Annotated in this window: 53 protein-coding genes (2 of these 53 cut by a window edge); 34 read left to right on the forward strand and 19 right to left on the reverse strand. The window is 72.2% G+C overall.

Annotated elements, in window-relative coordinates:
• Nucleotides 1-484, forward strand: the 3' portion of a protein-coding gene (locus tag EDD93_RS13035) for a haloalkane dehalogenase (protein ID WP_123525306.1). It extends 389 nt beyond the left edge of the window; the window shows 484 of its 873 coding nt (coding positions 390-873); the start codon falls outside the window, past its left edge; it ends in the stop codon at nt 482-484.
• Nucleotides 485-521: 37 nt separating this feature from the next.
• Here the strand turns inward: EDD93_RS13035 and EDD93_RS13040 are convergent, their stop codons facing one another.
• On the reverse strand, nt 522-1319 hold the full coding sequence (locus EDD93_RS13040; RefSeq protein ID WP_123525307.1) for a DUF4253 domain-containing protein: 798 nt from the start codon (nt 1317-1319) through the stop codon (nt 522-524).
• 185 nt (nt 1320-1504) lie between these two features.
• Between EDD93_RS13040 and EDD93_RS13045 the strand changes: the two genes are divergently transcribed.
• Nucleotides 1505-2740: an MFS transporter gene (locus tag EDD93_RS13045; protein WP_260255709.1), complete on the forward strand. Its 1236-nt coding sequence runs from the start codon at nt 1505-1507 to the stop codon at nt 2738-2740.
• 31 nt (nt 2741-2771) lie between these two features.
• Here EDD93_RS13045 and EDD93_RS13050 read toward each other — a convergent pair whose 3' ends face one another.
• Both EDD93_RS13050 and EDD93_RS13055 read right to left on the reverse strand, forming a co-directional pair.
• Nucleotides 2772-3011 carry a DUF397 domain-containing protein gene (locus EDD93_RS13050; protein ID WP_123525308.1) on the reverse strand — a complete coding sequence of 80 codons (240 nt, stop codon included), beginning with the start codon at nt 3009-3011 and terminating at the stop codon, nt 2772-2774.
• Entirely contained in the window at nt 3008-3832 is an 825-nt protein-coding gene (locus tag EDD93_RS13055; protein WP_123525309.1) for a helix-turn-helix transcriptional regulator, read from the reverse strand. Before EDD93_RS13055 ends, EDD93_RS13050 begins: the two co-directional genes overlap by 4 nt.
• A gap of 113 nt (nt 3833-3945) precedes the next feature.
• Here EDD93_RS13055 and EDD93_RS13060 point away from each other — a divergent pair, with 113 nt between their 5' ends.
• From EDD93_RS13060 to EDD93_RS13090, 7 genes are all read left to right on the forward strand, one after another.
• Nucleotides 3946-4350, forward strand: coding sequence for an ATP-binding protein (locus EDD93_RS13060; protein WP_123525310.1), 405 nt, complete (start codon nt 3946-3948; stop codon nt 4348-4350).
• A gap of 161 nt (nt 4351-4511) precedes the next feature.
• The gene (locus EDD93_RS13065) at nt 4512-5108 is read left to right on the forward strand and encodes a SigE family RNA polymerase sigma factor (RefSeq protein ID WP_123525311.1); all 597 of its coding nucleotides are present in this window, start codon (nt 4512-4514) and stop codon (nt 5106-5108) included.
• 2 nt (nt 5109-5110) lie between these two features.
• On the forward strand, nt 5111-5887 hold the full coding sequence (locus EDD93_RS13070; RefSeq protein WP_123525312.1) for a hypothetical protein: 777 nt from the start codon (nt 5111-5113) through the stop codon (nt 5885-5887).
• Nucleotides 5888-5978: 91 nt separating this feature from the next.
• Nucleotides 5979-6929, forward strand: a complete 951-nt coding sequence (locus EDD93_RS13075; RefSeq protein WP_260255710.1) for a hypothetical protein — start codon at nt 5979-5981, stop codon at nt 6927-6929.
• Nucleotides 6926-8473: a peptidoglycan-binding domain-containing protein gene (locus tag EDD93_RS13080; RefSeq protein ID WP_123525314.1), complete on the forward strand. Its 1548-nt coding sequence runs from the start codon at nt 6926-6928 to the stop codon at nt 8471-8473. Before EDD93_RS13075 ends, EDD93_RS13080 begins: the two co-directional genes overlap by 4 nt.
• Nucleotides 8470-9225 carry an ABC transporter ATP-binding protein gene (locus EDD93_RS13085; protein ID WP_398903517.1) on the forward strand — a complete coding sequence of 252 codons (756 nt, stop codon included), beginning with the start codon at nt 8470-8472 and terminating at the stop codon, nt 9223-9225. The genes EDD93_RS13080 and EDD93_RS13085 overlap by 4 nt, the downstream gene beginning before the upstream one ends.
• A 20-nt stretch (nt 9226-9245) precedes the next feature.
• A complete protein-coding gene (locus EDD93_RS13090) occupies nt 9246-10451 on the forward strand; it encodes an ABC transporter permease (RefSeq protein WP_123525315.1) in 1206 nt (401 codons plus the stop codon).
• A 69-nt stretch (nt 10452-10520) separates the two neighbouring features.
• On the opposite strand, the gene EDD93_RS13095 is transcribed toward EDD93_RS13090, so the two are convergent.
• A complete protein-coding gene (locus EDD93_RS13095; RefSeq protein WP_123525316.1) occupies nt 10521-11945 on the reverse strand; it encodes an ATP-binding protein in 1425 nt (474 codons plus the stop codon).
• 253 nt (nt 11946-12198) lie between these two features.
• On the opposite strand from EDD93_RS13095, the gene EDD93_RS13100 reads away from it, so the two are divergent.
• The 3 genes from EDD93_RS13100 (at nt 12199) to EDD93_RS13110 (ending at nt 14537) form a co-directional block, all read left to right on the forward strand.
• Nucleotides 12199-12810, forward strand: coding sequence for a DUF6232 family protein (locus tag EDD93_RS13100; RefSeq protein WP_123525317.1), 612 nt, complete (start codon nt 12199-12201; stop codon nt 12808-12810).
• On the forward strand, nt 12807-13145 hold the full coding sequence (locus EDD93_RS13105; RefSeq protein ID WP_123525318.1) for a DUF5955 family protein: 339 nt from the start codon (nt 12807-12809) through the stop codon (nt 13143-13145). The genes EDD93_RS13100 and EDD93_RS13105 overlap by 4 nt, the downstream gene beginning before the upstream one ends.
• 114 nt (nt 13146-13259) lie before the next feature.
• Nucleotides 13260-14537: a phosphatidylserine/phosphatidylglycerophosphate/cardiolipin synthase family protein gene (locus tag EDD93_RS13110; protein WP_123525319.1), complete on the forward strand. Its 1278-nt coding sequence runs from the start codon at nt 13260-13262 to the stop codon at nt 14535-14537.
• 52 nt (nt 14538-14589) lie between these two features.
• Here EDD93_RS13110 and EDD93_RS13115 read toward each other — a convergent pair whose 3' ends face one another.
• Nucleotides 14590-15006: an ATP-binding protein gene (locus tag EDD93_RS13115; RefSeq protein ID WP_123525320.1), complete on the reverse strand. Its 417-nt coding sequence runs from the start codon at nt 15004-15006 to the stop codon at nt 14590-14592.
• Nucleotides 15007-15176: 170 nt separating this feature from the next.
• Here EDD93_RS13115 and EDD93_RS13120 point away from each other — a divergent pair, with 170 nt between their 5' ends.
• Both EDD93_RS13120 and EDD93_RS13125 read left to right on the forward strand, forming a co-directional pair.
• Entirely contained in the window at nt 15177-15605 is a 429-nt protein-coding gene (locus EDD93_RS13120; protein WP_123525321.1) for a hypothetical protein, read from the forward strand.
• Nucleotides 15606-15936: 331 nt separating this feature from the next.
• Entirely contained in the window at nt 15937-16257 is a 321-nt protein-coding gene (locus tag EDD93_RS13125) for a hypothetical protein (protein ID WP_123525322.1), read from the forward strand.
• A 108-nt stretch (nt 16258-16365) separates the two neighbouring features.
• Here the strand turns inward: EDD93_RS13125 and argS are convergent, their stop codons facing one another.
• Nucleotides 16366-18138: an arginine--tRNA ligase gene (argS, locus tag EDD93_RS13130; RefSeq protein WP_123525323.1), complete on the reverse strand. Its 1773-nt coding sequence runs from the start codon at nt 18136-18138 to the stop codon at nt 16366-16368.
• A gap of 134 nt (nt 18139-18272) precedes the next feature.
• Between argS and lysS the strand changes: the two genes are divergently transcribed.
• Nucleotides 18273-20030, forward strand: a complete 1758-nt coding sequence (gene lysS / locus EDD93_RS13135; protein ID WP_185092490.1) for a lysine--tRNA ligase — start codon at nt 18273-18275, stop codon at nt 20028-20030.
• Between the two features lie 81 nt (nt 20031-20111).
• Here lysS and EDD93_RS13140 read toward each other — a convergent pair whose 3' ends face one another.
• Together EDD93_RS13140 and EDD93_RS13145 are read right to left on the reverse strand one after the other, a co-directional pair.
• Nucleotides 20112-21050 carry an ACP S-malonyltransferase gene (locus tag EDD93_RS13140; protein WP_123525324.1) on the reverse strand — a complete coding sequence of 313 codons (939 nt, stop codon included), beginning with the start codon at nt 21048-21050 and terminating at the stop codon, nt 20112-20114.
• 337 nt (nt 21051-21387) lie between these two features.
• Nucleotides 21388-22437, reverse strand: a complete 1050-nt coding sequence (locus EDD93_RS13145) for a UbiA family prenyltransferase (protein ID WP_123525325.1) — start codon at nt 22435-22437, stop codon at nt 21388-21390.
• Between the two features lie 226 nt (nt 22438-22663).
• Here EDD93_RS13145 and EDD93_RS13150 point away from each other — a divergent pair, with 226 nt between their 5' ends.
• From EDD93_RS13150 to EDD93_RS13160, 3 genes are all read left to right on the forward strand, one after another.
• A complete protein-coding gene (locus EDD93_RS13150) occupies nt 22664-23452 on the forward strand; it encodes a 4'-phosphopantetheinyl transferase superfamily protein (RefSeq protein WP_148083856.1) in 789 nt (262 codons plus the stop codon).
• A 267-nt stretch (nt 23453-23719) separates the two neighbouring features.
• Nucleotides 23720-24625 (forward strand): sensor histidine kinase, encoded by a 906-nt coding sequence (locus tag EDD93_RS13155; RefSeq protein WP_185092301.1) that lies wholly within the window; start codon nt 23720-23722, stop codon nt 24623-24625.
• Complete coding sequence (locus EDD93_RS13160; RefSeq protein WP_260255712.1) at nt 24609-25283, forward strand: response regulator transcription factor; 675 nt, start codon at nt 24609-24611, stop codon at nt 25281-25283. Before EDD93_RS13155 ends, EDD93_RS13160 begins: the two co-directional genes overlap by 17 nt.
• 37 nt (nt 25284-25320) lie before the next feature.
• On the opposite strand, the gene EDD93_RS13165 is transcribed toward EDD93_RS13160, so the two are convergent.
• Nucleotides 25321-26721 carry a PLP-dependent aminotransferase family protein gene (locus EDD93_RS13165; RefSeq protein WP_123525328.1) on the reverse strand — a complete coding sequence of 467 codons (1401 nt, stop codon included), beginning with the start codon at nt 26719-26721 and terminating at the stop codon, nt 25321-25323.
• A gap of 107 nt (nt 26722-26828) precedes the next feature.
• On the opposite strand from EDD93_RS13165, the gene EDD93_RS13170 reads away from it, so the two are divergent.
• The 15 genes from EDD93_RS13170 (at nt 26829) to EDD93_RS13240 (ending at nt 42594) form a co-directional block, all read left to right on the forward strand.
• Complete coding sequence (locus EDD93_RS13170) at nt 26829-28169, forward strand: nucleotide sugar dehydrogenase (RefSeq protein WP_123525329.1); 1341 nt, start codon at nt 26829-26831, stop codon at nt 28167-28169.
• Nucleotides 28169-29236, forward strand: coding sequence for an anthranilate phosphoribosyltransferase (gene trpD / locus EDD93_RS13175; RefSeq protein ID WP_123525330.1), 1068 nt, complete (start codon nt 28169-28171; stop codon nt 29234-29236). Before EDD93_RS13170 ends, trpD begins: the two co-directional genes overlap by 1 nt.
• The gene (locus EDD93_RS13180) at nt 29236-30033 is read left to right on the forward strand and encodes an indole-3-glycerol-phosphate synthase (protein ID WP_123525331.1); all 798 of its coding nucleotides are present in this window, start codon (nt 29236-29238) and stop codon (nt 30031-30033) included. The genes trpD and EDD93_RS13180 overlap by 1 nt, the downstream gene beginning before the upstream one ends.
• Nucleotides 30030-31217 carry a tryptophan synthase subunit beta gene (trpB, locus tag EDD93_RS13185; protein ID WP_123525332.1) on the forward strand — a complete coding sequence of 396 codons (1188 nt, stop codon included), beginning with the start codon at nt 30030-30032 and terminating at the stop codon, nt 31215-31217. Before EDD93_RS13180 ends, trpB begins: the two co-directional genes overlap by 4 nt.
• Nucleotides 31214-32011, forward strand: a complete 798-nt coding sequence (gene trpA / locus EDD93_RS13190; protein WP_123525333.1) for a tryptophan synthase subunit alpha — start codon at nt 31214-31216, stop codon at nt 32009-32011. The genes trpB and trpA overlap by 4 nt, the downstream gene beginning before the upstream one ends.
• Nucleotides 32008-33168 carry a DegT/DnrJ/EryC1/StrS aminotransferase family protein gene (locus EDD93_RS13195; RefSeq protein WP_123525334.1) on the forward strand — a complete coding sequence of 387 codons (1161 nt, stop codon included), beginning with the start codon at nt 32008-32010 and terminating at the stop codon, nt 33166-33168. The genes trpA and EDD93_RS13195 overlap by 4 nt, the downstream gene beginning before the upstream one ends.
• Entirely contained in the window at nt 33165-34289 is a 1125-nt protein-coding gene (locus tag EDD93_RS13200; RefSeq protein WP_185092302.1) for a DegT/DnrJ/EryC1/StrS aminotransferase family protein, read from the forward strand. Before EDD93_RS13195 ends, EDD93_RS13200 begins: the two co-directional genes overlap by 4 nt.
• Before the next feature lie 5 nt (nt 34290-34294).
• Nucleotides 34295-35218: a sugar phosphate isomerase/epimerase gene (locus EDD93_RS13205; protein WP_123525335.1), complete on the forward strand. Its 924-nt coding sequence runs from the start codon at nt 34295-34297 to the stop codon at nt 35216-35218.
• Nucleotides 35211-36518 (forward strand): M20/M25/M40 family metallo-hydrolase, encoded by a 1308-nt coding sequence (locus tag EDD93_RS13210; RefSeq protein WP_123525336.1) that lies wholly within the window; start codon nt 35211-35213, stop codon nt 36516-36518. Before EDD93_RS13205 ends, EDD93_RS13210 begins: the two co-directional genes overlap by 8 nt.
• Nucleotides 36519-36572: 54 nt before the next feature.
• Nucleotides 36573-37688 carry an Ldh family oxidoreductase gene (locus EDD93_RS13215; RefSeq protein ID WP_123525337.1) on the forward strand — a complete coding sequence of 372 codons (1116 nt, stop codon included), beginning with the start codon at nt 36573-36575 and terminating at the stop codon, nt 37686-37688.
• Nucleotides 37689-37748: 60 nt separating this feature from the next.
• On the forward strand, nt 37749-39062 hold the full coding sequence (locus tag EDD93_RS13220) for a Gfo/Idh/MocA family protein (protein ID WP_123525338.1): 1314 nt from the start codon (nt 37749-37751) through the stop codon (nt 39060-39062).
• Nucleotides 39059-39739, forward strand: coding sequence for a phenylalanine--tRNA ligase beta subunit-related protein (locus EDD93_RS13225; protein WP_123525339.1), 681 nt, complete (start codon nt 39059-39061; stop codon nt 39737-39739). The genes EDD93_RS13220 and EDD93_RS13225 overlap by 4 nt, the downstream gene beginning before the upstream one ends.
• A gap of 130 nt (nt 39740-39869) precedes the next feature.
• Nucleotides 39870-41363 carry an anthranilate synthase component I family protein gene (locus EDD93_RS13230; protein WP_123525340.1) on the forward strand — a complete coding sequence of 498 codons (1494 nt, stop codon included), beginning with the start codon at nt 39870-39872 and terminating at the stop codon, nt 41361-41363.
• Nucleotides 41360-41959 (forward strand): aminodeoxychorismate/anthranilate synthase component II, encoded by a 600-nt coding sequence (locus tag EDD93_RS13235; protein ID WP_123525341.1) that lies wholly within the window; start codon nt 41360-41362, stop codon nt 41957-41959. Before EDD93_RS13230 ends, EDD93_RS13235 begins: the two co-directional genes overlap by 4 nt.
• On the forward strand, nt 41929-42594 hold the full coding sequence (locus EDD93_RS13240) for a flavodoxin family protein (RefSeq protein ID WP_123525342.1): 666 nt from the start codon (nt 41929-41931) through the stop codon (nt 42592-42594). Before EDD93_RS13235 ends, EDD93_RS13240 begins: the two co-directional genes overlap by 31 nt.
• 28 nt (nt 42595-42622) lie before the next feature.
• Here EDD93_RS13240 and EDD93_RS13245 read toward each other — a convergent pair whose 3' ends face one another.
• The 8 genes from EDD93_RS13245 to EDD93_RS13280 all read right to left on the reverse strand — a co-directional run bounded on the left by EDD93_RS13245 (nt 42623) and on the right by EDD93_RS13280 (nt 51697).
• Entirely contained in the window at nt 42623-43894 is a 1272-nt protein-coding gene (locus EDD93_RS13245) for an amidohydrolase family protein (RefSeq protein WP_185092303.1), read from the reverse strand.
• Nucleotides 43895-43948: 54 nt separating this feature from the next.
• Complete coding sequence (locus EDD93_RS13250; protein ID WP_123525343.1) at nt 43949-44659, reverse strand: prephenate dehydratase; 711 nt, start codon at nt 44657-44659, stop codon at nt 43949-43951.
• The gene (locus tag EDD93_RS13255; protein ID WP_123525344.1) at nt 44656-46068 is read right to left on the reverse strand and encodes a phenylacetate--CoA ligase family protein; all 1413 of its coding nucleotides are present in this window, start codon (nt 46066-46068) and stop codon (nt 44656-44658) included. The genes EDD93_RS13250 and EDD93_RS13255 overlap by 4 nt, the downstream gene beginning before the upstream one ends.
• 187 nt (nt 46069-46255) lie before the next feature.
• Nucleotides 46256-46906 carry a phosphoribosylanthranilate isomerase gene (locus EDD93_RS13260; RefSeq protein ID WP_221217310.1) on the reverse strand — a complete coding sequence of 217 codons (651 nt, stop codon included), beginning with the start codon at nt 46904-46906 and terminating at the stop codon, nt 46256-46258.
• On the reverse strand, nt 46903-48171 hold the full coding sequence (locus EDD93_RS13265; RefSeq protein ID WP_123525345.1) for an MFS transporter: 1269 nt from the start codon (nt 48169-48171) through the stop codon (nt 46903-46905). Before EDD93_RS13265 ends, EDD93_RS13260 begins: the two co-directional genes overlap by 4 nt.
• Nucleotides 48158-49435 carry an acetyl-CoA carboxylase biotin carboxylase subunit family protein gene (locus tag EDD93_RS13270; protein ID WP_123525346.1) on the reverse strand — a complete coding sequence of 426 codons (1278 nt, stop codon included), beginning with the start codon at nt 49433-49435 and terminating at the stop codon, nt 48158-48160. Before EDD93_RS13270 ends, EDD93_RS13265 begins: the two co-directional genes overlap by 14 nt.
• A gap of 37 nt (nt 49436-49472) precedes the next feature.
• The gene (locus tag EDD93_RS13275) at nt 49473-50684 is read right to left on the reverse strand and encodes an ATP-grasp domain-containing protein (protein WP_123525347.1); all 1212 of its coding nucleotides are present in this window, start codon (nt 50682-50684) and stop codon (nt 49473-49475) included.
• Nucleotides 50681-51697: a Gfo/Idh/MocA family protein gene (locus EDD93_RS13280; RefSeq protein ID WP_185092304.1), complete on the reverse strand. Its 1017-nt coding sequence runs from the start codon at nt 51695-51697 to the stop codon at nt 50681-50683. Before EDD93_RS13280 ends, EDD93_RS13275 begins: the two co-directional genes overlap by 4 nt.
• 306 nt (nt 51698-52003) lie before the next feature.
• Here EDD93_RS13280 and EDD93_RS13285 point away from each other — a divergent pair, with 306 nt between their 5' ends.
• Nucleotides 52004-52774: a 3-oxoacyl-ACP reductase family protein gene (locus EDD93_RS13285; protein WP_123525349.1), complete on the forward strand. Its 771-nt coding sequence runs from the start codon at nt 52004-52006 to the stop codon at nt 52772-52774.
• 101 nt (nt 52775-52875) lie between these two features.
• On the opposite strand, the gene EDD93_RS13290 is transcribed toward EDD93_RS13285, so the two are convergent.
• Nucleotides 52876-54552 (reverse strand): NAD(P)/FAD-dependent oxidoreductase, encoded by a 1677-nt coding sequence (locus EDD93_RS13290; protein WP_123525350.1) that lies wholly within the window; start codon nt 54550-54552, stop codon nt 52876-52878.
• 33 nt (nt 54553-54585) lie between these two features.
• Nucleotides 54586-55705, reverse strand: partial view of a beta-ketoacyl synthase N-terminal-like domain-containing protein gene (locus tag EDD93_RS13295; protein ID WP_123525351.1) — the 3' portion only. The gene runs 20 nt beyond the window's last position; 1120 of the gene's 1140 nt are visible here — the last part of the coding sequence; its start codon lies beyond the right edge, outside the window — the gene reads right to left on this strand; the stop codon is at nt 54586-54588.

Here is a 55705-nt window from a genome sequence, read left to right on the forward strand (position 1 = left end):
CGGACCGCGCGCACGCGCCCTGGCCATGCGCGGTCCACAGGGCGAGGCGCTGGTGCTGGACCAGAACGCCTTTGTGGAGTCGGCCTTCACCGGCGGGGTGCTGAACCCGGTGAACGAGGAGGACCTGCGTGCCTACCTGGCGCCGTACCCGACGCGGGAAAGCCGTCGCCCGGTGCTGGAATGGGCGCGCTCGCTGCCGCTGGACGGGGAGCCGGCCGAAGTGGCCGAACGGATCGCGCACTACGGCACATGGCTGGCCGGCAGCCAGGGCGTCCCCAAGCTGCTCCTCACCTTCGACTCCTCACCGACCCTGCTGATCGGCAAGGAGATGACCGACTGGTGCGCGGCGAACATCGCCGCGCTGGAGATCCGGCACTGCGGCCCGGCCGGTCACCACGCGCCCGAGGACCGGCCCCGGGCCATCGCTGACGCGATCGGCGCGTGGGCCCGGCGGCAGGCGCTGACCGGTGACCGGCCACGCTGACCGTCGCCTTGCACCCCTCTGCGGCGTCCCGCGGGGCTCAGTCCCACCAGAACGCCCAGCTCTCCTGGTTCAACAGCGCCTTCTCCGCGTACGCCGGGAGCGTGTTGAGCGTCGACTGCTGGATGTTGTCCGGGCAGAACGCGAAGTGCTCCGCCGCCAGCGCCTCGGCCTCGGCGGTCGTGGTGGGCGGACGGCTCACGGAGACGACCATCGTGTCGAAGCCGAGCACCACGACCCGGGCGCCGAACCGGTCCTCCCAGGAGCGCAGCACCGCGCAGAGCCGGGCCACGTCGTTCTCGTGGTTGAGCGGTCCCGACCAGCCGATCGCCGCCGGTATGTCCGCGCTGCGCCGGGCGGGCACCAGTGCGCCCCGCATCCCGGCGGGTGCGAAGCCCATGTCGATCAGCTGGTCCGCGATCTCGCCCGCCAGCCCGTCCGGGGTGTCCGGCCCGGCCTCGGCGGGCGTGGGGGCCGGGCCCGGCCAGGCGCTCGCGGAGTCGTCGAGGTCGAGCTCGTCGGCGGCGTAGGCCTCCCACGCCTCGCTCAGCACGTCCTCGGCGTCATGGTCCCCGGGGTACGTCGTCCGGGCCGGGCCGAGGTCCCACCGCTCGGGCCACTGGCCGCGCGCCCCGCCGTCGATCAGCACCGGCAGCAGCCCGACGGGCCGGCCCAACGTCCGCAGCGCGGCCCACGACCCGGGTGACGCCGGCTCGTCCCCGTACCAGAGCAGTGGTTCGTCCCACGTGCCGTCGATCGTGTCGGTCACGAGCGTGCCGGGCGGGAGTTCCAGACCTGCGTCGGCCGGGGAGCGGAGTGGATTCGGGAGCGTCGCCATGTCGGTGACCCTAAACGCCCCCACTGACAGTCGGGCACACCTCATGGCGGATGGCGGCCCGGGACCGCGTCCTCACCCGCTGCGCGAGCTGCCCGACTCCCGGATCTCGCCTCGAACCCCCTTGACTTCAGGTGTGCTTGAGCCTGCACTCTGGCCGGGTGCCCCTCCCGACGACGATCCGCCTGGTGCCACGGACGTACCAACCGCTCTTCGCTCAGCGCGAGTTCAGGCGACTGCTGCCGGCTCTGGTGGCTTCGGACGTCGGTGACGGGATGAGCGTGGTCGCCGTCGCCTGGCTGGCCGTTCTGATCGCGCCCGACGGCCGGTCCGGCCTGGTCGTCGGTGCCGCCGTTGCCGCGTACGCGCTTCCCGGCGCTGTCGGTGCGCTGGTCTTCGGCCGTTGGCTGCGTCGACTGCCTGCCCGGCGGCTCATGGCCGTGGACGGCTGGCTTCGCGCGCTGCTTCTCGGCTGTGTGCCCCTGGCCTGGGCGGCGGGGGTGCTGCACCCGGTCGTGTACGTCGTCCTGCTGGCGGGTTCGTCGGTGCTGCATGCCTGGGGAAGTGCCGGAAAGTACTCCCTGCTCGCCCAGATGCTGCCGCCGGAACAGCGGCTGCCCGCGAACGCGCTGGTCAGTGCGAGCGCCTCGGCTTCTGTCATCGTCGGTCCCGCACTCGCCGGATTCCTTGCGGCAGCCGTCAGCCCGGCCTGGATCGTCGGAATCGACGCCTTGTCCTTCGCCGTCCTCGCTGTCCAGGTCGGCCGGGTCGGCGGCGTGGCCGGAGCCGTGGCAACGGCTGGGCCGGTCGACACCGGACGGTCGGCTGCCGGTCTGCACCTGTTGCGCCGTCAGCCCGAACTTCTCGGTGTTCTCGCGCTGACGTGGTTCTTCAACTTCCTCTATGGGCCGGTAGAGGTCGCGCTGCCCCTGCATGTCACCGATGATCTGCACTCGGGTGCGGGTCTTCTCGGGCTGTACTGGACTGTCTTCGGGGTAGGTGCAGTCGTCGGCGGCCTGACCGCCGGAGCCCTGCGCAAGCTCCCGCTCTGGCCGGTCACGCTGGGGATCGTCGCCGGCTGGGGCCTGATGCTGATGCCCTTCGGCCTGGGCGTGCCCGTCAGCGTCTCTCTCGTCTGCTTCGCGCTGGGCGGCATGATCTACGGACCCTTCACGGCCCTGTCCTTCACGCTGTTCCAGGACCGCACCCCGGCAGCCTGGCTGACCACGGTCCTGGCTGCCCGGGGCGCGGCCCTCCTGACCTCCGCGCCCTTGGGCACCGCACTCGGCGGCCCCTTGGTCGCCGTCATGGGACCCCGGCAGGTGCTGGCCGCTTCGGGAGGCGCGACCCTCGTCCTTGCCGTCGTCGCCATCGCCGTACGGCTCCGGGGACGACAGCAGCAGGACCCCAAGCCCTGGACTTGAGACCCTGCGATCGTTCTCCGGAGCTCGCCCGTCAGCGTCCTACGTGCCCGGTGAACGCGGCCCAGGCGGTGGGGGCGAGGCTGAGGGCCGGGCCCTCAGGGTTCTTGGAGTCGCGGACGTGTACGGCGCGGGGGTGAGCGGCGACCTCGACGCACTCGCCGCCCTCACTACCGCTGTAACTGGACTTCCGCCAGTTGTAGGCGACTTCGAGGCATTCGCCGCCGTCGCTGCCGCTGTAGCTGGACTTGAACCACATGCGTGCGGTGCTCATAACTCTCCTAGCAGCTGGTCCAGCAGGCGCTTCGTATCCTCGACGTTGAGTGCCTGCGTCCGCAGCATCGCATACCTCTGCCCGAGGATGCTGACCTCGTCAGGGTCGGAGATGAGTTGGCTGCCACGCTGCGTCTCGGTGTAGGCGAGACGCTGGTAGTCCGGCGTTTCCAGCAGAATGAAAGGGCCGTCGAGGGCCGCGTGCGTGGGGCGGTCCAGTGGCATGATCTGGAGCGCGAAGCCCGGGATGTCGGCGCATGCGCGCAGGTGGCGCAAGGTCTCCCGGTGCAATTCGGCGCCGCCCAAGGGCATCCGCACGATCGCCTCGGAGATGATGAAGCTCGTGGTCGGAGGGTTCTTGCGGTGCAGGATCTCCTGACGCTCCAGCCGGTTGCTGACGTGAGTGTCGATCTCCTCCGGGCTGAACGCGGGTACGCGGCTGTTGAACACCGCCCGCGCGTACGACTCCGTCTGAAGCAAGCCCGGCAGGACCTGGTTCGCGAAGAACGACAGCGCCAGCGCCGTCCGCTCCAGGTCCATGTACTCCTCGGCCCAGGCCGGGATCAGGTCGATCTCCGGCATGTTCTCCACCGCCGTCTCCAGCGCACCCTTCGTCTCAAGGAGGACGTCCAGGACGCGGGCCAGCGGCGGGAGCAAGGCGCGGCGGCCCTGCTCGATGGAGGCGATTGTCTCCGGCTGGGCGCATGCCTGCTCGGCCAGTTGGCGCTGAGTCAGGTCGGCGGCTCTGCGGAACCGGGCGACGAGCGCGCCTACGAGTTTCATTGCCGAGGCGTTCTTGCGCTGCCGATTCCTGGGGTGCATACGGTCCCCACTCCCCACCCTCGTCCGTACTTCACGCGTGACCGGCTCGTACAAGAAATCTGTACGGGTGCACGTACTGCGTCAGCTTAGTCACGGAGTGTGACGCTCGTCTCATGAACGAGACGATGCAACTCGTGCTGCTGCGCGAGAGGTTCTTCCGGCGCGAGCGCCGGTCGGTGCGGGCCGTACGGGAGTTCGTGCGGACCGCCGCCGATGACTGGGGGTACGGGGCGCGGGCCGATGACGTACTGCTCTGCGTGAGCGAGCTGGCGACCAACGCCCTGGTGCACGGGGTGCCGCCGGGGCGTGGTTACCGGGTGCGGCTGCTGCTCCAGGAGTCGGGGCGGCTGCTGCGGATCGAGGTGCACGACAGCGGGGACGGTACGCCCGTGGCGCGGGAGCCCGCCGGGGAGTCGGGGCGGGGGCTGCTGATCGTGGCGGCGTACTCCGACGGGTGGGGCGTGGGGGAGCGCAGCCCCGGCAAGGTGGTCTGGTGCCGGTTCCGCAGGGACGTGTGACGGTCAGAGGCCCCGTGTTCTCGTCGGCCGCCCGCTGTCCGGGGACAGCCGGTGCGAAAGTATTTTTGAATCGATGACAACCTCCCGCGCGGGCCACCACGTCAGTACGGCATGAAGTACTTCTCACCGCGCACCGCTTCGGTGCCGGGCGGAGGCGGCCGGTGACCCGGGCACCGGACGGACCGAGCGCCGCCGGCGTCCGCGACCTCGCCGGGGTCCCCGTCGAGTTCGACGAGTTCGCGCGCAGCCGGCAGGCCTACCTGCGGCGCTCGGCGTATCTGCTGTGCGGTGACTGGCATCTGGCCGAGGACCTGACGCAGACGGCGCTGGCGAAGCTGTACGCCGTGTGGCACCGGGTGCGGATGGACTCGCCCGAAAGCTACGCCCGCAAGGTGCTCTTCCGGACGTTCGTGGACGAGACCCGTCGTCGGCGTTGGTGGGAGCGCTCCAGTGCGCACGAGTACGACGTGGCGGCCCCGGCGCACGACCCGGACCTGCGGCTGATGCTGCTGGCCGCGCTGCGGCAGGTGCCGGCGCGCAGCCGGGCGGTGCTCGTGCTGCGGTTCTGGCACGACCAGAGCGTGGAGGAGACCGCGGCGGCGTTGGGGTGCAGCACCGGCACCGTGAAGAGCCAGACCTCCCGGGGCCTGGCCACACTGCGCCGCGTCCTGGGCGACACACCGCTCGCGGCGCAGCTCGGGAGCGGCGACGGCATGGGCTCAGGCGCGGGAATTGGCTATCCGAAGGCGGGGTGCTGAGCATGGCGGAGAAGTGGAGCGGCGACGAGCACGGGTTCGCCCTGGCCGATGCGCTGGGCGGGCTGGACACCGGGCCGGAACCGCCGATGCCCGATCTGGTGCCGGGCGCTGTCGCGCGCGGCAGCCGGATCCGTCGCAGGCGCCGGATCGGGGTGGCGCTGGGTACCGCGGTCATGGCGTCGGTCGTGGCGTTCGGTGGGTACGGGATGCTCGCGTCGACGACGGGGGAGGACCGTCAGCCGCTGCCCGCAGCGGAGCCCTCGGTCTGGTATCCCTCGGCGGAGCTCCTGCGCTCGGTCCTCCCCGCCTCGGCCGGCACCATCGAGGCGGCGCAGCCGCCTCGGCCCGGCTATTTCCGGATGACCGACCGGACGGGCCTCGTGACCAGCCTCTATGTGACGGTGGCCCGGTCCGGGGTGCCGCCCGCACCCCCGTCGGAGGTCTGGCGGTGCCAGGACGGACGCGGCCGGCTGCTCACCGGCCCGTGGGGCGGCCGGCTGGCCAAGTGCTCGGCTCTCCGGACGCGTACGGGAGACAGCGTGCTGGAGTACTTCGTGGCGGCGGAACATATGCCGGCCCGGATGCGGGCCCCGGGCGTCGCGTACGCCTGGGGCCTGTCCTACCTGACCTCGGGCGGCTGGACGGTGCAGTTGATCTCAAGTCCCCGCAGCGAGGGCAGGAGGGACCTGGAGGGCACCGTGCCCAATAAGCGCGTGCTGACTCAACTGGTCACCGATTACCGGCTCTTCGACGCCGTCGAGCCGGCCGGCGGCGGCTGACCCGCCGGCCCCGGAGACCGCACACCACGGGCGATCGGCCACCGACGGCCGACAGCCACGGACACCCCCAGAACAGAAGGATGGCATGTACATGTCTAAAAAAGCTGTGCGCGACTCCCTGATCGCGGCCCTGGCGGTGGCCGTGCTGCCGCTGGTGACCGGATGCGGTGGTTCGGACGACAAGGCGGCCCCGGACAGCCCGTCCGCGGCGAAGGACGGCACACCGGCGGCCGACGGCTCCGGGCAACTCTCCGTCCCGGACGGCACGAGCGACGAAGTGAAGAAGACTTACATCATGGAGAACGCCCTCGCGGCCTGCATGAAGAAGCAGGGCTTCACCTACACGCCGCACGTGGTGACGCCGTCCACGGATGACCCCCTCGCCGGAATGGACGGGGAGGACTACGCGGTGTCGAAGAAGTTCCGGCAGAAGTACGGATTCGGCACGTACGCGGCCGACGCGTATCCCAACGACCCGAAGGCACCGTTCAGCAACGCGGGCGGAAGAGTGGGAGGGAAGGCCGCCACCCCGGGCGACGACGACGAGAAGGGCATGACCCCCGCCCAGCTGAAGGCGTACGACGCCGCGCTGAACGGCGTACCCCCCAAGACCACGGACAAGGCGGTGCTGGACAAGCCCCGCGGATGCACCGCCGAGGCGAGGGTCAAGGCGTACGGCCCCGAGCAGAGCGCCGCCGCGGCGAAGAAGGAGCAGGCCGGCCGGGAGGAGACGAACCGCACGAACGGGCTCGCGCTCAACGGCGACACTCAACTCGTGCAGCTCGCCCAGCAGTACGCCACCTGCCTGCGGGGGCAGGGCATCCCGGTCTCCACCACCCAGCCGACCGGCATGTCCACCATGGTCCGCCTCGACCTGACGGCCAAGCTGCCCGAGCAGCACCAGCTGACCCGGGAGGCCGCCCTGCCGCTCCTCACCAAGGACATCGACGTCGCACTGAAGGACCTGGAGTGCGGCAAGGCCTTCCGGGCCGCGTACTACCCCAAGGAGAAGGCCCACCCGTACTGGGGGGACCACGCGTGACTCGCTTCAGTACGAGAAAGCAACTGGGCGCCGTCATAGGTGCGGTCGTCCTGGTCGGCGCGGGCGGCTGGGTCGCCGGAAGCCAGGTGCACTCGCCCGCCGACGCCGCCGCCGCGCACAGCGCGCCGAAGGCGGGCCCGGTGACGGTCGCCGTCCAGCGGCAGGCCCTCACCGCGACGGTGGTGGCGACCGGAGCCGTCGAGTTCGACTCGCCCGAGCCCCTCTCGCTGGCCGGTGCCGTCGGCACCGGAACCGCCGCGACCGCGGGGGGCGAGGGTGCGGAACAGCGGGTCACCAAGGCGCCGGTCTCCGGCGCCCAGGTCAAGGAGGGCGACGTCCTGATGACGGTCAACGGCCGGCCGGTACTCGCGCTGCAGGGCACGGTGCCGATGTACCGCGCCCTGGGGCCCGGCATGTCGGGCGACGACGTGAAGCAGCTCCAGAAGGCCCTGAGGCGGCTCGGTTTCGAGCCCGGTGGTGTCACCGGAACCTTCGGCCAGGGCACGGCCGCCGCGGTCACCGGCTGGTACGCGCACAAGGGGTACCAGGCGCAGCAGCCCAGTCCGGACGAGCAGCAGCAACTGGGCACGTTGCAGCAGTCGGTGTCCTCCGCCCAGGAGGCGCTTCTCACCACGACGGCCGACGGCGCCGGCTCGACGCGTCCGGCCCCGAAGACCGGCACGGACGGCAGTACGGACAGCAGTACCGGCAGCAGTACAGGCAGTGGCGCGGAGGCCGGTACGGACGGCGGTACGGACAGCGGCACCGACAAGAAGGTGCGGGCCATACAGCTCAAGTCCGCCCAGAAGTCACTGGACATGGCGAACGCCGCGCTCAGCACGTACCAGGCCTCCTACGGGACGAAGGTCCCGGCCGGAGAGGCCGTCTTCTTCCCGAAGCTGCCGGTACGGCTGGACAAGGTGACCGTGAAGGCGGGGGACGTCCCGTCCGGCCAGATCGGCACGGTGACCAGTTCCGACCTGGTGGTCCAGGCGGTCGTCCCCGGATCGGACGCGGAGCTGCTCAGGAAGGGCATGGCCGTCGACCTGACGACGAACGAGGGCGAGAAGGCGCACGGCACCGTGGCCGCGCTGGGCGCCGACGCCTCGGCCCCGACGCAGCAGGACGGTGGGGACCACGAGGCCTCCGCCGGGACGGCCGAGGAGGGCGCCGGGTCCGAAACGGGTGAGGGCGACGGCGCGGCGGCCGACGCGTCCGGCTCCACCTCCGACGCGTCCGGCTCCAGCTCCGGCGCCCCGGTCCAGCTGCGGATCTCCGTACCCGACCCCGGCCCGATGGCCGGCCAGGCCGGGGCCTCGGTGAAGGTGACCATCAAGATCGGCGACTCGGACGGCAAGGTGCTGACCGTGCCGCTCGCCGCGGTCCGGACCTCGGCGGACGGAAAGGCCCGGGTGCAGGTCCTGCGGGGCACCGGCGTGGGGGACGTACGGGTCACCGTCGGGCTCTCCGCGTCGGGCCTCGTCGAGGTGAAGCCGGACGGCGCCGCGCTGAAACAGGGCGACGCGGTGGTGGTGGGCAGGTGACACCCCCGGCGACGGCTGCCGCCCCGGCCACCGAAGGGGACCCGACGCAGGACGACGGGGGCCGCGACGCGGTCATCGAACTCAGCGGCGTGCGGCGGACCTTCGACACCGAACCACCCGTGCACGCGCTGCGCGGCGTGGACCTCACGGTGCGCCGGGGAGAACACCTGTCGATCGTCGGGCCCTCCGGGTCCGGGAAGTCGACGCTGCTCAACACGCTGGGCCTGCTCGACCGGCCCACCGCGGGCTCCTACCGGCTGGACGGAGTGGAGACCACGACCCTGGGCGACCTCGAACGCACCGCACTGCGCGGCAGCCGGATCGGCTTCGTGTTCCAGTCCTTCCACCTCCTCCCGTACCGGACGGTGGACGAGAACGTCATGCTGGCGGAGGCGTACCGCAGACCACGCCCCGGGCGCGGGCGCGGCAGCCGCAGAGAGCGGGCGCGACAGGCGCTGGAGCGGGTGGGGGTCGGACACCGGTCCGGCTTCAGGCCCGACCGGCTCTCCGGCGGCGAGCGCCAACGCGTCGCCATCGCGCGGGCGTTGATGGGGGACCCGGCACTGCTGCTCTGTGACGAGCCCACCGGGAACCTGGACAGCGAGAACACCCTGTCCGTCCTGGAACTCTTCGACGACCTGTGCGCCCAGGGCATGACCCTGGTCCTGATCACCCACGACGAAGCGGTCAGCCGCCGGGCCGGGCAGCGGGTCCGGATCACCGACGGCGGCCTCACCCTGGAGACCACGTGACGCCGACGGCCCGTCCCCGGATGGACCCCAGAGACCTGTGGACGGAGGCCCTCGCCGGTATCCTCGCCCGCCCGGTGCGGTCCGCGCTGACCACGCTCGGCACGGTGCTCGGCATCACCACGCTGGTCATCACCATCGGGGTGGCGTCCACCGCGGGCAACCAGATCGTCGGACGGTTCGACGCGCTCACCGCGACCTCGGTGGCCGTGAAGGTACCGGCGGCACCGCCCGGCGGGGACGACGACGGGCCCTTGGTGCCATGGTCGGGCACCGACGCGGTCCGGCGCCTGGCCGGAGTGGAATCGGCCGCCGCCCTCGCGGACTCCGCCGCGACCAACAGCGTCCAGGTGCGGTCCAACGACGTGAACGCGCCCGGCGACGCCTCCGGCCAGACCCTGGCCGTCATCGCCGCGTCGGACGGCCTGCCCGCCGCCGTACGCGGCACGATGACCGAGGGGCGGTTCTACGACACCGGCGACATCGACCGCCGCGACCAGGTGGCCGTGCTCGGTGACCAGGCGGCGAAGCTGCTCGGCATCAGCCGGGTGGAGGACGCGCCCGCGGTCTTCTTCCAAGGCCAGTCGTACACCGTCATCGGCATCCTCGGCGGCATCGAGCGCGAGCGGCGCCTGTCCGCCGCCGTGATACTCCCGCCGACCGTCGCCGCGGACCGCCTCGCCCTGCGCGACGTCAGCCTCGTTCTGGTCAACACCGCGCTGGGAGCGGCCCGGCAGGTGGCGCGCCAGGCGCCGATCGCCCTGGCGCCCGGACACCAGGACTCACTGGGCGTCGAGGCGCCGCCCGACCTGTCCAGGGCCCGCGACGGCATTCAGAGCGACGTCAACGGCCTCTTCCTCGTCCTCGGCCTGGTCTCGCTCGTGGTGGGCGCGATCGGCATCGCCAACGTGACCCTGGTGACGGTGATGGAACGGGTCGGGGAGATCGGGCTGCGGCGCGCCCTGGGGGCTTCGAGGCGGCAGGTGGCCGGTCAGTTCCTGCTGGAGTCGACGACCATCGGCCTGCTCGGCGGCGTCGTCGGCGCGGCCCTGGGCATCACGATCGTGGTGTGCGTCGCCGTGGTCAAGCAGTGGACGCCGGTGCTCGACCTGGGACTTGCCCTCGGCGCCCCGCTCGCGGGAGCCCTCGTGGGCCTGCTCGCCGGCCTCTACCCGTCGCTGCGCGCCGCCCGGATGGAGCCGGTCGACGCCTTGCGGGCGCCGTCGTAGCGGGCCCGGGGTGTGGTGGTGGTGGCCGCCGAGGGCGGGCTCGGCGGCGGTGCGCCACCGGTGACGCAGTCAGGTCCAGGCGTGGTGGAGGTCCTCGGGTGTGAGGCTGGGGACGTCGGCGGTGCAGCCGCTGCGGGTGACGGCGAGCAAGGGCGTGGCGTCGTCGGCGCCGGGAAGCTCGGAGCGGTGGGCGACCAAGCGGGCGAGGTCGCGGTGGTCGAAGGGCTTCTTCTCCAGCCACTTGACCGAACCCACGAGCGTGATCTTCTTCGCGATGGGGGCGCGGTCGGCGCCGACGATGTCGATCTCCGGGTCGTTGGTGCGGGTCCAGTAGCCGCCGATCGCATCGGTGCCCGCAGGCAGCTGCCCTTCGTCGGAGCCGAGCCGCCACAGGGCTTCGCGGATGACGGGCTCGATGGCCCGGCCCCGCCAGGACGTCCAGCGGGCACGGATGGTGTCGAGGACGCGGTCTCCCCGGCCGCGTTCGATCGCGGGGATTCCCGGGCCGATGAAGGAGAGCCAGAAGCGCAGGTACGGGTCGGCGATGCGATAGCGGGTCTCGCGGCTGGGTCTGGTGGACAGCGGTGTTTCCGCGGCGACCATGCGGCGTGAGGTGAGGAGCTCCAGCGAGCGGGCGACCGAGCTGGAGTTGATGCCGCCGGCGGCTCTGCCGATCAGGGTGAAGGTGCGTTCGCCGTGACCGATGGCGCCCAGGACGGTGCGAGCCTGCGCCTCGGCGGGGAACTCGGCTGACAGGGACCGCTCGCCGCTGACCAGGAGTGCGGAGGTCGGACTGCGCAGGGCCACTTCGAGGTACTCCCACAGCCCGGCGCCCCGTGGCCACTCCTCCAGGATGAGCGGAAGCCCACCGGACACCAGATAGGCGTCGAAGGCGTCGGCGGGCGGCAGACCGAGCATCAGCGCGACCTCTGCCGGGTTCAGCGGGGGCACGACCATTTCCGTACCCCGCTGGTAGAACGGCCTCCCGTAGGTGTTGAGCTGTTCCATCATGGCGATGTCGGAGCCGATGAGGACGAGCAGAACGGGCAGTTTCGACAGGGTCCGGTCGAATGCCTTCTGCAGTGTCCCCTCGAAGCTGGGGTCCTCGCGTACGAGGTAGGGCATCTCGTCGAGGACCACCACGCTGGGGGAGTCGGTGGGCAGCGCCGAGGTCAGCATGCTCAGCGCGGCGTCCCAGGTCAGCGGGGCCGTGAAGGCGTTGAACCGGGCCGCGTCCGGGAGCGGGGAGGCGGAGACCTCGGCGGCGAAACCTGCCAGGTCCGCCTCGCGGGAGCCGCCGACGGCGGTGAAGAACACGTGCGGCAGCCCCGCCCGCGTCAGGAACTCCTCCACCAATCGGGACTTGCCCACCCGGCGGCGCCCGCGGATCAGGACTGCCCGTCCCGGACGCCCGCTGCGGCCGCCGGTCCGCACCGGACGCAGCAGGTCGTCCAGCAGGCCCAGTTCGGTGCGGCGCCCGATGAATCCGTCCATGGCAGTCCACCTCCGACTGTGGTCCAGATACTTCCACCCATAATACTCTCATGAATGGAAGTATCAGAGACATACGGAGAGTGACGCCCGGCAGTGGCTTGTGCGGCCGGAACCCAGGTCCAGGTGTGGCGGAAGGTGATTTTCCGCCAACTCCGGTGCACTGAAGCACTGTTGAAGGATTCTGGCTTGCGTTGACCGAAGGCGCGGCGCTTAATTGGTCCTTCGCGCCGAGCCGATCATCCGAGGGGGAGCCATGGAGCCACCGGCCGTACCGCCGCGCCCCACGGGCGCGCCCCCGCCGCCGCCCCTCGTGCAGGCGGTGGATCTCCGGGTCAGCAAGCGGCTGCTGTGGGTCGGGCCGGCCGCGTACCCGCTGGAGAACATCGCCCGGGTGTTCACCTTCGTGCTGCGCCCGCGCCGCAAGGAGGCCATCACGCTCTTCTGCAAGCGCGTGGCCCTGACGCTCGCGCTGGCGATCGGGATGACCGTGCTCATCCTGCTGGTCGACACGGTGGCGTCCATCAGCAGCGGCGAGAGCGGCGCCGGACCGTTCGTCACCATCGTGTGGCTCGGCACGATCGGCGCGCTCGTCTACTACCTGCTGGAGCTGACGAAGGTCCTGTCGGCGCCCTCGCACTTCGTGCTGGCCGTGGAGACGTCGGGGCCGTCCACGGCGATGGTGACCAGCCACGACCCCGGGCATCTGATCCAGCTCGTCGGCCGCATCGCGCACGCGATAGACCACCCGGAGACCGAGTTCACCGTCCGGGTGGAGGGCATCAGCGTGAGTCCCCAGATCTACCACTTCGGGGACAACGTCAACATGTACGGCGGAACCGGGAACGTAGGGATTGCGCATTCATGAGCGGCGACAACGTCAACATGTACGGCGGAACCGGCAACACGGGCATCCAGAACAACCACTTCGCGCAGCCCGCCGCCGGACCCGCCTCCCCGGAGCTGCGGGCGGCGGTGGGGGAGCTGCTGCGGCTCGTCGGCGAGCTGCGCGGAAAGCTCCCGCCCGCCGGCGCCCGCGCCCTGGACGACAACCTGCCCGCCCTCACCGGCCAGGCCGACGCGCCGGAGGAGCGGCACCGTGCGCTGCTGGCGGTCGCCGGGATCGCGGCCACGGTGTCGACGGTCGGGGAGCCGGTCGTCGAAGCGGTCCGCAAGGTGCTCGGACTTCTCGGCGCTGTCTGAGCCGTCACAGGGCGGTGTGCGCGTGGACGGCGAAGTCGCGGGAAGATGCGCGGGGCCGCCTCCGAACGGGGTGGCGGCGCGCAATCGCCCAGAGACGACCGTCGGAGGAGACGTATGACCAGCACCGTGGACGGCAGACCGGAGCGCATCGGCCCGGAGCCGTCCGGCGCTCCCGCCGCCGACGCCGCCACCGAGGCCGCCGCCGCTGTCCCGGACGAGCAGGAGAGCGCGCTCCTCGACGAACGCGCGCTCAGGCTGCGGCGCCGGCTGGAACGGCTCATCGGGATCGCCGCGACCGAGGGGAACGAACTGGTCGCCCTCCGCAACGGTGACGCGATCTTCGCCGCGATGCTGGAGAGCATCCGGAGCGCCGAACACACCGTGGACATGGTGACCTTCGTCTACTGGCGGGGCGACATCGCCGGGGAGTTCGCCCGGTCACTGGCGGACCGGGCGCGCGCCGGGGTCAGGGTCCGGCTGCTGCTGGACGGGTTCGGCAGCCGGCTGATCGAGAAGGACCAGCTCGCGGCGATGGAAGCGGCAGGCGTCCAGGTGGCGTGGTTCCGCAAGCCCCTCCACCTCTCACCGCTGAAGCAGAACCACCGGTGCCACCGCAAGGTCCTCGTGGTCGACGAGGAGACCGCGTTCACCGGCGGCGTCGGGATAGCCGAGGAGTGGTGCGGGGACGCCCGCGACGAGAGCGAGTGGCGCGACACCCACGTACAGGTGCGGGGACCGGCCGTGGACGGGCTGGCGGCGGCTTTCTCGCAGAACTGGGCCGAGTGCCACGACGAACTGTTCGACGACCGCGACCGCTTCCTGCGGACCCCGCAGGGTGGCGAAGCGGTCGTCCAGGTCGTACGCGGATCGGCCGCCTTCGGCTGGCAGGACATGCAGACGCTGCTCCGCGTCGTACTGGAGTCCGCCGAGGAGCGGGTGCGGCTCACCACGGCCTACTTCGCGCCCGACGCCTACTTCGTGGGGCTGCTCTGTGCCGCCGCGCGGCGGGGGGTCGAGGTGGAGATCCTGCTGCCGGGACCGCACACCGACAAGCGGGTCTGCCAGCTGGCCGGGCAGCTCCACTACGAGGACCTCACCGCCTGCGGCGTGAAGATCTTCCAGTACCAGCCGACGATGATCCACACCAAGGCCATCACCGTCGACCGCGTCGCTTCGCTGATCGGCTCGACCAACTTCAACCGCCGCTCGATGGACCACGACGAGGAAGTGATGCTCGCGGTGATGGACCGTACGTTCACCGCGACGCTGGACGACCACTTCGATCAGGACCTGAAGGCGAGCGTCCTCATCAAGGGCGGGCGCTGGAAGCGGCGGCCGGTCCTGCAGCGGCTCCGGGAGGCTTCGGTCGTGCCGTTCCGCCGCTTCCTGTGAACCGCTTCCTGTGACCGCTTCCCGCGACAGCGGCCCGTGACCGGCGAACCGGTCAGCGTGCCAGCGTCGCGAGGATCGTCTTGCCCCGGCTGCCGTGGCGGTGGACGGTCACGCTGCTGGCGAGCCGGAGGACCATCGGCCAGCCGAAGCCGCCCGACTGGCCGGTCAGGTCCGGGACGCGGCACTGCGGATGGGTGGGGCTGGGGTCCACGACGCGTACGTGCAGCGCGCCGTGGTCGGCGCCGAACGACAGGGCGGTGACGCCTCCGGCGTACCGGATGGCGTTCGTGACCAGCTCGGAGGAGAGCAGGACCAGGTTCTGGACGGCACGGGCGGACGGCGCCGGATTCAGCCGGGCGACGAAGGCGGCGGCGGCCTCGCGGGCCTCGGCGGCCCGCCGCGGCGGGGGCGCGGGCTCCGAGCGGACTTCATCGGCGGAGAATTCGGGTGCGCTGCATGCGTCGGTCATGTGGTTCACCCCAGAAGAAAGGCGCGGTGGCCGGTCCTCGCTGCGTGTACCCGGGCTGTTGCCGTATATCCGGAATTGGTCCGTACGGGTGGTCGTCCGCTCCCAGGCGTGCGGCGGCGTCCTCGGGGCAGGTGAGCGGGACCAGACCGTGCGGCGAAGGGAACAAGCCCATGAACGAGTCCGTCGACCTCGCACCGGACTCGACCGCGGTGATCACCGAGGCGGTGCCCGATCTCCAGCTCCAGCTGCTGATCCAGCTCCTCGACCGGGAGTCGAGGTCCGGTCTGCCGCTCACGCTGACTATCCCGGCCGGTGTGCTGCACGGTGACGTGATCGGTCACGAGGCCTGGAAGGCGGAGTGGTCCAGGAGCCTGCGCCAGGTCGAGGGCGAGGGCGCCAACCTCATCGCGGAGTTCCCCGAGACGGTGGACCAGGGCATCAGAGAGCTCCGCGCCGACCAGGACGCGCAGCGGCTCCCCCGCTGGATCCACCTGCGCGACGCCACGCTCGTGTTCGGCGGTACCGCTCCCCTTCGGCTGCCGCTGTGGCGCGGGCGGCTGTCGGACGTGTCGGGGTGGGCGCTGGGGCGGCCCGAGTAGGAGTACGAGCACGGGCCCGGTGGTACGGCAGTGGTGACGCTGCGCGGCGAATGCGCCCCCGTCGAATAACTGTCCGTAATCGATTTTCGGCTGGCTGTCCGTCAGTCGTTCCGGCGGTCCGGGGCTTCGGCGCCCGCCCGTGAGGGGGCTCGTGCCGAGGCCCCGCGCCGTTTCCACCGGGGTTCGCACTCTCCCGGACTCGTTTCGTCCTGCCGGGGGCGGTATGACGCTTTCGGCCAGTTGGTCCGGGCGCTCTGGCGGATCGGTGCGGAGGACGATCAGGCTGAAATCGGACCGATCGCTTCTGCCTGATCCTCAGAGGAGACGAAACGTGCGTAGTCACCACCGAGTCGCGGCTGCCGTCGCAGCCCTCGCACTGGCCGGCGGGGGGCTGCTGGGCCTGGCCCCGGCCGCCGCCGCATCCCCGGCAGGGCTCTCCTGCAGCACCCCCAGACTCCTGACAGGGAGCGGGGGACACCACGGCGCCTCCGTCAGCTGTACGGGCGGGGCGTTCACCGAGTTCATCGACTGCTACAAGGCCGGCTACGGCACCTACCGGCACTTCGGCAACCGCGCGGTGTCCGGTGGGACCTCCACCACCTGGTGCGACATCGGCGCCGACGTCACGGGGGTGGGGGTCTCGCCCTCCTGAGAGATCACCGCGCCGGGGCCGTGCCCGGCCGGATGAGCGAAGGGCCGCCGACAGCACTCCGGGTCAGGAGGTGTCGGCGGCCCTTCGTCGGCAGGGAAAGCGTGGTGCTCAGAGCCGGTCGGGCGTCCGGATGCCGAGCAGCGCCATGCCCTGGTGAAGCGTGCGGGCGGTGATGTCGCAGAGGAACAGCCGGTTCTCCACGACCTCGGCCGGGTTCTCGTCGCTCAGGACGTGGCACTGGTCGTAGAACGTCGTGTAGTGCGAGGCCAGCTGGTAGAGGTACGCGGCCAGCTTGTGCGGCTCGTAGCCCGCCGCGACCTCGGCCAGGACCTCACCGAACTGGTCCAGATGCAGGCCCAGCGCCCGCTCGGCCGGGGCGAGAGCCAGCTCCGGGTGCGCGACCGGCTTCGCGTCGCCGGCGTTGCGCAGGATCGACCGGATACGCGCGTACGCGTACTGGAGGTAGACCGACGTGTCGCCGTGCAGCGCCACCATCTGGTCCAGGTCGAACTTGTAGTCCCGCACGGCGGAGGTCGACAGGTCGGCGTACTTCACGGCGCCGATGCCGACGTACCGGCCGTTCTCGAGGATCTCCTCCTCGGTCAGACCGACCTTCTCGGCCTTGCCCCGGACCACGGCCGTCGCCCGCTCGACCGCCTCGTCGAGCAGGTCCTCCAGCTTGACCGTGACACCCTCACGGGTCTTGAACGGCTTGCCGTCCTTGCCGAGGATCGTGCCGAACGCCAGCTGGTGCGCCTTGACGCCGTCGTTCAGCCAGCCGGCCCGCCGCGCCGTCTCGAAGACCATCTTGAAGTGCAGGGACTGCCGCACGTCCACCACGTACAGCAGGCTGTCCGCCTTGAGGTTCTGCACCCGGTCGCGGATCGCGGAGAGGTCGGTGGCCGCGTAGCCGTAGCCGCCGTTCGTCTTCTTGACGATCAGCGGTGTCGGGTTGCCGTCCGGGCCCTTCACATCGTCGAAGAAGACGCACAGCGCACCCTCGGAGCGGACGGCGACGCCCGTCTCCTCCAGGATCCGGCAGGTCTCCTCCAGCATGTCGTTGTAGCCGGACTCGCCGACGATGTCGGGGTCGCTGATCTCCATGTCGAGCTTGTCGAAGACCGAGTAGAAGTAGATCTTCGACTCGTCGACGAACCGCTGCCACATGGCGAGCGTCTCCGGCTCACCGGCCTGGAGCGCGACCACCCGGTCCCGCGAGCGGGCCTTGAACTCCTCGTCGGAGTCGAACAGGACCCGGGAGGCCTTGTAGAGCCGGTTCAGGGACGACATGGCGGCTTCGCCGTCCGCCTGCTCGCCCTCGTGGTCCAGCTGGTCGGGGTGCTCGATCAGGTACTGGATGAGCATGCCGAACTGGGTGCCCCAGTCGCCGATGTGGTGGCGCCGCACGACGGACTCGCCGGTGAACTCCAGGATCTGCACCATCGCGTCACCGATGACGGCGGACCGCAGGTGGCCGACGTGCATCTCCTTGGCCACGTTCGGCTGGGCGTAGTCGATGACGGTGGTGCCGGCCGCGCTGTTGTACGGCACGCCGAGCCGGCCCTCGTCGTCGGCGGCACGGGCGGCGAGCGTCTCGGTGATCGCCTTGTCGGAGAGCGTGATGTTCAGGAAGCCGGGTCCCGAGACCTCGATGTCCTTGATCAGGTCCGTCGCCGGGAGGGCGCCGGTGACCTGGGCGGCCACCTCGCGCGGGTTGCCCTTGAGCTTCTTGGCGAGGGCCAGGATGCCGTTGGCCTGGAAGTCGGCCCGGTCGCTTCGGCGCAGCAGCGGGTCCGCGGTACCGGCATCCGGCAGGGCTGCCGTCAGGGCGTCCGCCAGCTGCTGCTGGAGCGTGGAAGCGAGGGAATTGACCGAGGCCATCAGCTGGCTGCCGTTTCCGTAGGGGTACAGGGGATGGCCCCAAGTATCCCACGGTGTGCAAAGCCGTTTTCGCGCTGTGGGCGGCACCTGGGAGAATGGTCCGCGCCCCTATGAGTCCTACAAGAGAGAAGGACGTGCCGACCGTGGCTCAGAGTCAGAGCAGCACCGAGACCGACTGGGTCTCCCGCTTCGCGGACGAGGTCATCGCCGAATCGGAGCGTCGTGCGCCTGGCAAACCGGTCGTCGTCGCCTCCGGCCTCTCCCCGTCCGGCCCGATCCACCTGGGCAACCTGCGCGAGGTCATGACCCCGCACCTGGTCGCCGACGAGGTCCGCCGCCGCGGGCACACCGTGCGCCACCTGATCTCCTGGGACGACTACGACCGCTACCGCAAGGTGCCGAACGGTGTCCCGGGGGTCGACGAGTCCTGGGCCGAGCACATCGGCAAGCCGCTGACCTCGGTGCCCGCCCCGGCCGGCTCGGCGTACCCGAACTGGGCCGAGCACTTCAAGGCCGCCATGACGGCCTCGCTGGACGAGCTGGGCGTCGAGTACGACGGGATCAGCCAGACGGAGCAGTACCTGGCCGGTACGTACCGCGAGCAGATCCTGCACGCGATGCGCCACCGCGCCGACATCGACGCCGTCCTGGACCGCTACCGGACCAAGAAGGACCCGGCGGGCGGCAAGGGCGGCAAGAAGCCGCAGCAGAAGAAGGCGGACGAGGCCGAGCTGGCGGCCGAGGCCGGTTCCGGCGCGGCGAGCGAGGACGACGGCGGCGGCGGCTCGGCCGGCTACTTCCCGTACAAGCCCTACTGCGGCAACTGCGAGAAGGACCTGACCACGGTCACGTCGTACGACGACGAGAGCACCGAGCTGAACTACACCTGCTCGGCCTGCGGCTTCGCCGAGACGGTCCGGCTGAAGGAGTTCAACCGGGGCAAGCTGGTCTGGAAGGTCGACTGGCCGATGCGCTGGGCGTACGAGGGCGTGATCTTCGAGCCGAGCGGCGTCGACCACTCCTCGCCCGGCTCCTCGTTCGTCGTCGGCGGCCAGATCGTCCGCGAGATCTTCGACGGTACGCAGCCGATCGGCCCGATGTACGCCTTCGTCGGGATCTCCGGCATGGCGAAGATGTCCTCCTCCAAGGGCGGCGTGCCGACCCCGGCCGACGCGCTGAAGATCATGGAGGCGCCGCTGCTGCGCTGGCTGTACGCGCGCCGCAGGCCCAACCAGTCCTTCAAGATCGCCTTCGACCAGGAGATCCAGCGGCTCTACGACGAGTGGGACGCGCTGGAGCGCAAGGTCGCCGACGGCTCGGTGCTGCCGGCCGACGCCGCCGCGCACACCCGCGCGATCGGGACGGCCGCCGGTGAGCTGCCCCGCACCCCGCACCCGCTGCCGTACCGCACCCTCGCCTCGGTGGCCGACATCACCGCCGGGGCCGAGGACCAGACGCTGCGCATCCTCAGCGAGCTCGACCCGCAGGACCCGCTGACCTCGCTGGACGAGGCCAGGCCCCGGCTGGACCGGGCGGAGAACTGGATCACCACCCAGGTCCCGGCCGAGGCCCGCACCATCGTCCGCGACGAGCCGGACAAGGAGCTGCTCGGCTCGCTCGACGACCAGGGCCGCGAATCGCTGCGGCTGCTGGTGGAGGGTCTCGACTCGCACTGGTCGCTGGACGGGCTGACCACGCTCGTCTACGGCGTGCCGAAGACGCTGGCCGGCCTGGAGCCGGACGCCAAGCCGACGCCCGAGCTGAAGATCGCGCAGCGGTCGTTCTTCGCGCTGCTGTACCGGCTGCTCGTCGGCCGGGACACCGGGCCGCGCCTGCCCACGCTGCTGCTCGCGGTCGGGGCCGACCGGGTGCGCAGGCTGCTCGGCGCCTGAGGGCCGGACGACGCGAAGGGCCGCTCCCCGGTGCGGGGAGCGGCCCTTCGCGTCGCGCGTCCGGGCGGGCCCGGACGCTTCTCAGGCCGCGGGGACCAGGGAGGTGCGCGGGTCCGAGAACGTGTCGCGCGGCACCCGGGGGACGGTGGCCTTGGCCAGGCCTGTCAGGGTCCGGCCGGGGCCGATCTCCATGAGGCGGTCGCAGGCCAGTTCGGCGGTGAGCGTGTGGAGCGTGTCCGACCAGCGCACCGGCGCCGTGAGCTGGCGGCGCAGCAGCTCCGCCCAGTGCGGGCCGCCCCGGTAGGCGCGGGCGTCCACGTTGGCGACGACCGCGGAGTGGCCCGGCATGAAGCGGGCCGTGGCCAGGGCCGCCGCGAAGGGCTCGACCGCCCCGGCCATCAGCGGGGTGTGGAAGGCGCCGTCGACCGTGAGCGCCACCACCTTCACCGCCCCGGCCCGCAGCAGCGCCGACGAGCAGCGCTCCACGTCGGCCGCCCGGCCCGCGATGACCGTCTGCTGGGGGGAGTTGAGGTTGGCCGGCCACACCTGGCCGCCCGCCGCGTGGACCTCGTCGACGACCTCCTGGACCCGGTCCGTGTCCAGGCCGAGGACCGCGGCCATGGTGCCGGCGGTGCGTTCGCAGGCCGTCCGCATCGCGTCGCCGCGCGCCATGATCAGGCGCACCGCGTCCTGCGGGTCCAGGATTCCGGCGGCGACGAGCGCGGAGTACTCGCCCAGGCTGTGTCCGGCGCACGCGCCGGGGAAGGTGGCCAGCGGGTGCTGGCGGCGCAGTTCCGTCATGGCGACCAGCGCCAGGGTGAAGGTGGTCAGCTGGGCGTTGTCGGTACGCCGCAGCGTCGCCGTGTCGGCGTCCAGCAGCAGGGTCTCGATGTCGCGGCCCGCGGCCTCGGAGACCTCCGCCACCACTGACCAGCCGGGGGTGTGGGTCCAGGGCAGGCCCATACCGGGACGCTGGGCTCCCTGGCCGGGGAAAGTAAGTGCCAGTCGGGTGCTCGTCATCGTCTTCCGTCTCCTTCCTGCGGCCGGGGGCGTTGTGCTGACACACGGTGAGGGGCGCGTTCCGCTCCACCGTTACGCGAGTATTTCTCCACCTGTGTCAGCGAGACTTTCATTCCCGGATGCCGCGGTCCGGACCGCATTTTTGCGATCCGTTGCTTTTCTCCGGTGATGAAACCACCTCAACCACCGCGTACGGGCGGTACGTTGCACTTGAGTGGTGGGTGAATGTGCCTTTGGAACGGGGGCGGTGTTCCTTTGTGTTTCCGTGCCTGTTCAGGGAGTTGAACGAAAGGCCGGGGCGGCCGCTCGAAGCCGCTGACCGGCGGCGACGCGCCGCTCAGGCAATGGCCTGGGCCAGCAGCGCCAGATGCGCGCAGTGCTGCGTGACCATGAAGTAGCGGTAGGGGCGCCGCCGTTCGTGGCGGCTGTCGGTGGCCCGGCCCGCGAGGGTCACGACGGACAGTGCGATCGCGCCCGCCAGGACCACGCAGGCGGTCGGCAGCTGCTCCGGTGCCCAGAGCAGCGCTCCGGCGGTGAAGCCGCCGCCCACGGTGCACGCGCCCACCGTGACCAGGACGCGGGTGCGCCGTTCGCCCAGCGCGACCGCCCACGTCCGGCGGCCCGCCGCCGCGTCGCCGGCGATGTCGGAGAAGTCCTTGGCCACCGCGCCGACCAGCGCCATCCACAGGGACATGGCGAGGGCGGTCAGCAGCAGCGCCGGGGACTGGGGCGGGACACCGAGGGTGAGCGGACCGGCGGCGTAGGTGAGCAGCCCGGACACGAAGACCACGCCCATCACGGCCGGCGTCCGGTTCTTCCAGGCGGTGCGCGGCGAGGAGTAGGCGTGCCCCAGGAGCAGCATGGCCGTGCACAGCACCAGCGGGCCGGGGCCGGCGCACGCGGCGGTCAGCAGGGCGCCGGCGGCCGAGCAGCGGGCCACGGTCAGTGCGGTGCGGCGGGACAGCCGGCCGCTCGCTATCGGCCGGGCCGAGCCGTTGACCCGGTCCTCCCGGTAGTCCATGCACCCGTTGTAGAGGTACGTGTAGAAGATGGCGCCGAACCATGCCACGGAACCGAATACCGCCTGGATCACCGACCGGCCGGTGAGGGCGGGGCCCGATGCGATCGCCAGAGCTATTCCGGCGAAATAGCGGAGCTGAAAGGCCGCCAGAACGACGGGGCGAGATTCTTCGAAGCAGAGCAGCAGAAGCCGGTGGATTCGGGCGATCCGGCTGATCGGAGGAATTCGAGGAGTCCGGGGAGTTCGCGGAATTCGGTGCTTCGGGACACTGGGTGCAGTCACAGGCAGTGGCCGTATCGTCGCCGTAGGCATGTCCAGGAGCCTAGGCATTCGCAGTGCGCCCTGACTGTTCCGCAAATGAGCCATGGCTACCACTAAAGTGGCATGCAATACCGGCGGGTCGGATTCCGAATAATCCCAGGTCCCGCACCCCGCGCCCCGGTGTCCCGCTCTCCCGGGCCGGGCCCGGCCCGCACCCCTCTGGTACGCCGGACCACCGCCGAAGTGGACCCCCCGGCCGCCCCCCGCCCGCGCTTCGCTGGTGAGCGGCGGGCGCCGTCCTTTCCGGCACTCCGCTTCCCGTTAAGGGCCGTTGGCAGCCCTGGTCCGTTTCCGACCCCGGGAAGCCGTCATGCATACCCTTACGCCCCTGTCCTTGAGCCCGGCTGAAGCGGTGCTTGCGCCGGGCGAGATCCATGTCTGGTCCGTCCCCCTGGACCGGGTCCCGCCTGATGGTGCGGACACCGTTCTCGACCTGGCCGAACGTGCCCGCGCGGCGCGGATCCGGCACCCCGTGGCGCGCTGGCGCTACCGGCACGCGCATCTCGCGCTGCGCAACGTTCTCGCCGGGTATCTCGGCGTGCCCGCCGACCTGCCCCGCTTCGCCCGCCGCTGCCCCGAGCCGGAGGTGTGCGGCGACTGCGGCCGCGGCCGGCCCGTGCTCGTGGACGGGCCCTGGCCGGACCTCGGGTTCAGCCTGTCGCATTCCGGGGCGGCCGCCCTGGTGGGTGTGACGGGGCCGCCGGGACTGGTGGGGGTGGACGTCGAGCGGGTCCGTCCGGTGTTCGACTGGCGCCGGGTGCCCGAGGTGGGAAAAACAGACCGGATCAGTGGATTCCGCATGTGGACCGCGATCGAGGCGGTGGGCAAAGCGGCCGGAACCGGACTGCGGACCCCGGTCTCGGTCGGCGAGCCCGGTGCGGGCGGGCTGCGGCGCGCGCGCCGTTCGGGAGATCCGGGTGACTGGTACGTCCACGAGGTGGACTGCCCCGACGGATACGTCGGATCGGTCGCAACGGCGTTGCCGGACGTCGTGGTAAGCGCATTCTCATGGCCACTGGAAGTGGGAGTCCGAGATGTGGGACGCGTGGAGCCGTGTTGACATTCTGTAACCGTACGATGATGATCCGAGGGTCGGTTTCTGGTGAGGGTGGGGGCTCTTTTAGTGATGCATTCAGGATTTATTGAATCCGACACAGCCGAACAACTCCTGGGTCGGACACCCGCATTACTGTCCGACTACCGGAGCCGGCTGCAAGAGATCAAAAGCCCCCTGGTAGCAAATGACGGTGCCTGGCATGCGTGCGCGCTGCAGGCCGAGCGGATCATCCGGGACTGTGCGGACAGCCTGCAGCACGGCCGGGCCGATGTGCGCGACACCCTGATTCAGCAGGTCGCGGGGCTGGGGGTGCAGCGCGCCACCCAGGGCATCGACGCCGTGCACTCCATCCGTGCCGGACTGATTCTTTTCGACATCGTCTTCGACGCGCTCGGCCTGGCGATCGTGAACTCGCCCTCGGGGTTCGGCGGTTTCCAGGCCGGGGTGCGTACCTTGCAGCGGGGGATCGGCAGACGGCTGGAAGCCGGCGCGCTCGGCCACGACACCTATCTGCTGAACACCGTGCGGGAGGTCAACGCTGCCACCCAACGGCAGCTCGCCCGCGAGATCCACGACCACCTCGGCAATCATGTGAGCCTGGCCCTGCGCCGGATAGAACTGCACGAACTGACCTGGGAATCCCGCCCGGACGAGGTCGCCGCCCGGATCGGTGCCGTCAAGGACACCCTCACCGAGTCGCTCGGGATCATCCGTGACCTGGTCACCCAGCTGCGCCGGGCCGACCGCGAGGGCACGCTGGAATCGGCGTTCACCGCGTTCCTGGAGTCGATGGAGATCACCCCCTCCAAGGTGCGGATCCAGGTCAACGGCAGCGAGGAGTGGGCCCCGCAGGACGTGCTCGACGAGGTGTTCCTCGTGGTGCGGGAGTGTCTGCGCAACTCCCTGGCGCACGCCGAGGCCGAGCACGTGCTCGCCGCGATCGACATCGCCCCGTACAAACTGCAGGCCCTGATCGAGGACGACGGCTGCGGCTTCGACGTCTCGGCGGTCGCCGTGGCGGGCAAGGCCAACGGCATCGCCTCGGCCACCGAACGGGTCGAACTGCTCGGCGGAACGATCCTGTTCACCAGCGCCCCCGATGCCGTCGGCACCAGGGTCACGATCACGATCCCCCTGATGGACCTGCCAGGTGATTCCGTTGAACGCGCGACCTGAAGTGATCCGCATCCTCGCGGCCGACGACCACACGCTGCTGCGCACAGCGCTGGCCGAACTGCTCAACGCGGAGGACGATCTGCAGGTCGTGGCCGAGGCGAGCAGCGGGCGGGGCCTCGTCGAGCTGGTGGAGCGCCACCAGCCGCACGTGGTGCTGCTCGACGTGGAAATGCCGGACCACCACCCCAGGGCGGCGGTACGCGGCCTCCTGGAGCGTTTTCCGTCGCTGCGGATCATCATCCTGACCATGTACGACGACCAGCCGCTCGTGCACGAACTGCTGCAACTGGGCGCCCGCGGCTATCTGCACAAGAGCGTGTCGCGTGCGGCGCTGCTGAGCGCGGTGCGCAACGCCGCCCGGGAGGACGACCAGATCACCATCCTGGTGCCGCGCTCGGGCTACACCTCGGGCGGCTACCAGACGCAGGAGCAGGACGCCGGGCCGGTCTCGCCGCGCGAGCGCGAGGTGCTGACGTGCGTCGCGGAGGCCATGAGCAACCGGCAGATCGCGGCCAGGCTCGGCATCACCGAGGGCACCGTCAAGCGTCATCTGCGCAATATCTTCGACAAGTTGGAAGCGGTCTCGCGCATAGACGCGGTGAACAAGGCGCTGGCGCAGAAGCTGATCGCCGCCCCGCGCGGCCGCTCGATGCGCTGACGAGCTCGTCGGGGCGTGGCCGCAGTTCCGGCCGTGTTCAGCCCCGGGCGGCTTCCCGGTAGGCGGCGCCGATCGCCTCCACGGCGTCCGAGATGCCCGTGAGGGGCAGCGAGCCGTAGCCCAGGAGCAGTCCCGGTGCGCCCGGCATCCCGCTGAACCGGAACTGCCGGCCGCTGCGGACCAGCACCGAGCGGCGCTGGGCACCGTGCACCACGGCCGCCTCGTCCGTGCCGGGGGGCAGTACGGCGTAGCTGTGCAGGCCGGCCGCGCAGCCGATGAGCCGGGCCTCCGGCAGGGACTCGTGGACGGCCGCCGCCAGCGCCTCGCGGCGGGAGCGGTAGCGGGAGCGGACCCGGCGCAGGTGCCGGTCCAGCAGTCCGCTGCGCATCAGCTCGGCGAAGGCCAGCTGGGTGAGGGTGTCGGAGCCCTGGTCCTGGCGGGAGCGGACCCGTTCCATCAGCGGGTACAGCTTCGGGGGTATCGCCAGCCAGCCCAGCCGCAGCCCCGGTACCAGGACCTTGCTGGTGGTGCCCGCGTACACCACCCGTTCCGGGTCGCCCTCCTGGAGGGCGGTGGGCCGGGCCCCCCGGTCGAACCAGAACTCGCCGTCGTAGTCGTCCTCGATGATCCAGCCGTCCCGGGCCCGCGCCCAGGCCAGCAGCTGCTGCCGGCGCTCCGGCGACATCATGACGCCGGTCGGGAACTGGTGGGCGGGGGTGACCAGGACCGCGCGGGCGCCCGAGCGGTCCAGGGCCTCGACGATCAGGCCCTCCTCGTCCACCGGCACCCCGACCGGGGTTATCCCGGTGTCCAGGATGAACCGGCGCTGCCCGTTGTGGCCCGGCTCCTCGATGGCCAGTTCATGGATGCCCAGGCGCTGCAGGGAGTCGGCCAGCAGCGCCAGACCCTGCGCGAAGCCCGCGGTGACCATCACCTGGCCCGGCTCGGTGTGCACCGAGCGCACCCGGCCCAGATAGGCGGAGAGTTCATTGCGCAACTCCGCGATTCCGGCGACCGGCGGGTAGTCCATCCCTTCCCGGCCGACATTCTGCAGCACCTTCGTATAGGAGTTGAGCCACTCCTGGCGCGGGAAATTCGACAGGTTCGCGATGCCGACCCGGAGATCCCAGCGGGCACTTGTGGCCGGACGGGAATCCAGCAGCGAGGTGTCGCCCGCGCTCTCCGGCAGCTTCCGGGCCACATGCGTGCCCGAGCCGCGGACCGCGTCCAGGTACCCCTCGGCGATCAGCTGCTCGTAGGCCTCGACCACCACACTGCGCGAAAGCCCCAGGTCCAGGGCGAGTTGACGACTCGAGGGCAAGCGTGACCCGGGGTGCAGCACCCGGTCCTCGACCCGGCTCTTGATGGCGTTCTGGAGCTGTGCGGTGAGCGGTACAGCCGAGTCTCGGTCCACTTGGACCGACAGGTACCAGGCCATCTGGTCTGCTCCGTCTCCCCCGCAGTGGTCTGGGTGGTCCCCCTGGCCCACTGGCCTAATGGATCACGCCAACGGCCTTTATTTATAGCACTCAGAGGGAGAATCCCATGGCTGCAATGACTGGCGTAATCGCTCCCGCGATTCACGGGCGGGACGGCGCACAGGTCTTCGACGAGAAGATCGGGAGCCGTACCCTGCGCGTGGGAATCGTCGGACTCGGCTACACCGGTCTCCCGCTCGGTCTCGGTTTCGCCACGGCGGGCCTTCCGGTCCGCGGGCTGGACACGGACGCGGAGCGGGTCGACCGGGTGGCGCGCGGCAGTTCCTATCTGCCGGATGTGAGCGATGCCGAACTCGCTTCGGTCAGCCGCAAGTTGAGCGCCACCACCGAGCCGGGCGAGCTGGCCGGCTCGGACGTGCTGATCGTCTGCGTCCCGACCCCGGTCACCGGTGACCAGCAGGCCAACCTGGATTACGTCAACTCCGCGATGGACTCGGTGGCGCCGCTGCTGCGCCGGGGGACGCTGCTGATCCTCCAGTCCACCGTCCCGCCGGGCACCACCGCCGCCGCCGCGGCCGCCCTCGCGGACGCCACCGGCCTCGAGCCGGGCACCGACTTCCACATGGCGATGGCCCCGGAGCGGGTCGACCCCGCCAACACCGGCGGCTGGAACCTGGCCAACACCCCGAAGGTGGTGGGCGGTCTCACCGAGGAGTGCACCCGCCGCGCGGCCGCCCTGTTCGGGCTGGTCTGCGAGACGGTGGTGCCGGTCTCGCGCACCGAGGTCGCGGAGCTGTCGAAGGTCTTCGAGAACACCTTCCGGCTGGTCAACATCAGCCTCACGCTGGAACTCTCCGACCTGTGCCGGCAGCTCGAGATACCGGTCCGCGAGGTGATCGACGCCGCCTCCACCAAGCCCTACGGATTCCTTCCGCACTACCCGGGGCCCGGAGTGGGCGGCGAGTGCATCCCCGTCGACCCGCTGTTCCTGCGCGAGGCCGCCGACCGGCTCGGCACCGACATGAAGCTGGTGGCCGCCGCGTTCGAGCGGGTGGAGCAGCGCCCCGGCCAGGTCGTGGACCGGCTGGCCGAGCTGATCGGCGCCCGCGGCTCCGCGCTGAGCGGCGCCAAGGTCCTCGTGGTCGGCGTCAGTTACAAGTCCGGCGTCGCGGACCTGCGCAACGCCCCCGCCCTCGACGTCATCCGGGGGCTGCGCTCCGCCGGGGCCACCGTCTCCTACCACGACCCGCTCGTCCCGGACCTCGTCGTGGACGGGCAGCCGGTCGCGGCGGCCGAGTGGGCGGTGACGGAGCTCGCGCAGCTGGACGCCGCGGTACTGGTCACCGCCGTCCCCGGGCTCGAGCAGGACCTCCTGTGGGGCATCCCGCCGATCGTCCTGGACACCCACAACAAGCTTGAGGCGGCCAGCAATGTGGCGGTGCTGTGATGGCAGCCACCCTGCTCGGCGGCCGTGCGCTCCCCGCCGTCACCAGGGACGCGGTCGCGGGCCGGACGGTGTCCTCCGAGGCGGCCCGGGAGGCGGTCGCGGAGCTGCTGGACGAGACGACGGGCGAGGTGGAGGCCGCGGCCTTCCTGACCGCGGTCGCGGTCGGCGGGGCCACCCCGGTCCTGGTGGCGGCGGCGGTGCGGGCGGTGCTCGCGGTGGCCAGGCCGGTCGGCTGGACGGGACCGGCGGTCGATGTGGTCGGCACCGGTGGTGACGGCAGCGGCTCGGTCAACATCTCCACCCTGGCCGCGCTGGTCGCCGCCTCGGCCGGGGCGACCGTAGCCAAGGCCGGCAACCGGGCGGCGACCTCCTCCTGCGGCAGCGCCGACCTGCTGGAGGCCCTGGGCATCGACCTCGACCCCGGGGAGCGCATCGGGGAGCTGCTGGCCGGCCACCGGTTCGCGTTCCTCTTCACCCCCGCGCTCCACCCGGCGCTGCGCAGGCTGGCCCCGGTCCGCCGCCGGCTCGGCTTCCGCACCCTGTTCAACCTGTCGGGGCCGCTCGCCAACCCCGTACCCCTGACCGGCCGGCTCATCGGCACCGCGACCCGGCAGGACCAGGAGGTCCTGGCACAGGCCGCCGCCCTGCTCGGCTACCGGCGCACCTGGGTCATCCAGGGCTACGACGGGATGGACGAGCTGACCACCTCGGGCCCCGCCCGGGTGCTCCAGGCGGACGGCGGCGAACTCACCGAGTCCACCGTCGACCCCGCCGGGCTGCCCCTGCGCCCGGCGGGCCGCGCCGAGCTGGCCGGCGGTGACCCGGCACGCAACGCCGTCCTCGCCCGCCAGGTCCTGGCCGGCACGGCGCCCCGCCCGCTGCTCGACACGGTGCTGCTGAACGCGGCGGCCGTCCTCCAGCTCGCCGGACAGGCACCGGACCTGCCGTCCGCGCTCACCCTCGCCCGCGACGCCGTAGAGCGGGGAGCACCGGCCGAACTGGCCGTCCGGCTCGCCGCGCCGCACGCCCGCCCCGCCCGCACCACGATCACCCGGGAGAGCCTCTGATGGCCACGCACCTCGATGAGATAGTCGCCGCCAAACGCGCCGCCTGGAGCGGCCCGGCGGCAGCCGACGCGGCCGCCCGAGGCCGCCGCAAGGCCGCCGTACCCGGCCGGTTCGCCGCCGCACTGGGCGGTCCCGAGATCTCGGTCATCGCCGAGATCAAGCCGAAGTCCCCGTCCAAGGGACAGCTCCTGGACCCCGGACAGGCCGTCCCCACCGCCAGGAAGTACATCGACGGAGGCGCCTCGGCCATCTCCGTACTCGGTGACACGCCCTTCTTCGGCGGCTCGCCGGAGCTGGTCCGTACCGTCGCGGAGCACCCGGACGTCACCGTGCCCGTCCTGTTCAAGGACTTCATGGTCGACATCCGGCAGCTGACGCTCGCCCACGACAGCGGCGCCGACGGCGTCCTGATCATCGCCCGCGCCGTCGGCGACGCCCTGCTGACCGACCTGGTGCAGACCGCGCACGGTCTCGGCCTCGACGCACTGGTGGAGACCTTCACCCAGGACGAGGTGGACCGGGCGCTCGGCTCCGGGGCCCGCATCATCGGCATCAACAACCGGGATCTGCAGACCTTCTCGGTCGACCTGGACAACTCGGCCAGGCTCCGCCGCGACATCCCGCGCGGCGTACTGACCGTCAGCGAGAGCGGCCTTCGCGGCCGGCCCGACATCGAACGCATCGCGGCGCACGGCTTCGACGCCGCGCTCATCGGTGAATCCCTGCTCAGCAGCCCCGACCCCGCCGCCCAGCTGCGGTCCTTCACCGGGGTCCCCATTCTGGAGGTGGCCTCGTGAACGGCCGATTCGGCGAGTACGGCGGACAGTTCGTCGCGGAGACCCTGGTGGGCCCGCTGCAGGAGCTGGAGGAGGAGTACCAGAAGGCCCTGGTCGACCCGGAGTTCAACGCGGAGCTCGACAAGCTGCTCAAGATGTTCGTCGGGCGGCCCACCCCGATCACCGAGCTGCACCGGCTCGGCGTCACCGAGAACGGCGTCAAGCTGTGGCTCAAGCGGGAGGACCTCACCCACACCGGCGCCCACAAGATCAACAACTCGGTCGGGCAGGCGCTCCTCGCCCGCCGCCTGGGCAAGAAGCAGATCATCGCGGAGACCGGCGCCGGCCAGCACGGCGTGGCCGTGGCCGCAGCCTGCGCCTACCTCGGCCTCGAGGCCACCATCTACATGGGCCGGGTCGACGCCGAGCGCCAGGCACCCAACGTGCAGCGGATGGAGCTGCTCGGCGCCCGCGTCGTGCTGGTCGACCTCGGCACGGCGACCCTGAAGGACGCCATCAACGCCGCGATCCGCGAGTGGATCGCCCGCCCCGACACCACGCACTACCTGCTCGGCTCGGTCGTCGGCCCGCACCCCTTCCCCACCATCGTGCGCAACTTCCAGTCGGTCATCGGCCGCGAGGCCCGCGCCCAGTTCCTGGAGGAGAACGACCGGCTGCCCGACGCGGTCGTGGCCTGCGTCGGCGGCGGCTCCAACGCGGCCGGCATGTTCAGCGCCTTCCTCGACGACCCGGTCCGCCTCGTCGGCGTACAGGCCGCAGGCGAGGGCAAGGGCGGTCAGGGCGGCCACGCGGCCCCGCTGCTCTACGGCGACCCGGGCGTCCTGCAGGGCACCCGCACCTACCTGCTCCAGGACGACGACGGGCAGATCCAGCTCACCCACTCCATCGCACCCGGCCTCGACTACGCGGGCGTCGGCCCCGAGCACTCGCACTACAAGGACACCGGGAAGGTCGAGTACATCTCCGCCTCCGACGACGAGGCGCTGGACGCGTTCGCCGCGCTCAGCTCGCAGGAGGGCATCCTCCCGGCCCTGGAGTCCGCCCACGCGGTGGCCGGCGCTCTGAAGGTGGCCCGCCAGTCCGCACCCGGCAGCACCGTCCTCGTCAACCTCTCCGGCCGGGGTGACAAGGACCTCACCTCCGCCATGGCCGCCCTGAAGCAGCGTGAGGAGACCGCCCGATGAAACGCCTCGAACAGACCTTCACCGACAACCGGACCAAGGACGAGACCACCCTCGTCGCCTACCTCACCTCCGGCTACCCGCACCTCGGCGAGACCGTCGGCCTGATCTCCGCAGCGGTGGACGCCGGCGCCGACGTGATCGAGCTCGGGGTCCCGTTCTCCGACCCGCTCGGCGACGGCCCGGTCATCCAGGCCACCGGGCAGGCCGCCCTGGACACCGGCACCACCACGGCCGCCACCCTCGACGTCGTCGCCGAGGCGCGCGCCGCGGGAGTCGAGGCGCCGATCGTGCTGATGGGCTACTGCAACCCGTTCCTGCGCTACGGCCTGACGCAGCTGTACGACGACGCCAGGTCGGCCGGCGCCGACGGATTCGTCGTCCCCGACCTGCCGGTCGGCGAGGGCGCCGAGTGGCTGGCCCAGGCCGAGGCGGCCGAGCTCGGCCAGACCTTCTTCACCGCGCCCGGCAGCTCGCCGGAGCGGATGGCCGCCTCCGCCGCCGCCTCCCGGGGCTTCCTCTACGTCCTCGCGGCGAACGGCGTCACCGGGGTCCGCTCCGAGCTCGACCCCGGCATCGACGCCTACCTGGAGCGGGTGCGCGCGGCCGGCGACACCCCGATGGCCGTCGGGTTCGGCATCTCCCGCCCGGACCACGTGGCCGCGCTGCACGGCAAGACGGACGGCGTGATCGTGGGCAGCGCGCTGCTCCAGGCGATCGGCGCCGCCCGGGACGCGGCCGGCCGCCGCCGGGCCGTCACCGGGCTGATCTCCTCCCTGAAGGCGGCCACCCGATGAGTGACGCCACCGCCATCCCCTTCTTCAGCGGCGCCGCCTCCGTCCGCCGCGACTGGCCCCGGCTGGAGGCCCGCATCCGCGAGGTCGCCGCCTCCGGCCGGTTCACCTCCGGCCCGGTCACCGCCGAACTGGAGACGGCGATCGCCGCCCGCACCGGCGCCCGGCACGCGGTGGCCGTCGCCAACGGGACCGACGCCCTGGTGATCCTGCTCCGGGCGGCGGGCATCGGCCCCGGCGACGAGGTGATCGTCCCCGCGTACACCTTCTTCGCGACCGCCTCGGCCGTCCTGCACGTGGGCGCCGAACCGGTGCTGGTGGACGTGCTGCCCGGCAGCTACGCGATGGACCCCCGGCGCGCCGAGGACGCGATCACCGAGCGGACCAGGGCGATCATGCCGGTGCACCTGTTCTCGCAGATGGCCGACATGGAGGTGCTGAAGGACCTGGCCGACCGCCACGGACTGATCCTCCTGGAGGACAGCGCCGAGGGCATCGACATGTGGGCCGGCGGGGTGCACGCGGGTCTGTGGGGCAGCGGTGGCGTCCTCTCCTTCTTCCCCACCAAGACGCTGGGCTCGCTCGGCGACGCGGGGATGCTGCTCACGGACGACGACGGCATCGCCGCCGCGGCCCGGCGGCTGCGCCTGCACGGCCAGGGCACGGACGGCGCGTACGACACGGACGGCGCCTACGTCTACCAGGAGCTCGGCTACAACAGCCGCTGCGACGAACTGCACGCCGCGTTCCTGCTGCACCGCCTGGAACGGCTCAGCGAGGAGACGGAGCGGCGCGCCGGGCTGGCCGCCCGCTACGACCGGCTGCTGGCCCCGCTGGCCGGCACCGTCGACACCCCCTGGATGGCCCCCGCCAAGACCCCGAGCAACCAGGTCTACTACGTCTACCTCATCGAGTGCGACCGCCGGGACGAGCTGGCCGCGTACCTGGAGGCGAACGGCGTCGGCACCGAGGCGTACTACCCGCGCCCGCTCACCGACCAGCCGCTGCTGGCCCCGCTGCCGGGCTCCCGCCACCCCGTCCCGGTCGCCTCGGCCGCCGCGGGCCGGGCCCTGGGGCTGCCGATGTACCCCGACCTCACCGACGAGCAGGCCGACCGCGTCGCCGCCCTGATCCACGCCTTCTACGGAGCCGCATCGTGACCACCGCCATCCCGTACTTCGACTGGCCCGCCCGCTCGGCCGACTGGGCCGACGACATCGTGGAGGTCTTCCGAGAGGTCGCCGAGAGCGATGAGTTCATCCTCAAGTCCCGGGTCGAGCGCCTGGAGTCGGAGATCGCCGGACGCACCGGAGCGGCCCACGCCATCGCCGTGGCCAGCGGCACCGGAGCGCTGAGCGTGATCCTGGCCGCGCTCGGCCTCGGGGACGGCGACGAGGTGGTCACCCCCGCGTTCTCCTTCGTCTCCACCGCCTCCACCGTCGCGCTGCGCGGCGCCCGCCCGGTCTTCGCGGACGTCGACCACGAGACCGGCCTGCTCGACCCGGCCGCCGCCGAGGCCGCCGTCACCGAACGCACCAGGGCGCTGCTGCCGGCCTACCTGTTCTCCGGCTCCCCGGAGATGGGCGCCTTCGCCGAGCTCGCCGCCCGGCGCGGACTCCACCTGGTCGAGGACAGTGCGATCGCGCTCGGCGCCACCGTCGACGGCAGGCCCGCAGGCCGCCACGGGCACGCCGGGGTGTACTCCTTCTTCCCGGCGAAGCCCGCCGGCGGCATCGGGGACGCCGGGATGATCGTCACCGACGACCCCGAACTCGCCCGCACCGCACGGATGCTCCGCAACCACGGCCAGCCGGCCGGCAAGCGCTTCTACCACGAGCTGCTCGGCTTCAACTGCCGGATGGACGAGCTCACCGCAGGCTTCCTGCTGCGCAAACTCCCGCACCTGGACCGGCTGCTGGAGCGGCGCCGCGAGATCGCCGCGATCTACGAGGAGGGACTGCGCCCGCTGGGCCCGGCGCTGCTGCCGCCGCCGGCCGGCTTCCAGGACCGCGCCGTCTACACCTACGTCGTACGCGCCCAGCAGCGCGACGAGCTGCGCGCCCAGCTGGCGAAGGAGGGCATCGAGACCGCCGTCTACTACCCGCGCCCGCTGCACCTCCAGCCCGCGTTCGCGTATCTCGGCCACGGACCCGGCGACTTCCCCGTCGCCGAGCAGCTGTCCCGCGAGTCCCTCGCGCTGCCGCTGCACCCGGACATGGCACCGGGCGCGGCCGAGCGGGTCGTGGCAGCCGTCAGCCGCTTCTGCGCTGCGGGGAGGTGAACGGGATGTCGGTAGCGAAGACCCCGGGCATCGCCGCGGACCGGCTGTGCGGCATCGGGGACGAGGCCGCCCCCGACCTGGCGGGCCAGCTGGCCATCCACCACGAACTGGGCATGGAGGCCGTCGAGTTGCGTACGGTCGACGGCCTCGGACTGCACGAGCTGCCGACGGGCGACGCGGCCGACCTGGCCCGGCGCACCATCGTCGCCGGTCTGCGGGTGCCCGTCGTCGACACGCCGGTGGGCTCCTGGTCCACCACCGTCGCCACCCCCATGGACGACGAGCTGGCGGCCCTCGAACGCTCCGCCAAGGTGGCAGCCCTGCTCGGCTGCGACCGGCTGCGGGTCATGTCCTACCCCAACGACGGCCGCCCCGAGCGCGAATGGCGCTCCGAGGCGCTGCGCCGGATGAAGAGACTGGCCCGCGAGGCCGAGCGGCTCGGGGTCACCCTGCTGCACGAGAACTGCCAGGGCTGGGCCGGCCGGAGCGCGGCGCACACCGTGCGGATGCTGGAGGAGGTCGCGAGCCCCCGGCTGCGGCTGCTGTTCGACACCGGCAACGGCCTCGCCTACGGCTACGACTCGCTCGACTTCCTGCGCGGGGTGCTGCCGTGGGTGGAACACGTACACATCAAGGACGGCGTCGGCTCCGGCGGAGCGGCCGAGTTCACGATGCCCGGCGAGGGCACCGCCCACGTCGTGGACTGCGTGAACCTGCTGGAGCAGCACGGCTACCGGGGCTACTACAGCCTGGAACCCCACCTGGCCCGCATCCCGCACCTGGGCCTGGCGGGCGACCCCGCCGCGCTGGCCGACGGCTACCGGGAGTACGCCCGGCGCTGCGCCGCACTGCTCGGCACCGCACAAAGCCGGGCCTTCATCGATTCCACGGACAGCCCCATGTACTGGGAGGGGAGCCACCATGGCTGAGACGGCCCGCACCACCCGCACCCGCGGCGGCCTCGACGCCGGCGACCTGGAGTGGCTCACCGACCTGATGGCCGTCGACTCGGTCTCGCCGCTGGAGGGCGGCCCGCTGGACGGGGCGGCCCGCGCGCAGCGCGTCTTCCTGGCCGGCGCCGCCGAGCGCGGCTTCCGCACGGTGCTGCACCGCGCCCCCGGGCCCGAACTCCTCGACCGCCCCGAGGTGCCCGCCCCGGTCCGCGAGGAGGCCGCCCGCGACCTGCCCGCGTTCCTGGCCGGGCAGCCCTCGGTGGTCGTCGCCCACGGGGCCCCGCAGCCGCAGGAGCGCCGCCTGGTCATCAACTTCCACGTGGACACGGTCGGCCCGCACGTGCCGCCGAAGCTGGACGGGCGGATCCTGTACGGCCGGGGCGCCGTCGACGACAAGGGCCCGGGGATCGCCGCCGCGGCCGGGGTCGCCGCGGCCTTCGCGCAGGACCCGGGCCTCGACGGCCGGATCGAGGTGCAGATCGCCTCCGTGCCCGGCGAGGAGGGCGGCGCGATGGGCACCTACGGCACCCGCGCGCTCGTCGACGCGGGGTTCACCGGGCGCCTGATGGTGTTCGCGGAGCCCACCGGCAACACCTTCATGGACGGCTGCACCGCCGCCATGACCCCCCGGATCACGGTCGACGGCCAGGACTCCACCGACGACCACCCCGGGGACGGCCACAACGCCACCGTGCTCCTGGGCTTCCTCGCGGACTTCCTCGCCCGCCGGCTCGGCCCGCTCGCCCACGGCATGGGAGCCAAGCTCTGCGTCTCGGGCCTGCACACCGGCAGCGCGCACAACCGGGTCTACGGCGGTGGGCAGCTGCTGCTCAACATCGCCTACCCGGCGACCGAACAGGCCGAACTGCTCGCCGCCTCCCTGGAGGTGCTGATCGAGGAGGCCCGGACCGAGTTCGCGCATCTGCACGCCCACGACCCGTTCAGCCGCCGCACGGTGAAGGACTGGCGCCGGATCGTCCGCCTGGACTGGCTGAAGCAGGGCCTGCCCACCCTGAACAACCGCGACGCCGATGCCGAACTCGTCCTGAACGACGCCGGGTTCCTCCGGCACGACGGACTGGCCGACGGCACCGCCTTCACCTGCGACGCGATCTGGGCGCCCGGCCCCGGCCGCTACGTGGTGGCCTGCGGACCGGGACAGCTCGACGCCAACGGGGCCCACACCGCAGACGAGTTCGTGCACCTGGACGACCTGGACACCTACGCCCGGCGCATCAAGGAACTGGTCCACGCCTTCGCCGCCCGCACCGCCTGACGCGCTCCCCCTCCCGCTCCCTCCCGCACGACCTCACCCGGAAAAGGATTCGCCATGACTGTCCGCGTCCCCCTCACCGAGCTCACCACCTTCGTCCAGGACGTCCTCACGAACTGCGGCCTGGACGCCGAATCGGCGCGCACCGCCGCCGACGTCATCACCTACGCCGACGCGAACGGCTTCACCACACACGGCACCAACGGGCTCGTGAACATCTACGCCCCCCGGCTGCTCGACGGCCGGATAGACGCCGGCGCCACCCCGCGCGTCGTCCAGGAGACCGCCGGGGCCGCCCTGCTCGACGGGGAGCGCGGGCTCGGCCTCGTCACCATGGACCTGGCCATGGACATCGCCATGGCCAAGGCGCGGCAGACCGGGATCGGCATGGTCGCCGTGCGCAACAGCACCCACTTCGGCAGCGCCGGCTACTACACGCAGAAGGCCGCGGCCGCCGGGCTGATCGGCCTGGCGATGACGAACTGCGGCGCCCAGGGCGTCGCCCCGCCGCTGGGCGGCACCGTGCGGATGCTCGGCACCAACCCGCTGAGCGCGGCCGTACCGGTGACCGAGGGCGCGCCGTTCGTCCTCGACATGAGCACCACGGTGGTCGCGACCGGGAAGATCAAGGCCGCCCACCGGGAGGGCCAGCAGGTCCCGCAGGAGTGGCTGGTGCGCCACGACGGCACCCCGACCTCGGATCCGGCCGACTTCATGGCGGAGGAGGCGGACGTCGCCTGGCTCGGCGGGCCCGCCTCGACCGGCGGCGCCAAGGGCTTCGGCCTCGCCCTGCTGGTGGACCTGCTCTGCGGCCCGCTCTCCGGCGCCGCCTACGGCCCCCGGCCCGGCGTGCTGAAGGGCGAGCCGGCCGGCGATGACAACGTGGGCCACACCGCGATCGTGATCGACCCCTCGGCGTTCGGCTCGGCACACGCGATCGCCGCCGAGAACCGCCGCCTGCTCGACACGGTCGTGAACTCCCCGGCCGCCGCGTACGCGACGCGGGGCGTCACCTACCCCGGAGCCCCCGAGGCCGAGCGGTACGCGCAGTCGCGCCGCGAGGGCGTCCTGCTGCCCGGACCGGTGGCCGACGGCCTGGTGGCCCTCGCCGGGCAGCTGGCCGTGCGGGCGCCCGACGCGCTGGCCGTGCGGGCCCTCGCGCCCGCCGCCTGAGGCAGCCGGACCCCGGCACCACCCCCCAACGACCGAGGAATCGGAAAGGACCGAACCGTCATGCGTATCGGAGTGATCGGACTGGGCGTCATCGCCCCCTTCTTCCTGCGGGCCATCGAGGACGACCCGGAGCTCCGGCTGACCGCCGTCTGCGATCTGGACCGCCGGAAACTGGCCGGATTCGCGCCGGAGACAGCCGTGTTCGCCGACCACCGCGAACTGCTCGCCTCGGGGCTCGTGGACGGCGTGGTGGTCACCCTGCCCAACCACGCGCACGCCCCGGTCGTGGCCGACGCCCTGCGGGCCGGTGCGCACGTCTGCTGCGAGAAGCCGCTGACCGTCCACGCCGAGGACGCGCACCACCTGGTACGGCTGGCCGACGAGTACGGCACGACCCTGTTCACCGCCTTCCACCGCCGCTACAACACCCATGTCCAGCAACTGGCGGACCAGTTGGCCGACCGGCAGGAGATCTCGCACGTCACCAGCCGCTACCAGGAGCGGATCGAGGAACACAGCGGCAGCGAGGCCTGGTACCAGGACCTCGACCGCTGCGGCGGCGGCTGCGTCATCGACAACGGCCCCAACGCGCTGGACGCACTGGAGACCGTGCTCGGCCCGCTCACCCTGACGGACGCCACGATCGGCGACGTCCGCTCCGGCGTCGAGTTCTGCGCCGAACTGCACCTGGCCACCCCCGACGGCATCCCGGTCCTGGTGGACCTGGACTGGGCCCTGGAGACCGGCGAGCGCAAGGACATCACCGTCCACCTCAAGGACGGCCGGCAGCTGAACGCCGACATGCTCGACGGATTCCAGGAGTTCAAGTCCTCCCTCGACCACGAGTACGCCGGGATCATGGCGGACTTCCACCGCACGGTCCGCGACGGCCGCAGCGGGCCGGACCGGGGCCCGCACATCGTCGATCTGGTCGAGGAGGCGTACGCCATCGGCCGCACCAGGGAGGAGCGGCTGCGGATGACCGGCAAGGAGCCTGCCGACGCCCATCTGGTGAAGCTGCTGTTCCACCGGCGCACCGACCGGGGCATGGTCCTGTCGCCCTGGCAGTCGCGCTGCGTGCGCGCCGGCGACGTGCACGAACTGGTCACCACCACCGACCGCCCCACCGCCACCGGGGACCGGGTCGACCACGTCGGGTTCCTGGGCTTCGCGGAGTTCACGGCGGCCACGGTGATCGACCGGGGCGACGTGGTGACGGGCCCGAGCGGGCCGATCGGACGGGTGGCCGGATTTGACGAGTGCCACGCGCCGAACCACTACAACATTCTCATCGACACCGAACGCGTCCTCACCGCAGAGGACTTGGACCTGAATACGCTGGACACCCTCACCTTCTCCGGAGGAACCCGATGACCGCCACCACACAGGGCACCCCCACCTTCCGCAGGGTCGCCGTGACGCCCGAGGCCCGCGAGCGGGTGCCCGGGGTGCACGTACTGACCCTGGAGGCGGACATCGGCGCCACCGGCCCCTCGGCGGCCGAGGCGGTCTGGTCCGAGGCCCACGCCCGGTGGAACGGCAGGAGCCGTGCCGAGGTGCGCGCCGCCCCCAACGTCGCCGCCTACCGGGAGCTGAGCCGGCTGCTCGGCACCCACCCGGACAAGCGGCCGCCCTCCGTACAGGCCCTGATCGACCGGGGGCTGCGGGCCAAGCCGCTGGGCGCCTGGCCGCAGATCAACCCGGCCGTCGACGCCGTCAACGCGGTCGCCGTACGCAGCCTGGTCGCGCTCGGCCTCTTCGACCGGGACGCGCTTGTGGGCGAGGTGGGGCTGCGGCTGACCGACGGCACCGAGGAGTTCACCGCACTCGGCGCGGACGGCCCGGTGACCCTGGAGGCCGGCGGCCTGGTGCTCGCCGACGAGGAGCGCGTGCTGTCGCAGTTCGCGCACCGCGACGGCGTGCACCAGGCGGTGACCGGCACCACCCGCCGGGTGCTGCTGCTGGCCTGCTCGGTCCCCGGCGTCAGCGAGGACACCTGCCGGGACGCGCTGCTGGAGGCCGCCGCACTCCTGCGCGGGACGGCGAACTAGCACCGGCCCCCGGGCAGGCGGCGAGTGGTCCGCCGCCACCCCGGGTCAGTGGACTGCTCCGCAGGTACGCGCAATTGGTTGGCTGGTGCCGAGCCACCCTCCGCCGCGTACCGGAAAGAGACCGCCCACGATGACCATCACCGCAGTCGAGCCCGCCGCAGCACCGCCCCGGGCGCACCCCGCACCCGTGCGGGTGAGCGTGGCGCGGACCCCGCTGCCGCCGCACGCCCCGCTCGCCCTGGCCACCGAACTGCGCCGGCTGCTCGGTGCGGACCAGGTGTTCCTCTTCGAGAGCCTGGCAGGCCCCGACGAGGACTGCCGCTTCGCAGCCGTCGGCGCCGAGGCCCTCGCCCGGATCACGGTGCGGGACGGACAGGCCGCGCTGGACGGGGCTCCCGGGCTGGTGGACCGGCTGCGCCCCCTCGTGGACGGCGCCGCCGGTGACGTACAGCGGCTGCTGGAGACGCTGCGCGGGGCCTTCGCCGTGGACACCGACGTACCGCTCGACAGCTACGCCTTCGGATTCCTCGCCGTGCTCGGCTACGAGGCCGCCTGGCACCTGGAACAGCTGCCGCCGCTCGGACCGGGCCAGGACCCGGAGATCACCCTCACCCTCTTCCGGCACGTCGTCAGCTACCACCTCGGCAGCGGCGAGAGTCACGAACTGCGCGCGCAGGCCGACGAGTTCGGCGGCACCGGACTGCTGGGCGACCGGCTCGCCGGACTGGTGCGGGCCCTGCCGGACCACGCCGAAACCCAGCCGCCGGCCGCGCCCCGGCCGCAGGAGGTGCGCCGCACCGTCCACCGCGAGGAGTTCACCGAGCGGGTGGAACGCTGCCTGGAGCACATCAGGGCCGGCGACGTCTACCAGATCCAGATCGGCCACCGCATCGAGGTGACGACGCCCCTGGCGCCCCTCGACGCCTACCGCCGGCTGCGCCGGAGCAACCCCTCGCCGTACATGTACCTGGTGCCGTGGGCGGGCCGCACCCTGGTCGGGGCCAGCCCCGAACTGCTGCTGCGGATCGAGGGCCGCACCCTGGCCATGCGGCCCATCGCGGGCACCATCGCACGGGCCGCCGACCCCGCCGAGGACGCCCGCCGGGTGGCCGCGCTGCACGCCGACGAGAAGGAACGCGCCGAGCACATCATGCTCGTCGACCTGTGCCGCAACGACGTGGCCAGGGTCTCCGTACCGGGCACCCTCGCCGTCGAACAGATGATGGAGGTCGAGCACTTCGCCCAGGTGCACCACCTCGTCTCCACGGTGAGCGGCCAACTGGCCGACGACGCCGACGTGTTCTCCGCGCTGCGCGCCACCTTCCCGGCCGGCACGATGACCGGCGCCCCCAAGGTCCGCGCCATGGAGCTGATCCAGGAGATCGAGGGCCGGCCGCGCGGCGCCTACGCGGGCGCGCTGGGCCTGATCGACCTGCGCGGGCAGGCGGCGACGCTCGCCCTGTGCATCCGTACCGCCGTCCACGACCCCGCCACGGGCACCTACACCCTCCAGGCCTCCGCCGGGGTGGTCGCCGACTCCTCGGCCGACGGCGAATGGGGCGAGACACTGATCAAGATGAGCGCCGTGTACTCCGCGCTGACCGGCGAGGTGCTCACCGCATGAGAATCCTGCTCGTCGACGCACGCGACAGCTTCGTCCACGTCATCGACCACTACCTGCGTCAGCAGGGCGCCCGCACCGACCTCGTCACCGCCCACGCGCACACCCCGGCCGAGCTGGCCGCCCGCCGCCCGGACGCCGTGGTGCTCGGCCCCGGCCCGGGGCACCCCGCCGACTCCGGCCACCCGGAGCTGGTGCGCCACTTCGCCGGCCGGGTCCCGCTGCTCGGGATCTGCCTGGGCCACCAGGCCATCGGACTCGCCTTCGGCGCCCGGATCGAGCGGGCCTCGCGCACCGTGCACGGCAAGACCAGCCGCCTCGACCACGACGGCACCGGCGTCTTCGCCGGACTCGCCGACGGCACCGAGGTAACCCGCTACCACTCACTGGCCGTCGCCGACCCGCCGCCGGACACGCTCGCCGTGACCGCACGGGCCCGGGAGGACGGCTGCGTGATGGGACTGCGCCACCACCGGCTGCCCGTCCAGGGCGTGCAGTTCCACCCCGAGAGCATCACCACCCGCACCGGACAGGCCTTCATCACGAACTTCCTCGAAGGGATACAGCCATGGCCGACCACGGTCCCTGGGCGTCGATAGCCGCCCTGAACGGTTCCGAGCGCCCCGACGGGCTCACCGGGCGGGTACTGCGCATGATGGCCGCGCAGGCCGCCGAGCACGGCGTGCACCTCGACGTGATCCCGCTCGCCGAGTACGACATCACCCCGTGCGGCCCGTGCGGCGACTGCAACGTGCGGCCGCTGCCCTGCGCCCAGGACGACGACGTGCCCGCCCTGGTGGACCGGATGATCCGGGCCGACGGCGTGCTGTACGCGGCGCCCGTCCACGGCTTCGGCCTGGCCGGCGTGATGCAGAACTTCATCGAGCGGGCCGGCGTCGGACACCTGCGCTTCGACCGCCCCCTCGCCAACAAGGTCGCCGGAGTCGTGGTCACCGGGCGCCGCTACAGCCACGACCGGGTCTACGGGCAGCTCATCGACAACGTCCTGCTCAACCGGATGATCGTGCCCGGAAGCGGCTTCCCGGCCTTCGTCCAGGACCAGTTCGCGCCGGGCGAGGACGAGGAGGGCCTGGCCGCCGCACGCGGACTGATGGACCGCATGATCGACCTGCTGCGCATCCTGCTGCTCCCGCACGCCGGCCGGGGCGACACCGCCCGGCTGCTGTCGCTGCCCCGCAACGAGAGGGCCGGACTGCTCAGCCCCACGGGGTGAACGGTCCGGCCCGGTCCAGCGGCCCGGTTCAGCGCACGGGCGGCGCCGCGGGTCCCGCCACATGGGCCCCGCCGATCAGCACCGAGCGCAGCGCGCCCCTGTCCTGGAGCACCGTCAGGTCGGCCGCCGGGTCGCGGTCCCAGACCACCAGGTCCGCCAGGCGCCCCGGCGCCACCACTCCGGCGTCCGCGCCGCGCCCCGCCAGCTCGGCGCCGTTGGCGCAGGCCCACTTGATGACGGTCTCGGGCGCGATACCGGCCCGCTCGACGTACATCACCAGCTCGTCCGCGTAGGTGCCGTGCGGGGTCCAGGCGAAACCGAAGTCGTCGCCGGGCACGATCTTCAGGCCGAGGCCCTCCGCCCGGGGCAGGAAGCGCAGGGTGTTCTCGATCTCGTCCTTGAAGTCGAGTGACTCCAGATAGTCCGGGGCCTTGCCGAACCGCTCGCCCAGGGCGAGCAGCCGGTCGGGCTGGAAGAGGCTGGGCACCACGAACACGCCCCGCTCGGCTATCTCGTCGAGCGCCCGGTCGTCCGCGTAGGTGGCGTGGTCGATGACGTCGACCCCGGCGGCCAGCGCGTTGCGGATGCCGCCCAGTCCCCGGGAGTGGGCCCGCACCCGGGCGCCGCGGCGGTGCGCGGTCTCCACGACCGTGGTCAGCTCCTCGCGGGTGAACAGGAGCTCGTCCGAGCGGGCGTTGGGGAAGGTGTCGTCGCCGGAGGAGAAGACCTTGATGATCTCGGCGCCCTCGTCGATCTCCTCCTCGGTGTACTTCACCAGGTCGCCGAGGACGTCCACCACCGGCATCAGGTCCCGGGGCATCCGCTCCTTCAGCTCGGGGGAGCGCCGTCCGGGCGGGCCCGACACCATCAGGTCGCGGCTGCACGGGGTGATGCGCGGGCCGCTGATGGCTCCGGCGGCGATGGCGTTCTTCAGCGCCATGTCGATCCCGGCGACCGAACCGGCCCCCACGAACGCGGTGTACCCGCAGGTCAGCAGGTCCGCCGCATGCCGGGCGGCGTGCATCGCGACCTCGGGCACCCGGTACTTGAACAGGGTTTCGCGGCCGGTGGTGACGTTCACGTACGCGATGTGGGTGTGCCCCAGCGTCATGCCGGGCAGGACGGTGGTCCCGGCCAGGTCCCAGCGGACGAAGTCGCCCTCGGCGGGCGCCCCGCCGGCCGGCAGGACCGCCTCGATGCGCTCGCCGTCCAGCAGCACCGACCGGGCGGGCAGCGAGGCGCGGCCCAGTCCCTCCTGGACGGTGACGTCGTGCAGCAGCAGCCGGCGGTCAGTGGTCACGATCAACTCCTGGGATAGCGGTGTTCACGGCGTCGTCCGGGGCGGGCGGGCGCCTCACGGGGTGGTGGCACCGGGCCGGGCGAGCACCGCGGGCCCGAACACCATCCAGACCATCGGGACGCCCGGCCGCGAGACCTGGAACTCCAGCCGGTGCGCGGCGCGTCCGGGTTCGTTGGTGACGGCGGCGTCCGCGCGTCCCTCGGTGACCAGCTGCGCGGCGTGCATGGTCGACTCGGCGGGCACCCAGGCGATCTCGTAGCCGCCCCGCCCGCCCTCGGCCCCGTCCAGGAGCTCCACCAGGCGGCGGGTCTCGTGCAGGGTCGCCAGGCGCAGGATGCCCTCGCGCAGTCCGGTGCGGTAGGAGGCGATGCCGTACTCGGGGGTCGGGCTGGAGAAGGTGGCGTCCAGTCGCAGCCGGGGCGACCAGAAGAACCGGGTCGCGCACTCGGCGGCCCCCGGCACCAGGGCGTAGGAGGGGCCGCCCCGGCTGCCGACGGCCGCGAGCAGCTCCTCGAAGGAGTCGTACGGCACGGCCTCGATCTCGGGTCCGCCCAGGTGGGCGAGCCGGTAGCCGAGGCGGCCCAGGGCGACCATCGAGGTGGTGCCGTCCGGCCCGAGGGTGCCGACCCGCAGGGTGCCGGGCCGCAGGAGCGGCGAGTGCGGTATTCGGGCGGGCTCCCACAGGATGGGGAACGGGGTCGGGTCGGACCGGTCCCCGGCGCCGCGGCGGCTGTGGCCGTGCGGGTGCAGCAGCGGCTCGGTCATGCGCGGTGCCCCCGTGCCCCGGCGAGCCGGCGGGCGGCGGCCGTCTCGTGGTCGACGGCGGTCCGCCGGTCGTGGATGCGTGCGGCCTTCCAGCTGACGAAGGCGCCGGTCGTGGTGACCGGGTCCAGCTCGTCGGGCAGTTCCACCCGGCAGCGCACCCCGAGGGAGTCCGCCACCCGCGCCGCGTGCGCGGCCGCCAGCCCGGGTTCGGGCCCGTCGGGCAGGTCGAGCCGGACGGTGATCAGGTCCTCGCCCTCCGCGTCCCGGTCGATGACGACCTGGTAGCCGTAGCTGTGGTCGATGCGCTGGAGCACGGCCCGCTCGATCTGCCAGGCCTGGAAGCTGCGGCCGCCGAGCACGATCCGGTCGCGGGTGCGGCCGACGACCCGCATCACCGGGCCCCGGATGCCGCAGCCGCAGTCGTTGCCGGCGAGTTCGACGAGGTCGCCGGTGCGGTAGCGGATCAGCGGTTTGATGCCGTCGATCAGCATGGTGACGACGAGTTCGCCGGTGCCCCGGTCGCCGAGCGCGGCGCCGGTGTCCGGATCGACCAGCTCCGCCACGTAGTTGGGCCGGGCCAGGTGCAGCCTGCCGTGTGCGCAGGCCGAGGCGACGACCAGGGTCTCCTGGGAGCCGTAGAGCGCGTTGTAGGTCCGGGCGCCCCAGGCCTGGTCGATCTGCCGGGCCAGGTCGGGCGTGCACATCTCACCGGTGACCAGGAAGACCTTGACGCCGAAGTCGCGCCGCGGGTCGAGGCCCTGGGCACGGGCGGCCTTGGCCAGCGAGAGCGCCACGTTCGGGGTGCAGAACACCACGTCCAGGGCCAGGTCCCGGATCAGCTGGAGCGCCTTGGGGAAGCCGATGACGGGGGAGTACGGCCAGATCTTGGCGACGGCCGAGCCCACGTTGCGGGCCACGTCCCCGAGGGTGTCACCGAGCGAGTGCACCTCGGTGGGGCCCATCACGCCGACGCGCGGGGCCCGGTCGCCGAAGACGTCCGCGAAGATGTTCCGCCAGCTCTCCGTCACATGGGCGTTGGAGGCGATCACCTCGCGCGCGTCGCGCGGGCAGGGGGTGGCCGGCCCGGTGGTGCCGGTGGTCTCGTAGTAGAAGCACGCCTCGTCGAGATCACGGCTGAGGATGTCGGACATGGCCGTGCGCAGATGGTCCTTCGTGGTGAAGGGCAGCGCGCTCAGCCCGTCGAGGGTGAGCGCGTCGGCGCGCACACCGGCCAGGTGCCGGGCGTAGAAGGGAGAACCGCCCTGGGCGAGCGCGACGACCTCGCGCAACTGCCGCTGGGCCCACGCACGCCACTCGTCCTCACCGAGTTCGCCCGCGGTGTACCGGTCGTGCAGGGCGAGATAGCGCTCGGTGAAGTCGTGGTGCTTCCCGGAAGCGGGCAGCCACATGGATCCCCCTGGTGGTTCGGCGGTTGAGGTGGACGAGGTGCCGTGCACCGGGAGCGTGCCCGGGTGCTCCCCTGCGCGTCCGGGAAGCGGCCATCCGATAGTGCGGGCCGCGTCCATCCGTCCTCAATCCGCCTTAGGAGGCAGTCCGTCCGCACTTGGAGGCAGCGCGGCGGCGGGGTCGCGATGCCTACCCGAGCGCCTTGGCCCCGGTCACGAACCGCTCGATGAGCGCCGGGTCCTTCACCCCCCGGGAGCTCTCGACGCCGCTGGAGACGTCGACCCCCCAGGGCCGCAGGCCCGCCACCGCACCGGCGACGTTGTCCGGGGTCAGCCCGCCGGCCAGCAGCCACGGGCCGTCGGGGGCGCCGCCGAGCGCGGCCGGGTCCCAGCGCTCGCCCGAACCGGGGCTGGGCGAGTCGATGATCAGCAGGTCCTCGCCGTACGCACCGCTCTCCAGCGGGGCCCCGCTCCCGGGCGACGCGGCCCGGATCAGCCGGAACCCGTCCGAGCGCAGCGCCGCGAACGCCTCGGGCGGCTCCGAGCCGTGCAGCTGCACGGTGTCGACGCCCGCGTCGGCGGCGGCCCGGCGCACCTCGTCGAGCGGCTCACCGCGGAACACGGCGACCGTGGCGGTGCCCGCAGGCACCGCACCGGCCAGCGCGCGGACGGCGGCCGGGGTGACCTGGCGCGGGCTCGGCGTGAGGACGAAGCCGATCGCGTCGGCCCCGGCCGCGACGGCGGCCGCCACGTCCTGCGGGCGGCTCAGGCCACATACCTTGACGTACACATCTGCCTCCTGGAAGCGGAACGGGAAACGGTTCACCGTACGGCGGCTCATGACCGTACGGCGGTGCGGGAGCACAGGAACGCCAGGGCGCCCGCGGTCAGCCCGCCCGCGGTCACGGCGAGTGCGGCACGCGGCCCGACCGCCGACGCGAGCAGCCCGCCCAGCAGGCCGCCCAGCGGGATCACCGCCCAGGTCAGGAACCGGAAGGTGGCGCTGACCCGGCCGATGAGCTCGGCGGGCACGGTCGCCTGGCGCAGCGTGATCGAGTGGATGTTGAAGATCGCGATGCCGAAGCCGTTGAGTACGTACCCGACGCCGAGCAGCAGATGGCCGCTGCCGGAGGCGGGCGCCAGCGGCAGCAGCAGGGTCGAGGCGGAGGCCACCACCATGCCGAAAACCATCGTCCGGCCCACCCCGAGCCGCGCGCCGAGCCGGCCTGCGGACAGTGCCCCGGCGAACGCGCCGAGGCTGCCGACCGCGATGATCACGCCGAGACCGGCCGGGCCCAGGTGCAGCTCCCGGATGCCGTAGAGCGGGAAGACGACCAGGACGACGTCCCAGAGCAGGTTGTACAGGGACGCGTGCAGCATGATCACCCGCAGCAGCCTGCTGTGCAGCGTCATGCGCAGCCCGGCGGCGATCTCCTTGCGTATGGAGGGGCGGGCACCGTCCGGGCGGGCCGGCCGGGTCTCCGGGGTGCGGATGCGCAGCAGCATGGCGGCCGCGAAGAGGTAGCCCAGGCAGTCGACCAGGATCGCGACGGGTGCGGTGAGCACCTGGATCAGGGTGCCGCCGAGCCCCTGCCCGGCGGTCTCCGCGACCGAACGGCTGGCCTGGAGCTTGCTGTTGCCCTCGACCAGCTGCTCCTTCGCCACGAGCGAGGGGACGTACGCCTGGTAGGCCACGTCGAACAGGGCGGTGAGCACCCCGGTGGCGAACGCCACGGCGCACAGGGCCCAGACGCCGAGACCGCCCAGCCAGGCGAGCAGCGGCACCGCGGTGAGGATCGAGGCCCGTCCGAGGTTGGCGGCGATCAGCAGCGGGCGGCGGCGCACCCGGTCGGCGAGCACCCCGGCGAACAGGGTGACGCACAGCACCGGCAGGTACTGGGCGCTGTTCAGCAGCCCCAGCTGGGCCGGGCCCGCGTCGAGCAGCACGATCGCGGCGACCGGCAGGGCCAGTTCGGTGACGCGGGACCCGAGCAGCGAAACCGTCTGCCCGGCCCAGAGCCTGCGGAAGTCCCGGTGGTGCCACAGCCCGCGCGGCGGTTCGGGGGCCTGCTGCCCGGCCCGGTCCAGGAGCTCAGAGGACGACATGGGCCGCCTCCCGGGCTGCCGGTCCCCGGGTGGCGGCGGAGTGCGCGTCGAGCGGGTGCCAGTCCAGGCGGTAGGCGGCCAGCGTGTGCCGGATCGCCTCCTCGACCCGGGCGGAGGTGGCCGCCCGGAACCGGAACGTGCCGGCGGTGTGCACGGCGCCGCCGTTGCCGCTGAGCACGGTGCCGGGGGGCGGCAGCGTCTCCGCGTACAGCTCGGGCACCCGGTCCACCAGCGAGGTCACCGACTCCACGACGGCCGGGCGGACCGGCGGTTCGGGCATCATCAGATACCCGGCGACCGGTCCGGACAGGTCCATCGGCTCGATCCGCAGCTCCTCGCCGAGCTGCACCAGCGCGGAGGCGGCCACCAGGTCGATCCCGTAGACCTCCTGCCAGACGTAGCGGACCTGGCCGCCGCCGGCGCGTGCCCCGATCTCCAGGAACACCAGGTCGTCACCGTCGGCGTGTGCGGTGCGGAACACCTCCAGGTGGAACACGTCGTCGGTGAGCCCGAGCGCGGCGCAGACCCGCTCCGCGAAGACGGTGATCCGCTCCTCGAACTCCGGGTCGTCGTTGGCGACCGAGCTGAAGGCCGTACCGGTGGCGAAGTCCAGGCAGCTGGCGCCGCAGCGCCAGGACCGTGAGGTGAGCAGCTCGCCGCCCGACACCACGCCGTCGATCTGGTAGAGCACCCCGTCGACGAACTCCTCGCACTGGGCGTCGGACAGGTCGGCCTCGTCCAGCAGCGCCTCCAGCCCCTCCCGGGAGCGCACCACGTGCACCCCCTGGCTGTCGGCGCCCGCGCGCGGCTTCAGGACGAAGGGGTAGCCCTGGAGGGCGGCGAACTCCCGTACCAGGGCGGCCGTCGGCGTCTCCCGGAACTCCGGGACCCGCAGTCCGGCCGCCGCGACCAGGCCCTTCATCACGACCTTGTCCCGTACGGCGGCGACCTCCGCGGGGCCGCGCCCCGGGATGCCGAAGTGCCGGCGGATCTCGCCCGCCGCCTCCAGGTCGAACTCGGAGAGCGCCAGCACGTGCGTGAACGGGCCGTACAGGCCGATCAGCCTGGCCGTCTGCGCCAGGACTTCGGCGGTGTCGGTGAGATCGGACAGCACCCGCACGGATTCGGCCAGTTCCTCGTCGAGCGGCCGGCGGCCGGCGGCGGTGGTGAGATAGGCGTAGCGGTCGGTGGTGTGGTCGAGGTAACGGTGGTACTCCGCGAAGGAGTTGGCCCAGCGGTTGAGGATCAGGACATGGCGGTTCATCGGTTCTCCGGATGGTCGGGACAGACGTGCGGGTGGCTCAGCTGAAGGTCACGGCGCGCTCGGCACGCCGCAGCACCCCCGCGGTCTCCCAGTACGAGGCGCCCGCGGCGAGCACGTAGCCGAGCCGGCCGGCCGAGCTGCCGGGGTCGGGCAGCGCACTGCCCGGCGGCAGGAGGACGCCTATCTCCCGCACCCGGGGATCGGACTCGATCACCGGGTCGACGCGGAATTCGCGGTAGGTGTCCAGACCGGGCCGCAGGAAGTAGCGGATACCGGCACGGGTGCCGGTCCGGCGCCCGGCCGGTGCGGGGTTGGGCAGGCCCAGGTAGCAGCGCAGCATGATCTCGTACAGGTCGTGGCCGCAGGCCAGGCGCAGCAGGTCGGGGATGCGGTCGCCGGGCAGTCTGGCCGCGACCTCCATCAGCAGCGGGCCGCGCGCCGACATCCGCAGCTCGGCGTGGAACGGGCCGATGCCCAGGGCGACGGCCTCCAGCACCCGGACGGTGTAGGACCTGATCAGGCGGGCGGTCCGCGCCTCCAGCCGGGCCGGCACGATGTGCCCGACCTCGACGAAGTGCGGTTCGGCCCCGAGGATCTTCTCGGTGATGGCGAGCACGTGCACCCGGCCGTCCTCGACGTACCCCTCGACGCTGTACTCCGGCCCCTGCACGTACTCCTCGACCAGCACCAGGCCCAGCCCCCGCGAGCCGTTGCCCCGGCCGGAGCGCAGCGCCTTGCGGAACGCGCCGACGGCCTCCGCCCCGGAGCCCACCCGGCGCACGTCGAGGCTCCCCGACTGGTCGACCGGCTTGACCACGCACACCGGCCCGAGCTCCGCGTACGCGGCGGCGGCGGACCGGGCGCCGGAGACGATCCGGTACCGGGGCTGGTCGAGCCCCGCCGCGTCCAGGGCCCGGCGCATCCGGTGCTTGTGGCGCAGCGGCTCCACACCGTCCGGGGCGATGCCGGGCAGGCCGAGCGCGGCCGAGGCGTGGGCGGCGAGCGAGACGAAGTGCTCGAAGCCGGGCAGCACGGCGTCGAGCGGGGACTCGGCGTGCAGGGCGCGGATCAGGTCGAGCGCGGCGGCCCGGTCGAAGGTGTCCGCGGTGATCACCCGGTCGGCCTTCCCCTGGTCCTGGCCGGGCCCGGTGGCGGAGCTCAGGACGATGACGGTGTGCCCGAGTTCGTGCGCCCGGGTCACCAGCTCCCGCCCCGAGGAGCGGGGCTCGATGATCAGAACGGTGCTCATGCCGCTTCCTGCGGGGCGGTGGTGCCGGAGCCCGCGAACGCCGCGGCGCGCGCGGTGTCGAGCAGCTCCATGGACTCCAGGTGCAGCGCGAGATCGCTGCGCGGCGCCGGGCGCTCGCCGCGGAAGTGCTCGTAGGCCTGCTCGATGAACCGGGTCAGGGGTGCGTCCTGGACGACCTTGCGGACCGGGCGTCCGGCGATGCGGACCTGGCCGAAGTCGTCGTCGCCGGAGACGGGGTAGTCCGCGACGAGGGTGCCCTCGGAGCCGTGGATGTGCAGCCGGCGGCGGCGTACGGGCGAGGCGAGGTCGGTGTACAGCGTGGTCCGGACGCCGGAGGTGTGCAGCAGCTTGACCTCGGCACCGCCCATCCTGGCGAGCCGGCCGAAGGGCAGTGGCAGGTCCCAGCCGCGCGAGCCGGTGACCTCGGCGACGGACCCCGCGAGGTGCAGGGCCAGCAGCAGCTGGTGCGGCAGCTCCACCTCGAAGGCGCTGCCGTGGCCCTGGGTCTGCAGCGAACGGCGGAAGCGCGGCTTGCTCTGCTCCATGTGGTACGAGACCGGCTCACCGATCGCCCCGGAGGCCACCAGCTCCTCCGCGGCCTCGGTGACCCGGCTGGCCGGCCAGACGCTCATCGGCAGCACCACGGACCCGGTGGCCTCCGCCAGATCCACCAAGTGGGCGGCGTCCTCGACGGTGTTGGCGATCGGCTTCTCCAGGATGAAGCGCTGGGCGCCGACGCGCAGGAGCTGCTCCATGCAGTCCCGGTGCGCGTTCGGCGGCACGGCCACGTGGAAGACGGCGTCGGCCACCCGGTGCCCCTCCGCCCACAGCTGCGCCACCGCGCCGCGGATGTCCGGTACCCATTCCCCGCCGATCACCTCGGCGGGACGCGGGTCGACGGCGATCACCAGCGACCGGCCGCCGGTGAGGTCGCGCAGCGCGCGATGGTGCAGATCGCGGCCCGCGTGCCCGTAGCCGACGATGACGGAAGGTGAATTGCCTTTCTTCCTCATCTGTTTACCGCCCTTCGCTGTCGTAGTGAAAAGAGACTCGCAGCGGTCCGGTGGATGCATCCAGGCCAATTCCCGTGACCCTTGCCGGACCACTTGGGAACGGCCCGGCCGGGCGCGGTGATGCCCCCAAAGGAACACGGCGGGACGCCGAGGTGGCATCGGAAGTCCGGCCGTGCGGCCGGTTCTGCTGGATACGCTTGACCGGCTATTCGGTATGTGCCGTTCCGTGCCAGGAATTCGCTGTGCGTCATTCGGCGCCCACGGAATTGCCGCGTCCGTTAATTCATCTGGATAAGGAGACAAACGATGACCCTCGAAGGCCGGGCAGCTCTGGTCACCGGTGGTTCCCGCGGCATCGGGCGGGCCATCGCGCTCCGTCTCGCGGCCGACGGTGCCGCCGTAGCCGTGAACTACCGCTCCCGCAAGGACGAGGCCGAACGCACGGTCGAGGAGATCACCGCGCTGGGCGGACGGGCCATAGCCCTCCAGGCCGACGTGGCGGACCCCGACGCCGCCCAGCGCCTGGTGGACGAGACCGTGGCCGGCCTCGGCGGGCTGCACATCCTGGTGAACAACGCCGGAGTGGCCCGCGACGGGCTCGTCTTCGACCAGTCGCCCGGGGACTGGTGGGAGGTGCTCCGGGTCAACATCGGCGGCGTCTACCACTGCACCCGGGCCGCCTCCGGGCACTTCATGTCGCAGCGCGAGGGCAACATCGTCAACATCTCCTCGGTCATGGGCGAGGGCGGCTGGGTCGGCCAGTCCAACTACTCGGCCTCCAAGGGAGCCGTCAACGCCTTCACCCGGGCGGTCGCCGTCGAACTGGCCCGCTTCCAGGTCCGGGTCAACGCGGTCCTGGCCGGGTTCACCGCCACCGACCTGATCGGCGCACTGCTGGAGAAGGACGGCGGCCGGAGCATCAAACGCCAGCTGCCGCTGCGCGAGTTCGCGACGCCCGAGCAGGTGGCCGGCGCGGTGTCCTTCCTGGCCGGCGAGGACTCCTCGTACATCACCGGCGAGCTGCTGCGCGTGGACGGCGGCTGGGCCGGCCAACTGGGCCTCGGCCGCGCCAAGTAGCACCACCGGCCGCCCGCGCGGCCGCGTACCGGAACCGAACGGCAGGCGGGCCCCGTAACCACCCAACTGGTTACGGGGCCCGCCTGCCGCTGTCCGCCGGTTCAGCCGATCCGGGCCAGACCCCGGGCGCCCTGGCGGCGGGCGCCGCGCGAGACGGCCAGCGGGTCCCAGCCCTGCGCGCGTTCCGGGAGCAGGTCCGGATCGCCGAGCAGCGCGCCGCCGTGGACCTCGGCCATCAGGGCGCGGCCCAGGATCTGCCCGGCCAGCACCATGCCACCGACCGCCGAGCCGGTGATGCCGGTGCCGTGACGGGTGTTGGTGCCCACCACGTGCAGCCCCTCGATCGTGGTGCGGGTGTCGGGGCGGCTGCCCGTACCGCCCCACTGGGCCAGCCCGTACGGCGTCCCGCCGGTGGCCAGCGTGTAGCGCTCATGCGTGATCGGGGTCGCCGTCTCCAGGTGCACGATGTGGTCCCGGAACGGGCCGAGCACCTCCTCCGCCGCGCTCAGCATCGACGCGGTGAGCTCGGCCTTGCGTTCCTGGTAGCCCCCGTTGCGCCGGTAGCGCTCACCGGCCGCGGGCCCCTGGTTCACCCCCCAGTACTCGTAGCCGGGCGGACACAGCGTCATCACCTGGAAGTTGCTGTGCCCCGGCGGGCAGACGGCCGCCGTGCCCGGGTCCTTCAGCGAGGCGAACGAGGCGAACAGGAAGGGCACCGGGCTGATGCTCTCCCTCTCCAACTGCTCGTAGTAGCCCTCGATGTCGTCGTCCCGGTACCACCACAGATTGGCGTTCGGACGGGCCGGCAGCTCCTTGTCGAGCGCCACGTAGAGCGTGGCCAGGGGAAGCGCCATCTTCGCCTGCCGGGTCCGCGACACCACCCGGCGCCCGAAGTGCTCCTCGCCCACGAGGTCCAGCACGGTCCGCGAGTAGTCCGCGTTCGACACCACCAGCGGAGCCCGGTGGACCTCGCCGTCCGTCATCCCCACCCCGGTGACCCTGCCGTCCTCGACGAGGATGCGCTCCACCCGGCTTCTGGTCCGCAGCTCCCCGCCGTGCGCCTCCAGCCCCTCGACCAGCGCCGCCGCCAGCACCTGGCCGCCGCCCTCGGGGTAGTAGGCGCCCCGCAGGTAGTGGTCGGTGACGGCCGCGTGGGTCGAGACGGTGGACTGGCGCGGCCCCATCCCGTAGTTGGGCGACTGGGCCGCCAGTACGGTACGGGCCCGCGCCGACAGCCCGCAGTGGTCGAAGAGCTCACTGAGCGTCCGGCGCCCCCACTCGGCGGTCACCGGCGTACGGGCCAGCAGGTCCGCCAGCGAGGACTCGCCCTCCGACAGCATCATCGAACGGGTCTCGGTGGCGACCGACCGGCAGATCCCGGTGAACAGGGCGATGCCCGCGCTCTGGCCGGGCAGCGCCGCCGTGAGCCGCTTCGTGTACGCCTCCCAGCCGACCGGCACGTCCACCGTGAGGCCCGGGATCTCGATCCGGTCGAAGCCGTCCCGGTCCATCTCCCGGTAGGCCACCCGCCCGCCGAGCCCCAGACCGGAGAAGATGGCCGGCAGCACTCCGCCCGGCCCGCAGTCGCCCAGGTAGTGGACGCCCACGTCGAACTCGTAGGCCCGGCGGCGGCGGAAGACATGACTGTTTCCCCCCGCCACGTCGTGCTGCTCCAGCACGAGGACGCGACGGCCGCTCACAGCCAGGTACGAGGCGCACACCAGGCCGCCCATGCCGCTCCCGACGACTATCGCGTCCCACTCATCCCGCTTCACCATGGGGCTCAACCGTCCTGTTCTTGTAGGCGGGACTCAGGTCCGCTCGCGTACGACCAGCGCACCGGCGTTGCCGTCGTGGCCGACCGAGGTGATCAGACCGATACGGGGGCCGTTGCCGCCCGGCGAGCTCTTCCAGCGGGCGAGCAGCGCCGCGAGCTGCATGGCGCCGCCCGCGCTGTACGTCTCGCCCAGCACCTCGGTCACCCGCACCGGTTCCGGCAGCCGCCCCAGCGCGAGCCGCACCGCCCGCTCCTCCACCCGGTCCAGCCCGATGTGGCCGGCGGCACCGAGCGATACGGCGGCCACCTCGTCGGCGGACACCCGGCTGCGCTCCAGGGCCCGGGTGACCGCGTCGGCCAGCCCGTTCGTCAGGCCGCGGTGGATGCCGGCCCGGCGGCTGACCCCGGCCCAGCCGTGGAAGCCGACCTCGCAGGCCAGCAGCTCCGCGAGGACCGGTTCGCCGGGGGTCTCCTCGGACCGGACGACGAACACGGCGCTGCCCTCGCCGACCGGTGCCTCCTCCCGCAGCGTTCCGGCGTGGTGCCAGGCCCAGGCCGTCGGGGCGCTGAGCTCCTCGGCACCGCCGACGAGCAGCTTCTCGGCGCGCCCCGCGGCCATGGCCAGCCGGGCGTGCCGGAAGGCGTAGAGGCTGGCGCTGCGGCCGCCGGCCACGGTGGCGTTCAGGCCCTTGAGCCCGTGCCTGATGGCCATCTGCCCGGCGCTGCAGTTCATGACGCTGCCCGCGAACTTGCCCGGGTTGATCAGGTAGGGCTTCTCCAGGGTCAGGGTCTCGTACAGCAGGTCGGAGTAGCCCGCGATGCTGCCGGTGTTGGTGGCCAGCACCACACCGGTCCTGGCCGGCTCCGTACCCGCCGGGGCCGGGCCCGCCTCCTCCAGCGCCTGCTTGCACGCGACCAGGCTCAGACCGGCGAGCCGGTCCAGGTTCTTGGTGCCCTTGCGCCCCAGGTGGTCGGCGGCCCGGAAGCCGGGGACGCTGCGGACCGGACGCGGCGGGTAGGCCGTGTCCCGCCCGGCGGGGTCCGGTTCACCGGCCTCCGCCGGCGCGTAGCCCCGGTTCAGCGCTCCGGCCAGGGACGCCAGTCCGTAGCCCGCGCTGGAGACCACTCCGGCGCCGACGACCGGCAGGGGCTGC

It is taken from the genome of Streptomyces sp. 840.1, assembly GCF_003751445.1.
Taxonomy (GTDB): Bacteria; Actinomycetota; Actinomycetes; order Streptomycetales; family Streptomycetaceae; genus Streptomyces.

Bases quoted from the DNA above. Each gene is read 5' to 3' on its own strand.
- EDD93_RS13215 (WP_123525337.1), top strand. From the start codon at position 36,573: ATGACTGTCCGCGTCCCCCTCACCGAGCTCACCACCTTCGTCCAGGAC.
- EDD93_RS13050 (WP_123525308.1), bottom strand. From the start codon at position 3,011: ATGAGCACCGCACGCATGTGGTTCAAGTCCAGCTACAGCGGCAGCGAC.
- EDD93_RS13145 (WP_123525325.1), bottom strand. From the start codon at position 22,437: ATGGCTCATTTGCGGAACAGTCAGGGCGCACTGCGAATGCCTAGGCTC.
- trpA (WP_123525333.1), top strand. From the start codon at position 31,214: ATGAAACGCCTCGAACAGACCTTCACCGACAACCGGACCAAGGACGAG.
- EDD93_RS13165 (WP_123525328.1), bottom strand. From the start codon at position 26,721: ATGGCCTGGTACCTGTCGGTCCAAGTGGACCGAGACTCGGCTGTACCG.
- EDD93_RS13195 (WP_123525334.1), top strand. From the start codon at position 32,008: ATGAGTGACGCCACCGCCATCCCCTTCTTCAGCGGCGCCGCCTCCGTC.
- EDD93_RS13075 (WP_260255710.1), top strand. From the start codon at position 5,979: ATGTCTAAAAAAGCTGTGCGCGACTCCCTGATCGCGGCCCTGGCGGTG.
- EDD93_RS13225 (WP_123525339.1), top strand. From the start codon at position 39,059: ATGACCGCCACCACACAGGGCACCCCCACCTTCCGCAGGGTCGCCGTG.
- EDD93_RS13115 (WP_123525320.1), bottom strand. From the start codon at position 15,006: ATGACCGACGCATGCAGCGCACCCGAATTCTCCGCCGATGAAGTCCGC.
- EDD93_RS13250 (WP_123525343.1), bottom strand. From the start codon at position 44,659: ATGACCGAGCCGCTGCTGCACCCGCACGGCCACAGCCGCCGCGGCGCC.
- EDD93_RS13120 (WP_123525321.1), top strand. From the start codon at position 15,177: ATGAACGAGTCCGTCGACCTCGCACCGGACTCGACCGCGGTGATCACC.
- EDD93_RS13220 (WP_123525338.1), top strand. From the start codon at position 37,749: ATGCGTATCGGAGTGATCGGACTGGGCGTCATCGCCCCCTTCTTCCTG.
- EDD93_RS13275 (WP_123525347.1), bottom strand. From the start codon at position 50,684: ATGAGCACCGTTCTGATCATCGAGCCCCGCTCCTCGGGGCGGGAGCTG.
- EDD93_RS13255 (WP_123525344.1), bottom strand. From the start codon at position 46,068: ATGTGGCTGCCCGCTTCCGGGAAGCACCACGACTTCACCGAGCGCTAT.
- argS (WP_123525323.1), bottom strand. From the start codon at position 18,138: ATGGCCTCGGTCAATTCCCTCGCTTCCACGCTCCAGCAGCAGCTGGCG.
- EDD93_RS13260 (WP_221217310.1), bottom strand. From the start codon at position 46,906: ATGAGCCGCCGTACGGTGAACCGTTTCCCGTTCCGCTTCCAGGAGGCA.
- EDD93_RS13170 (WP_123525329.1), top strand. From the start codon at position 26,829: ATGGCTGCAATGACTGGCGTAATCGCTCCCGCGATTCACGGGCGGGAC.
- EDD93_RS13180 (WP_123525331.1), top strand. From the start codon at position 29,236: ATGGCCACGCACCTCGATGAGATAGTCGCCGCCAAACGCGCCGCCTGG.
- EDD93_RS13105 (WP_123525318.1), top strand. From the start codon at position 12,807: ATGAGCGGCGACAACGTCAACATGTACGGCGGAACCGGCAACACGGGC.
- EDD93_RS13095 (WP_123525316.1), bottom strand. From the start codon at position 11,945: ATGGACGGATTCATCGGGCGCCGCACCGAACTGGGCCTGCTGGACGAC.
- EDD93_RS13090 (WP_123525315.1), top strand. From the start codon at position 9,246: ATGGACCCCAGAGACCTGTGGACGGAGGCCCTCGCCGGTATCCTCGCC.
- EDD93_RS13110 (WP_123525319.1), top strand. From the start codon at position 13,260: ATGACCAGCACCGTGGACGGCAGACCGGAGCGCATCGGCCCGGAGCCG.
- EDD93_RS13140 (WP_123525324.1), bottom strand. From the start codon at position 21,050: ATGACGAGCACCCGACTGGCACTTACTTTCCCCGGCCAGGGAGCCCAG.
- trpD (WP_123525330.1), top strand. From the start codon at position 28,169: ATGGCAGCCACCCTGCTCGGCGGCCGTGCGCTCCCCGCCGTCACCAGG.
- EDD93_RS13040 (WP_123525307.1), bottom strand. From the start codon at position 1,319: ATGGCGACGCTCCCGAATCCACTCCGCTCCCCGGCCGACGCAGGTCTG.
- EDD93_RS13290 (WP_123525350.1), bottom strand. From the start codon at position 54,552: ATGGTGAAGCGGGATGAGTGGGACGCGATAGTCGTCGGGAGCGGCATG.
- EDD93_RS13100 (WP_123525317.1), top strand. From the start codon at position 12,199: ATGGAGCCACCGGCCGTACCGCCGCGCCCCACGGGCGCGCCCCCGCCG.
- EDD93_RS13280 (WP_185092304.1), bottom strand. From the start codon at position 51,697: ATGAGGAAGAAAGGCAATTCACCTTCCGTCATCGTCGGCTACGGGCAC.
- EDD93_RS13230 (WP_123525340.1), top strand. From the start codon at position 39,870: ATGACCATCACCGCAGTCGAGCCCGCCGCAGCACCGCCCCGGGCGCAC.
- EDD93_RS13070 (WP_123525312.1), top strand. From the start codon at position 5,111: ATGGCGGAGAAGTGGAGCGGCGACGAGCACGGGTTCGCCCTGGCCGAT.
- EDD93_RS13265 (WP_123525345.1), bottom strand. From the start codon at position 48,171: ATGTCGTCCTCTGAGCTCCTGGACCGGGCCGGGCAGCAGGCCCCCGAA.
- EDD93_RS13270 (WP_123525346.1), bottom strand. From the start codon at position 49,435: ATGAACCGCCATGTCCTGATCCTCAACCGCTGGGCCAACTCCTTCGCG.
- EDD93_RS13210 (WP_123525336.1), top strand. From the start codon at position 35,211: ATGGCTGAGACGGCCCGCACCACCCGCACCCGCGGCGGCCTCGACGCC.
- EDD93_RS13240 (WP_123525342.1), top strand. From the start codon at position 41,929: ATGGCCGACCACGGTCCCTGGGCGTCGATAGCCGCCCTGAACGGTTCC.
- EDD93_RS13205 (WP_123525335.1), top strand. From the start codon at position 34,295: ATGTCGGTAGCGAAGACCCCGGGCATCGCCGCGGACCGGCTGTGCGGC.
- EDD93_RS13285 (WP_123525349.1), top strand. From the start codon at position 52,004: ATGACCCTCGAAGGCCGGGCAGCTCTGGTCACCGGTGGTTCCCGCGGC.
- EDD93_RS13235 (WP_123525341.1), top strand. From the start codon at position 41,360: ATGAGAATCCTGCTCGTCGACGCACGCGACAGCTTCGTCCACGTCATC.
- EDD93_RS13055 (WP_123525309.1), bottom strand. From the start codon at position 3,832: ATGCACCCCAGGAATCGGCAGCGCAAGAACGCCTCGGCAATGAAACTC.
- EDD93_RS13060 (WP_123525310.1), top strand. From the start codon at position 3,946: ATGAACGAGACGATGCAACTCGTGCTGCTGCGCGAGAGGTTCTTCCGG.